Origin of the sequence: Streptomyces sp. UNOB3_S3, assembly GCF_020740895.1 — a bacterium.
Taxonomy (GTDB): domain Bacteria; phylum Actinomycetota; class Actinomycetes; order Streptomycetales; family Streptomycetaceae; genus Streptomyces.
The window spans coordinates 1-57,671 of sequence record NZ_JAILXP010000001.1; the positions used below are offsets into that span (position 1 = coordinate 1).

The 57,671-nt window shown below is 71.5% G+C and carries 37 protein-coding genes and 3 pseudogenes; 16 read left to right on the forward strand and 24 right to left on the reverse strand.

The window, feature by feature from the left end:
* Positions 1–154 precede the first annotated feature (154 nt).
* Entirely contained in the window at positions 155–556 is a 402-nt protein-coding gene (locus K6I33_RS00005) for a cyclic nucleotide-binding domain-containing protein (RefSeq protein WP_229346932.1), read from the forward strand.
* Positions 557–712: 156 nt separating this feature from the next.
* Here K6I33_RS00005 and K6I33_RS36495 read toward each other — a convergent pair.
* The 3 genes and pseudogenes from K6I33_RS36495 to ftsH all read right to left on the reverse strand — a co-directional run.
* Positions 713–778, reverse strand: a pseudogene (locus tag K6I33_RS36495) (hypothetical protein); the annotation flags it as partial.
* Positions 772–1,008: pseudogene (locus K6I33_RS00010) on the reverse strand (glycoside hydrolase family 65 protein); the annotation flags it as partial. The pseudogenes K6I33_RS36495 and K6I33_RS00010, both read right to left, overlap by 7 nt.
* Positions 1,009–1,247: 239 nt before the next feature.
* A complete protein-coding gene (gene ftsH / locus K6I33_RS00015) occupies positions 1,248–3,071 on the reverse strand; it encodes an ATP-dependent zinc metalloprotease FtsH (protein WP_229346851.1) in 1,824 nt (607 codons plus the stop codon).
* A gap of 284 nt (positions 3,072–3,355) precedes the next feature.
* On the opposite strand from ftsH, the gene K6I33_RS00020 reads away from it, so the two are divergent.
* Positions 3,356–4,243 (forward strand): universal stress protein, encoded by an 888-nt coding sequence (locus K6I33_RS00020; protein ID WP_229346933.1) that lies wholly within the window; start codon positions 3,356–3,358, stop codon positions 4,241–4,243.
* 22 nt (positions 4,244–4,265) lie between these two features.
* Here K6I33_RS00020 and K6I33_RS00025 read toward each other — a convergent pair whose 3' ends face one another.
* From K6I33_RS00025 to K6I33_RS00080, 12 genes are all read right to left on the reverse strand, one after another.
* Positions 4,266–5,402 (reverse strand): hypothetical protein, encoded by a 1,137-nt coding sequence (locus tag K6I33_RS00025; protein ID WP_229346853.1) that lies wholly within the window; start codon positions 5,400–5,402, stop codon positions 4,266–4,268.
* 8 nt (positions 5,403–5,410) lie between these two features.
* Positions 5,411–7,003 carry a cell surface protein gene (locus K6I33_RS00030; protein WP_229346855.1) on the reverse strand — a complete coding sequence of 531 codons (1,593 nt, stop codon included), beginning with the start codon at positions 7,001–7,003 and terminating at the stop codon, positions 5,411–5,413.
* A gap of 64 nt (positions 7,004–7,067) precedes the next feature.
* Positions 7,068–8,237: a hypothetical protein gene (locus K6I33_RS00035; RefSeq protein WP_229346862.1), complete on the reverse strand. Its 1,170-nt coding sequence runs from the start codon at positions 8,235–8,237 to the stop codon at positions 7,068–7,070.
* Complete coding sequence (locus tag K6I33_RS00040) at positions 8,234–11,881, reverse strand: hypothetical protein (protein ID WP_229346863.1); 3,648 nt, start codon at positions 11,879–11,881, stop codon at positions 8,234–8,236. Before K6I33_RS00040 ends, K6I33_RS00035 begins: the two co-directional genes overlap by 4 nt.
* 11 nt (positions 11,882–11,892) lie before the next feature.
* Complete coding sequence (locus K6I33_RS00045; protein ID WP_229346864.1) at positions 11,893–14,106, reverse strand: hypothetical protein; 2,214 nt, start codon at positions 14,104–14,106, stop codon at positions 11,893–11,895.
* Positions 14,107–14,126: 20 nt separating this feature from the next.
* On the reverse strand, positions 14,127–17,309 hold the full coding sequence (locus tag K6I33_RS00050; protein WP_229346866.1) for a DUF6603 domain-containing protein: 3,183 nt from the start codon (positions 17,307–17,309) through the stop codon (positions 14,127–14,129).
* A 307-nt stretch (positions 17,310–17,616) separates the two neighbouring features.
* Entirely contained in the window at positions 17,617–18,207 is a 591-nt protein-coding gene (locus tag K6I33_RS00055) for an ATP/GTP-binding protein (protein ID WP_229346869.1), read from the reverse strand.
* A complete protein-coding gene (locus K6I33_RS00060; protein WP_229346870.1) occupies positions 18,194–18,562 on the reverse strand; it encodes a DUF742 domain-containing protein in 369 nt (122 codons plus the stop codon). The genes K6I33_RS00055 and K6I33_RS00060 overlap by 14 nt, the downstream gene beginning before the upstream one ends.
* Complete coding sequence (locus K6I33_RS00065; RefSeq protein ID WP_229346871.1) at positions 18,562–18,966, reverse strand: roadblock/LC7 domain-containing protein; 405 nt, start codon at positions 18,964–18,966, stop codon at positions 18,562–18,564. The genes K6I33_RS00060 and K6I33_RS00065 overlap by 1 nt, the downstream gene beginning before the upstream one ends.
* On the reverse strand, positions 18,963–21,266 hold the full coding sequence (locus K6I33_RS00070; RefSeq protein WP_229346872.1) for a nitrate- and nitrite sensing domain-containing protein: 2,304 nt from the start codon (positions 21,264–21,266) through the stop codon (positions 18,963–18,965). Before K6I33_RS00070 ends, K6I33_RS00065 begins: the two co-directional genes overlap by 4 nt.
* Before the next feature lie 295 nt (positions 21,267–21,561).
* Positions 21,562–23,166, reverse strand: a complete 1,605-nt coding sequence (locus tag K6I33_RS00075) for an alpha/beta fold hydrolase (RefSeq protein WP_229346873.1) — start codon at positions 23,164–23,166, stop codon at positions 21,562–21,564.
* A gap of 12 nt (positions 23,167–23,178) precedes the next feature.
* Positions 23,179–24,726: an alpha/beta fold hydrolase gene (locus K6I33_RS00080; protein ID WP_229346874.1), complete on the reverse strand. Its 1,548-nt coding sequence runs from the start codon at positions 24,724–24,726 to the stop codon at positions 23,179–23,181.
* A 237-nt stretch (positions 24,727–24,963) separates the two neighbouring features.
* On the opposite strand from K6I33_RS00080, the gene K6I33_RS00085 reads away from it, so the two are divergent.
* Positions 24,964–25,623 carry a hypothetical protein gene (locus tag K6I33_RS00085; protein ID WP_229346875.1) on the forward strand — a complete coding sequence of 220 codons (660 nt, stop codon included), beginning with the start codon at positions 24,964–24,966 and terminating at the stop codon, positions 25,621–25,623.
* Positions 25,624–25,727: 104 nt separating this feature from the next.
* Here the strand turns inward: K6I33_RS00085 and K6I33_RS00090 are convergent, their stop codons facing one another.
* Complete coding sequence (locus tag K6I33_RS00090; protein WP_229346876.1) at positions 25,728–26,192, reverse strand: hypothetical protein; 465 nt, start codon at positions 26,190–26,192, stop codon at positions 25,728–25,730.
* 184 nt (positions 26,193–26,376) lie between these two features.
* Between K6I33_RS00090 and K6I33_RS00095 the strand changes: the two genes are divergently transcribed.
* Both K6I33_RS00095 and K6I33_RS00100 read left to right on the forward strand, forming a co-directional pair.
* Entirely contained in the window at positions 26,377–30,078 is a 3,702-nt protein-coding gene (locus K6I33_RS00095; RefSeq protein WP_229346877.1) for a hydantoinase B/oxoprolinase family protein, read from the forward strand.
* Entirely contained in the window at positions 29,996–30,622 is a 627-nt protein-coding gene (locus K6I33_RS00100) for a hypothetical protein (RefSeq protein ID WP_229346878.1), read from the forward strand. Before K6I33_RS00095 ends, K6I33_RS00100 begins: the two co-directional genes overlap by 83 nt.
* 22 nt (positions 30,623–30,644) lie before the next feature.
* On the opposite strand, the gene K6I33_RS00105 is transcribed toward K6I33_RS00100, so the two are convergent.
* From K6I33_RS00105 to K6I33_RS00115, 3 genes are all read right to left on the reverse strand, one after another.
* Positions 30,645–33,509, reverse strand: a complete 2,865-nt coding sequence (locus K6I33_RS00105; protein ID WP_229346879.1) for a M48 family metalloprotease — start codon at positions 33,507–33,509, stop codon at positions 30,645–30,647.
* Positions 33,510–33,515: 6 nt separating this feature from the next.
* Entirely contained in the window at positions 33,516–34,037 is a 522-nt protein-coding gene (locus tag K6I33_RS00110; protein WP_229346880.1) for a hypothetical protein, read from the reverse strand.
* Between the two features lie 89 nt (positions 34,038–34,126).
* Positions 34,127–35,233 (reverse strand): cytochrome P450, encoded by a 1,107-nt coding sequence (locus tag K6I33_RS00115; protein WP_229346947.1) that lies wholly within the window; start codon positions 35,231–35,233, stop codon positions 34,127–34,129.
* Between the two features lie 362 nt (positions 35,234–35,595).
* On the opposite strand from K6I33_RS00115, the gene K6I33_RS00120 reads away from it, so the two are divergent.
* The 5 genes from K6I33_RS00120 to K6I33_RS00140 all read left to right on the forward strand — a co-directional run bounded on the left by K6I33_RS00120 (position 35,596) and on the right by K6I33_RS00140 (position 41,068).
* Positions 35,596–36,369: a GNAT family N-acetyltransferase gene (locus K6I33_RS00120; RefSeq protein WP_229346881.1), complete on the forward strand. Its 774-nt coding sequence runs from the start codon at positions 35,596–35,598 to the stop codon at positions 36,367–36,369.
* Positions 36,366–37,286 carry a 1-acyl-sn-glycerol-3-phosphate acyltransferase gene (locus tag K6I33_RS00125; RefSeq protein WP_229346882.1) on the forward strand — a complete coding sequence of 307 codons (921 nt, stop codon included), beginning with the start codon at positions 36,366–36,368 and terminating at the stop codon, positions 37,284–37,286. Before K6I33_RS00120 ends, K6I33_RS00125 begins: the two co-directional genes overlap by 4 nt.
* A gap of 88 nt (positions 37,287–37,374) precedes the next feature.
* The gene (locus K6I33_RS00130; protein WP_229346883.1) at positions 37,375–37,698 is read left to right on the forward strand and encodes an acyl carrier protein; all 324 of its coding nucleotides are present in this window, start codon (positions 37,375–37,377) and stop codon (positions 37,696–37,698) included.
* Positions 37,695–38,930 carry a beta-ketoacyl synthase gene (locus tag K6I33_RS00135; RefSeq protein WP_229346884.1) on the forward strand — a complete coding sequence of 412 codons (1,236 nt, stop codon included), beginning with the start codon at positions 37,695–37,697 and terminating at the stop codon, positions 38,928–38,930. Before K6I33_RS00130 ends, K6I33_RS00135 begins: the two co-directional genes overlap by 4 nt.
* A gap of 65 nt (positions 38,931–38,995) precedes the next feature.
* Positions 38,996–41,068 carry an MMPL family transporter gene (locus tag K6I33_RS00140; protein ID WP_229346885.1) on the forward strand — a complete coding sequence of 691 codons (2,073 nt, stop codon included), beginning with the start codon at positions 38,996–38,998 and terminating at the stop codon, positions 41,066–41,068.
* A gap of 16 nt (positions 41,069–41,084) precedes the next feature.
* Here the strand turns inward: K6I33_RS00140 and K6I33_RS00145 are convergent, their stop codons facing one another.
* Complete coding sequence (locus tag K6I33_RS00145; RefSeq protein WP_229346886.1) at positions 41,085–42,461, reverse strand: galactosyltransferase-related protein; 1,377 nt, start codon at positions 42,459–42,461, stop codon at positions 41,085–41,087.
* 273 nt (positions 42,462–42,734) lie between these two features.
* On the opposite strand from K6I33_RS00145, the gene K6I33_RS00150 reads away from it, so the two are divergent.
* From K6I33_RS00150 to K6I33_RS00175, 6 genes are all read left to right on the forward strand, one after another.
* Positions 42,735–42,992, forward strand: coding sequence for a hypothetical protein (locus tag K6I33_RS00150; RefSeq protein ID WP_229346887.1), 258 nt, complete (start codon positions 42,735–42,737; stop codon positions 42,990–42,992).
* A gap of 6 nt (positions 42,993–42,998) precedes the next feature.
* Positions 42,999–43,685 carry a glycosyltransferase gene (locus K6I33_RS00155; protein ID WP_229346888.1) on the forward strand — a complete coding sequence of 229 codons (687 nt, stop codon included), beginning with the start codon at positions 42,999–43,001 and terminating at the stop codon, positions 43,683–43,685.
* 275 nt (positions 43,686–43,960) lie between these two features.
* On the forward strand, positions 43,961–44,599 hold the full coding sequence (locus K6I33_RS00160; protein ID WP_229346889.1) for a hypothetical protein: 639 nt from the start codon (positions 43,961–43,963) through the stop codon (positions 44,597–44,599).
* A 376-nt stretch (positions 44,600–44,975) separates the two neighbouring features.
* Positions 44,976–45,371, forward strand: coding sequence for a PPOX class F420-dependent oxidoreductase (locus K6I33_RS00165; RefSeq protein ID WP_229346891.1), 396 nt, complete (start codon positions 44,976–44,978; stop codon positions 45,369–45,371).
* 180 nt (positions 45,372–45,551) lie between these two features.
* Positions 45,552–46,154, forward strand: a complete 603-nt coding sequence (locus tag K6I33_RS00170) for a transposase family protein (RefSeq protein ID WP_229346892.1) — start codon at positions 45,552–45,554, stop codon at positions 46,152–46,154.
* A gap of 23 nt (positions 46,155–46,177) precedes the next feature.
* Positions 46,178–46,579 (forward strand): hypothetical protein, encoded by a 402-nt coding sequence (locus K6I33_RS00175; RefSeq protein ID WP_229346894.1) that lies wholly within the window; start codon positions 46,178–46,180, stop codon positions 46,577–46,579.
* Between the two features lie 117 nt (positions 46,580–46,696).
* Here the strand turns inward: K6I33_RS00175 and K6I33_RS00180 are convergent, their stop codons facing one another.
* The 4 genes and pseudogenes from K6I33_RS00180 to K6I33_RS36180 all read right to left on the reverse strand — a co-directional run.
* Positions 46,697–47,833 carry a hypothetical protein gene (locus K6I33_RS00180; RefSeq protein ID WP_229346896.1) on the reverse strand — a complete coding sequence of 379 codons (1,137 nt, stop codon included), beginning with the start codon at positions 47,831–47,833 and terminating at the stop codon, positions 46,697–46,699.
* Between the two features lie 123 nt (positions 47,834–47,956).
* A complete protein-coding gene (locus K6I33_RS00185; protein ID WP_229346897.1) occupies positions 47,957–49,102 on the reverse strand; it encodes a hypothetical protein in 1,146 nt (381 codons plus the stop codon).
* Positions 49,103–49,564: 462 nt separating this feature from the next.
* Positions 49,565–56,710, reverse strand: coding sequence for a LamG domain-containing protein (locus K6I33_RS00190; RefSeq protein ID WP_229346902.1), 7,146 nt, complete (start codon positions 56,708–56,710; stop codon positions 49,565–49,567).
* A 640-nt stretch (positions 56,711–57,350) separates the two neighbouring features.
* A pseudogene (locus K6I33_RS36180) lies at positions 57,351–57,419 on the reverse strand (NUDIX hydrolase); the annotation flags it as partial.
* Positions 57,420–57,671: the final 252 nt, after the last annotated feature.

Below are 57,671 nucleotides of genomic sequence, written 5' to 3' on the forward strand. Positions count from 1 at the left end.
CGCCCCCGCCGTCCCCCCTCCCGGCGCGCTCGGCGTGCGACTCGTCGGGGGTGTGGTCAGGCTGAAAGGGCCGGGAAGCCAGGAGAAGGGACGGAACGCCGTGAAGCCCACCGGCGTCCTCGACGCCATTCCCGAAAACCATCGCGAACGCCTGATGGAGCTGGGCCGCGAGGTGTCCTTCCCCGCGGGCACGAGGATCTTCGAGGAGGGCCAGCGGGCGGACCGGTTCTGGGTGATCCGCACCGGCACGGTCGACCTCGACATCCATGTGCCGGGGCGCCGGGCCGCGGTCGTCGAGACCCTGGGCGCGGGGCGCCTGCTCGGGTGGTCGTGGCTGTGCCCGCCGCACCAGTGGCACCTGGGCGCCGGGGCGACGAGCCCGGTGGAGGCCTGGGAGTTCGACGCGGCCGAGGTCGGCGTCCTGCGCGAACGCGACCCCGAGCTCGACCGCGCGCTGCTCACCTACGTCGTGGAGGTCATCGGCGGACGCCTGCGGGCCGCCCGCACCCGGCTGCTCGACCTGTACGGCCCGTACGGGAGCGGACCGGAGCGGTGACGGGACCAGCGGGCCGTCCGGCCCGACGACCCCGCGGACGCGGTACCGCCCGCTCGCCGGATCGTGCTCCGCGCCGCTCGCCCAGAAGCGGGCGATCTGCCACACGTTGTACGCGATCGCGGAACCGACGTGTCGCTGGAGCCGGGAGTGGTCGGGCAGCCAGCGGCCGGAGCGTGGGTTCAGGTGGAGCCGCCGGCTCTCCTCCCGGCCGTCGACAGCCAGTTCGGGAGGTTGACCAGGTCCTCGTTCTCGACCTGCCGGCCGGCCACCGACGAGACGAGGTGGTCGTAGCAGCCGGCCACGTAGGTGCCCGGGCAGTGGACGAGCCCTCCCCGGCATCCGGGCATCGATCCCCGGGTGGCGAAGTAGCCGTTTCCCAGGGTGTGGAGCGTCTCCCGCAAGCGCTCCGCGGCGGGGTCGTAGCCTTCGTACTCCCAGATCCACTCCCCCATGACCGGCCTCTCTCCACAGCCTGGCGTCTCTCTCCAGCCTGGCGCCGGCGGGGTGGAACGGCCACCTGGGGGGGACGACTGCCGGTGACGGGTCGCGCGGGGGCCGGCCTGCGCGGCATACCCGCCGCCGCGGCGTTGTTATGCGTAGTGAGGGAGAGGCCTCGGACGCGGGGAAGCGGCCGCGAGCCGCGCACCGCGCAATCAGGATCCGCGAGAAGTGGATGGCCCCTCCCTCGACGTCACCCGTCGCCCGGTGGCCCCGGCGGACCCGGCGGAGGGTTCTCCTCCCGGACCACGTCCAGCACCACGGTTCCGTCGACTGTCTCATGGGTGACGAGCAGCGAGGCCAGCCGGTCCAGGGCGGCCCGGTGGTCCCGCAGCAGGGACAGCGCCCGGTCCTCGGAACGCCGGACCAGCCGGGCCACCTCCTCGTCGACGATCCGCTGGGTCTGCTCGGAGTAGGGCCGGCGCAGCAGGTCCTCCGGCGGGGTCTCGCCGAGGAACTCCGGCGTCCCCGAGGCGTAGCCGACCGGGCCGAGGGCCGGGGAGAGGCCGAATTCCCTGACCATGCGGGTGGCGATCCGGGTGGCGCCCGCCAGGTCGTTCGCGGCGCCCGTCGAGCCCTCGCCGAAGACGACCAGTTCCGCGGCCCGGCCGCCGAGCCGGACGGCCAGGAGGTCGGTGAGGTAGCTCTCGCTGTAGAGGTGCCGTTCGGCCTCGGGGAGCTGCTCGGTGACGCCGAGGGTGACGCCGGCGGGCAGGATGGTCACCTTGGCGACCGGGTCGGCGTGTTCGCACAGGGCGGCGACGAGGGCGTGCCCGGACTCGTGCACCGCGACCGAGTGCCGTTCCTCGGGGAGCAGGGCGTTGGACGTCTCGCGGCGTCCCAGGAGCACCCGGTCCCGGGCGGTGTCGACGTCGTGGGCCGTGATGACGGCGCGGTCCGCGCGGACGGCGTTGATGGCGGCTTCGTTGACGAGGTTGGCAAGGTCCGCTCCGGAGAACCCCGGTGTGCCGCGGGCGACGGCGTCCAGATCGACGTCCTCGGCGAGCGTCTTGCCTCGTGCGTGCACCGTCAGGATCGCCGCCCGCTCGTTCTGGTTGGGCAGGGGGACGGTCACCTGCCGGTCGAAGCGGCCGGGGCGCAGCAGGGCGGGGTCGAGGGCGTCGGGGCGGTTGGTGGCGGCCAGGACGACGATGCCGCTGCTCTCGTCGAAGCCGTCCATCTCGGCGAGGAGCTGGTTGAGGGTCTGTTCCCTCTCGTCGTTGCCGCCGAGCCTGCTTCCCCCGCCGCGCCGCCCGCCCACGGCGTCGATCTCGTCGATGAAGATGATCGACGGCGCGCGTTTGCGGGCCTCGTCGAAGAGGTCGCGTACGCGGGAGGCGCCGACTCCCACGAACATCTCGACGAAGGCCGAGCCGGTCACCGACAGGAACGGTACGTCCGCCTCGCCCGCGACGGCGCGTGCGAACAGGGTCTTGCCGGTGCCCGGGGGCCCGACCATGATGACGCCGCGCGGCCCCTTGGCCCCGGCGGCGGCGTAGCGGCCGGGGTTGCGCAGGAAGTCCACGACCTCGCCGATCTCCTGTTTCACGCCGTCGTACCCGGCGACGTCGTCGAAGCGGGTGGTCGGCCGCTCGGCCTCGATGATCTTCGCCCGGGAGCGGCCGATGGCGCTGATGCCGCCGGTGAGGGAACCCGCCGTCCGGCGGATGCTCCACAGGAGGATGCCCATCAGGACGAGGAAGGGCAGCGCGCCCACCAGCACGGACGTCCAGACGCTGCCGCCGCTGCGCGTGGCCGTGATCGTCACGTGCTGGGCCTGGAGTCGCTGTTCGAGGCCGCCGGTGCCCAGGGCCGTGGGAAGTTGCGTGGTGAACTTCTTTCCGTTCTTGAGCGTGCCCTCGACGGTTCCCTTGTCCCCGACGTCCACCGTCTTCACCTGACCGGCGTCCACCTTGCCGACGAAGTCGCTGTACGAGAGCTGGGCGGCGGCCGGGCCGGAGAGCCCTCGGGCCAGCAGGATGAACAGGAGGAGGTTCAGCAGGACCAGGGGCACCATCCAGCGCCGCCTCGGGGACGCGGGAGGCTCCGGGGGCCGGGGTCGTGGCTTCGACGGCTCCCCCGGCGGCCGGGGCCGTGCCGGAGGCGCCCTGTGCCGGTGCCGGTGCGGCAGCCGTACTCGAGTGATCACCGCCTGCTCCTCCCCCGCGAGTCCCCCGCGAGAGGTTCACTTCCACGGTAGTCGGCCTCTGACCTGGCCTCTTCCACCCGGCATGCAGGGGCCACGCCGCTGCACCAGTATGGGTGATAGCCCCGGAAAGCACGATCGGCTGGGAGATGGCCATGGTCTCGTCCGCGGACCGCCGACCGGTCGTCGTCGGCGTCGACCCCGACCCCGCCAGGCGGACGGCACTCGCCTGGGCGGCCGACGAGGCGGCCCGGCGCCGGGTACCGCTGCGCGTCGTCCACGCCGAGGGAACGCCTACGCGCGGTTACCGCAAACGCGAGGTCCGGCCGTCCTGGGAGGAGTGGAACGAGGCACTCCATGCGGCCGGGGAGCATGTGCTCCAGGAGGCGGTGGCGTTCGGCGAGACCCGGCAGCCGCAGGTGGAGGTGTCGGGGGTACTGGCCGAGGGGGATCCGGTATGGGTGCTGCGGGAGCAGGCGCGGGACGCCACCGTCGTGGTGGTGGGATCGCAGCACCTGAGCCGGGTGCGGGAGGTCTTCGGCTCCGCTTCGGTCGCCCTGCCCCTGATGGCTCACACGTCCCGCCCGGTGGTCGTCGTGCCCGAACCCGCGCACAGCGCGGAGCGGCCGCCGTACTTCGTCGTCGGAGTGGACGGCAGTGCCCACTCCGCCGCGGCGGTCGACTTCGCCTTCGAGGAGGCCGCCCTGCACGGCGCCGCGCTGCGGGCGGTGTACGCGTGGTGGCCGGGGCACTTCGACGTACGGGACGAAGAGGCCGCGCGGGAGGAGTGCCGGCGGCTCCTCTCCGAGACGGTGGCCGGCCGTACCGCCGCGCACCCCGGAGTGGAGCTCCACCACGAGCTCCTGACCGGGCACCCCGTCGAGGTGCTGACCGAGGCGTCCGCCCGGGCCCTGGGGGTGGTGGTGGGCACCCGGGGCCACGGCGGCTTCACCGGGATGGTCCTCGGCTCCGTCAGCCAGGGCGTGCTGCACCACGCGCGATGCCCCGTCATCGCCGTCCCGCACCCGCCCGCCCCGGAATGAGGGGGAACCCGGCTTCACCGACTCAGGCCGGCGGCGCGTCGCCGGTGGCCTCCTTGAGTTCGCCGGTACCGAAGGGGAGCCAGGTCAGGCCGTGGGTGCTCGGCGTCGTGCCCGTGCGGGCGACGGTGACCGTGGAGCCCCGGGGGACGACGGCGGTCAGCCGGCTCCCGGGGTCGCCGGGGGCCCGTTCCGCCAGGCGGGACTGGACGCTCGTGAGGCGGCCGGGGCGGCCGGCCGGGGTGACCGTGACCGTCAGGGTGGGCGGCGGGTCCTCGGTGTCGGGCACGTCCTGGTCGGCGCGTACGTGGCCGACGAGGAACCCGTCGGTCTCGGCGGTGTACGTGAGCGAGGGCGCGTCGCCGAGGTCGAAGGCGGCGGAGAGGTACGTGAGCGTGGTGTTCCCGTTGACGGTGAGGTCGTTCACGACCAGGTCCGGCCGGGCGACGGTGACCATGGTGTTCATCGCGTACTCCGCGGTGTTCCCGCCCTCGGTCACCGCCACCACGAGCGTGAACGCGGTGTCGCGGTGCAGGGGCGGGGACGGCCAGTAGCGGACGCCGGTGACGTCGCACGGTTCGCCGTCGTGCAGCATCGTGTACGTCGCCCCGGGCCGGGAGTCGCCCCGCCAGGTGAGCTCCGCCGGGGTGCCGCTGGCGACGAGGAGCGTCTCGGGCCGGAAGTCGCCGGTGGTGAAGCCGGCGGGGACCTTGGCCAGGGGCCACTCCTCGGTTTCGCTGTCGGGGACGTCCTTGATGCGCTCCTCGATCGTCAGCTTGCTCGTGCCGACCTCCGCGTTGATCTCGATGTGGGCCAGGGCCAGTTCCAGCTCACCGCCGGGCGGGACGGTCGCGGAGCGCTTGGGGGTGAGCAGGGCCGACCCCGGGGTGTCCCCGTCCAGTTCGAACCGCCATTTCGCGGTGTCGTTCGCCTGGGGCTCGGCGCTGCCGGGGTTGTTGCTGAGGTCGCATGATCCGATGCCCACGGGGAAGGTGAAGCGGACCGATGCGATGTGGACGGCGCGCTGCTGGTGGTTGGTGACGGTGATCCGCAGGGTCGCCGTCTTCGGCGTGGACCCCTGCGAGACCTGGATGGGTGTCGGCTCGCTCACCACGTCGTAGGTGAGCACGCAGGTGCTGTCGCCGGGGCGTCCGGTCGGCATCGGGATACTCACCCCCACGCCGGGCCGATGGCGAGGTACGCATTGTTGCCCAGCGCCGCGCCGAGGGGGAACTCCGCCACCGGGTCGCCGCCGTTCACCGGGAGCTTCTGCACCGAGTCGGCCCGTTCGGAGGTGACGAAGAGGAATCCGCCGTCCGGCGACACGGCGACGGCGTTCGTCCGGTCGCGCGGCGTCCGTACGGGCGTGACCTCGCGAACGGCCTGAACGTCGATCACCTTGATCTCGTGGCCGCGGTTGGCGACGTAGACGAACGCGGCGTCCGGCGACGGGGCGAGCTGTTCCGGCGACTGCCCGACCGGGACCAGGGGAGGGTCGCCGGCTCCGGCGGTCATCGCGACGGCGACGGCGTTGACGCCGCTGTGGATGCCGAAGCACAGGGTGTTGCCGTCGGGGGTGAGGGCCGTGCACATGGCGGTGATCGGGCCGCCGAAGCGCCGGCCGACCGTGTTCGTCGTGGGGTCCACCACCGCCACCACGGGATCGCCGTCGGTGGCGACGTAGACGCGGTCGCCTTCGGGTGAGGCCACGATGCCGTCCGGGGACGGGCCGACGTCGATGGACCGTGCGGCCCCGGTGGTGAGGTCGATCGCGTGCGCGGTCCCCGCGAGGGGGTTGGTGACATAGGCGGCGGACCCGTCGGGCAGGACCGTCACCCGGTAGGGCCAGACGCCCGCCCCCACCGTGCGGAGCGTGCCGGCCGTGATGTCGAGGAGCGCGAGGTTTCCCTCGCCCCCGCCGTCGCCCTTCGCGGTCGACAGGGTGCGGAACCCGTCCGGAGAGATCACGACGCCGCCGGGTTCCACACCCACCTGGCTCTGGCGGATCCGCTGGCCGCTGTCGGCGTCGAAGACCCACAGCCGGCCGTCGGACCCGTCGAGCACGCTCAGGAACGTGCGGTGGAGCCAGCGGTCGCGCAGCGCCTTCGCACCGGAGGTGACCCGGTGGGCATCGGGGTCCGTGTCGCACTCCACGGAGCGCGTCCCGCCCGGGGCGACCAGGTAGCCGTTGCGGGTGGCGGGGTGGTTGAACGCCGCCACGACACCGCCGTAGACCTCGGAGTCGGGATACGAGGCATTCGCCCAGTCCTTCTCCAGCGTGCCCTGTTCCAGGACCTCGTCACCGTCCAGGTCGTAGTTGACGAACTGGCCGCCGCGGAACAGGTACACCGTGCCGTCGGACGCCGCCATGCCCGCGTCCACGCCCTGGGTGAAGTCGGGTGCGCCGTTGCGCAGGCCGGGGAACTTGTCACCGATCTGGACCGGCGCCGCGCCGCCCACCGGTTCGTTCTTGGCGATGTCGTAGAGGACGCACGTCGAGCCCTTGAAGAAGTAGACGCGCTGGGTGTCGGTGGAGCAGGTGGCGTCGACTCCGCCGAGGTAGGTGGCGGGGAGCTGGGGCCAGAGCTCGCGGAGCGTGGTCCCGCGCCGGGGCGGTGCGGTCGACGCCGCGTCGTACTGGACGGCCCAGCCGCCCCGGATCATGTAGACGGCGGCCGGGGCGTCGCCCGAGTCGGGAACGCTGAAGGCGGCGTTGATGCCTGCGGGGGTGAGATCGGTCGAAGCGGTGGTGGTCTCGGTCATCGCTGGGGCCTTCCCGGGTGCTGGGCGGGTGACGGTCGGCGTTCGGCTTCCGGTCGGTGCGGGCTCACTCCTCGATCACCCGCAGTGGTCCCGTGCCGAACGGGAACCACGTCAGGGCGGCGGTGAACGCCCCGCCGTCGGCCTTCTGCACGACGCTCACCGTCGAGCCCTGCGGCACCGGGACCAGCAGGCTGGCCTCCTGGTTGTCGGTGCCGCCGCGGGCTTCCCAGGACTGGGCGGCGAACTTCTGCTGCCTGAGGCCCGGTGGGGTGACGAAGACGTTGAGGGTGGCGGGTGCCCCGCTCTGGTTGGTCTTGATGTAGCCGGTGATCACACCGTCGGTGTCGGCCGCATACCGCCATGTGCCGCTGCCGGTGCCGCCGGCGACCTCCTGGGCCTGGCCGAACAGCCGGACGACGCCGTTGGCGTCGAGGCTGCCGACCTCCAGGTCGGGCACGTCGACGGTCACGGCGGTGGTCAGGCCGTAGGTGACCGGGGCGCCGTCCTTCTCCGTGGTGGCGAGGATCATGAACGCGGTGGCCGTGCGGAGGGGCGGCGACGTCCACTCACCGTTGCCGTCGACGATCTTGTCGTTGACGGTCTCGCGCTGGTCGCCGTAGAAGAGCTCGTAGTCCGGGCCGTCCACGCACTTCCACGTCAGGGTGACGGTCTCGCCGTTGGGGACGATGGTCCGGTCGGGCCGGAAGTCCTCCAGCATGGCCTCGGCGGGTGCCTTGGCCAGCTTCCTGTCGCCGGCCGCGCGCTCGCGCAGCACCCCGGCGGCGTCGCCGGCGGTCTCGCTGATGCCGAGGGCGGCCGTGCCGACCGCCGCGTTGACCACGACGTCCGTGAGGGTGATGACGATCCGTTCGCCGGGCTTGAGTTCGGTACCGGGCTCGGTGGGCCGTACGCGGAACACGCCGTCGCCGTGGTGTTCGGCGTGCCAGCCGGTGGTGTCCGACACGCCCGCCGTGATCGTCTCGGGGGTGGCCGTCAGGGCGTGGGGCTCTTCCCCCACCGGCAGCGTGATGGTGATCGTGTCGCAGAGGACAGTGCCGGGGCCGGGGTTGGTCGCGGCGATCCGCACGGTGGCACGGCCGTCGTGGGAAAGGGCGTCGGGGGAAGGGCCCTCGTCCGGACGGCTCCCGTGCGGACGGCCGTCGGGCCGGTCGTCCGTGCGGACGTGGAGCAGCGCGGGGCTGGTGTGGACGGTGTAGGAGAGCGCGGTGGTCATGACGTGCTCCGGGGGGACTGAGGGGCTGCCGGGTCCTGGAGGGGCGCCCGTCGGGCGGCGTCGTTGGAGTTGCCGGCGTCGCCGAGCGCGCCGGACAGCTGGAGGAAGCCGTGCCGGGCCGCCGCGGTGGTGTCCGTGAGGGCCAGCGTGCCGTCGGGCGTGGCGAGGGGGTAGGAGGTCCAGCCCGCGGGGGCGGCCGCGGCCGGCTGGGCCCACTGCCAGGTGCCGCGCCGGCCGGACGGGCCGGGCATGACCAGGTGTTCGGTGGACGTGCCGCCCTGTTCCTCGGCCGCCATGCGGCTGCCGGCGAGGAGCGGGCCCATCCGGAACGCCAGCTTCATACGGCCGAGGGGTCCGCGCACCCAGGTCGGCGGCAGCAGGAGCCGTCCCACGGGCAGGATGTCGGTGACGGCGTGGACGGCGGCCCAGGGGTCGGCGAGGAGCGTGACCCAGGCGGCGGTCTCGTCCGTGACCTGGCCGGGCGGGACGACGGGCCGGGCGGGGACGGCGATCTCCTGGCCGTCGATGGGGACGACGTACCCCGACCCCTGGGTTTCGGCGGGCGGTTCGGCGACCGTGTGGAGGCGGGTGTAGTCGGTGCCGAGGAAGAAGCCGGCGAGCCCGTCGCTCAGCAGGTCCGCCGCGCCCAGGCGGACGTTCCACGGATAGTCGGTGAACTCCGGGTCCGGCGGGGTGACGACGTCGCCCCACGACGAGGCGGTCATCGGCGGTCCGTCGAGCTCGAACTTGAGGCGGGTGCGCAGCAGGGCCATGGGCCGGCCCACCAGGGCCGCCAGGCTGTCGTCCTCCTCGCCGCTCGCGGTGGCGGACATGCTGTGGTCGACGGCGGTCAGCAGCTCGGCGAAGGCGTCGGCGCCGGCGGCCAGGAGCTCGGTGACGAAGCCGTGCAGGTGGGGCAGGTCGGCGGCGAAGTCCCGTCCGGACGGGGTGTCCGGGGCGGGGTCGGGGTAGGGCGAGCCGGGCAGCGGGTCCCAGACGGCGACCTGCTGGTGGGTGGTGTTCAGCACGGTGCGGATCTCGCCGAGGGCGGTGCCGTCCGGGGCGTGCACGAGCAGCGACCGGGAGAGGTGGTTGGCCACGAGCCAGCCGCAGACGGGCGTCTCGCCCCGGGCCTCGCCGGGACCCGCGTCGACGTCGACGCGGGCGTGGTCGTCCCGGGTGGAGACGAAGTCGAAGCGCAGCCGGGTGGGCTGGAGCAGGCGCGGGGGCAGCTCGGCGAAGCGGTACGGGTTCTCGGGGATCACCGTGATGTCGGGGGTGACGCTGTCGGCCCGCTGGAGGGGGAACTGGAGCACGTTGTCGGGGCTGATGACGGCCAGGGAGCGGCCGAAGCGGTCGACGACGTGCAACTGCTCGAAGGCGAGCTGGGCCGCCCGGACGGGCCGGAACTCCCGGCCGGGCCCGGAGGCCGGTCCGGGGTCGGGGATCTCGCTGAGCGAGACGCGGGAGGTGCTGTTGTCGACGAGGGCCGCGAGGTGGTCGGTGGGGACGATGTTCGTGGAGACGGTGTGCTGGGCGAGCCAGTCGTTGACGCCGTCGATGCGCTGGGAGAGCTGGTCCCAGTCCTTGGCTTTGGCGCGCAGTTCGTGCAGCTTCTCCACGGGGCCCCGGGGGTGGCCGGCGGCGTGCTGGGCGAGGCGGGCGCGGGTGGCGAAGCCGGGGAGGGGGTTGAGCAGGGCCCGTCCGGTGAGGGTGCCCGGGTCCTGGGCGTTGTCGCCCTGCCAGCGGTAACGGGTGCCGTCGAACCGCCAGTTGTCCTGGTCGCCGGTGCGGTAGGGCGTCGGGTAGCAGTTGAGCTTCCAGATGAGGTGCAGCGGGGACCAGGGCTGGCGCCACTGCCGCGTGAAGCGGGCGAGGCTGCCGGTGACGTAGTCGTCGGAGTCGTGGTGTGCCAGTGCCTCTTGAAGTGCCGTCGTGCCCGGATCGTCGCCCGGGGAGAGGGACGCGAGGTCGAGGAGGAAGAACTCGCCGAGGAGGGCGCCCATGGCGGCCGGCTCGGGCATGCCGGTCAGATCGGGGGCGGGCGGGTCCGCGGGCGGCCGCGTCATCTCGCCGCCGACGCGGACGGCCGTCACCGTCTCGGTGCCGGTGCGGCAGGCCAGGTCCGCCTCGTCGGTCAGGGGCCGGTCGAGCTTGGCGCCGCGGACGATGACGGAGGGGTCGGGGGTGCTGTGGAAGGCGGGTTCGGCGACGCGCTGGAGCTCGCGCCCCGGCGCGAGGCCCTTGTCGGCTGCGTAGGCGGCGACGTCTTCGGCGAGTTTTTCGGCGGTGTCGCCCCACGGGATGAGCGAGCGCAGGCCACCGTCGCCGTCCTCGCCGAAGAGCGCGTCGAGTCCGGCCCGGACCTTCCCGGCGGCCGAGGCCGGGTCGTCGGTCATGAACTGGGCGTCGCACGCCGTGTCCCAGCCGTCCGGCCGGGTCGGCCTGCCGCGCAGCCACCACAGCCCGTACAGGCGGCGCTGGTGGTGGGCGAGGTCGCGGGAGACGGCGTCGTGCTCGGCCTGCGTGGCGTTGAGCTCGTCCAGCCACACCTGCTCGTCGGCCGTCTGCTGGGGGGTGCGTGCCGGTGCCCGGCTGCCGTCGGGCTGCGGGCGGTCGACGATGCGCCAGGTGTAGCCGCCCTGGTCCGCGCCGAACCAGGTGCGGCGCAGGGCCTGGTCGAGGGCGGTGTCCCCGTCCTCGTCGAGGACGTCGAGGAGGTCGTACGAGAACGCCTCCCACAGCCGTGCCGCCTCGGGGTCGTCCAGGGCCGCCGGGTGGAGGGCGGTCTCGGCGTCGGTGACGATGTGCCCGACGGCGACGTCGATGCCGGCGACGCCCTCGGGCTTGTCGGAGATGGGGCGGTCGCCGTCGGCGTCCCAGGACAGACCGAGGGCCGAGCCCGCGTACAACGACCGCGCCGGGCGGAAGGTGCCGTCGGTGGTGGCCCAGCGCAGGGAGTCGAGCAGGGCCCGGACGTCGCCGCCGGGCGGCGCGGCGAGGATGTCCCAGCCCTGGTCGGAGTACCAGCCGATGACGAGGTAGCTGAGCAGGGAGGGGCCGTCGAGGTCGGTGAGCGGGTCGTGGAGGGAGAAGACGTCCTCGTGGTACGGCTGGTACGTCGCGAAGGTCGGCAGTCCCGGGCCCGCCGCGGTGAGGAAGGGGATACGGCCGGACCGTTGTTCGGGCAAGGGGCCGTCGGCAAGGTTGTGGGAGCGGCCGATCCAGGCGGGCGTCAGCTTCGTGGCCCAGGGGTCGAGGAACGGGGTCGTGGCGTCGTCGTCGTTGAGGTAGTCGCTCTCGACGATCCAGCCGGCGGCGGTGGGAGCCGCCTCGGGCTGTCCGGCGGGGCGGCTGTAGCGGACGACGAGCCAGCGGTTGGGGACGTAGGGGAACTCCACTCGCCCGGCCGGGCCGTCCTGGCGGCCTCGGCGCAGTGCGTCGGGCAGCAGCCACTGCAGGTGGATGCCCTGGTCGGGCTTGGCGGACGCGCTCTGGAAGGGGTCGGGCTCCGGTGGCTGCCGCTCGTCCAGCCGCTCGAAGTCGGGGTACCAGCGGCGCCAGGTCTCGTTGTCGCGCACGCGCCTGTTGACCAGGAGCGCGTCCACCTGGACGGGAACGATCAGGGGTGACGGGGAGCTCATGCTGCTGGTCCTTAACTCTGGCCGGCGGGGTCAGGGGTGAAGACGATGCGTTGCGGTGCGTTGACGAGCTCGACGGCGAGCGCGCCGGGGCCGAGCGGGGCGTCCGGGTCGAGCCGTCCGGCGGCGCGGAGCGCGGCGGCCATGGCGGGGACCAGCGCGTCGGTGCCGGTGGCGACGTCGAGGACTTCGGGTGTCCCGCCGCCGGTGGCCGGGCGCAGGAACCGGCTCATGCCGGGCTCGCCCGCAGGCGGGAACGCCTGGCCCAGCGAGTCCCCGATGGGGTCGGTCAGGCGGCGCAGTCCGATGCGGTCGCCCTCGTCGATACCGAAGTGGATGCCTTCGTGCGGCTCGCGGAACACGACCTGGTCGGGCACTCCGTCGACGAGGCAGAGGAGGAGGTCGGGGCCGATGGCGGCGCGGTGGACGATGTCGAGAAGCTGCGGGTCGGTGCCCGCCGCGCCCGTGCGCTGTGGCTCGACGACGACGTCGGGCCAGCCCTTCACCAGCGCGGAGCGCATCAGGAGGCCCGACAGCGGGCGCGGCGGGTCCAGTGTCTCGCGTGCGAGGTCGTTGACGGCCGCGTCGAGGGAGGTGCCGATGCCGGTGCTGAGCACGCCGTCGCGCAGGGCGGCGCACCACTGGGCGTCGACGTGGAAGAACCGCAGGCTCTCGGGCGGCAGCATGCGGGCGTCGGGCACCAGGTGGCCGAGTGGTGTCGCGGCCAGCAGCGCCACCTGGTCGAGCGCGTCCGCGAGCGGGGCGAGGGGCGTGGCGAGGGCGGTGCGCAGCAGGTCGCGGGTCGTGGCGGCGCGCAGCCGTTCGTGCAGGGTCGCGGCGACGGTGGGCCGGGGCACCCCGGCGGCGGCCCGCCGTGGTGCGGGGGCGGCGGTCGTGTCGGCGGCGGCCGGGGTGGTGGCGGCCGTGTGGAGGCGGGCGCCGAGGCCGTCCTCGATGAGCTCGTGGAAGCGGTCGCGGGCCGGGTGCGGGCTCGTACGGCCCCTGGTCAGGGCCCGGTGGGCGAGGCGCCGCGACCGGGTGCGGAAGGCGGACACGGCCGCGGCCAGGGTGGCGTCGGACAGGGCGAGGGCCCGGCCGAGGGTGAAGGCGGCCGCGTAGCTGACGTCGAAGACGCCGGTGTCGGTGAGGTAGATCAGCGCCTCGTCGGCGTGGCGGTGGTGGCCGCCGTCGGGGACGGGCACGCTCTGGGCGACCCCGGGCGTGAGGGGTCCCCGGTACCAGGCGAAGGAGTGCTCTCCGGAGGGCAGGGCGTGGTCGACCGGGACGTATCCGAGGTCCAGGCGCTCGGTGGCGGCGCTCGCGGCGGCGGTTCCCGGTGCCCGGGGGCGCAGGCGCAGCCCGAGGCCGGCCGGGTCGTCGGCCATGTGCCGGATCAGCGTGGCGAAGTGGGCGTTGGCGTCGGGCGCGGCCTCGAAGGACCAGGCGCGCAGGGACACCATGCGCACGACGGACGGGCCGGGCGGGGTGCCGTCGAGGTGGCCGGCGAAGCCCTCCAGGGAGACCAGGTGGGCGGCGTAGCGTCCGGCGGTGCGGGGGAAGCGGTTGGCGACGACGACGGCGTAGTCGCCGACCTCCAGTTCCTCTCCGGCGCGGCGGACGCGCGGTGACTGCCGGTCGGTGACCTTGCGGACGTGGCAGAGGTGGGTGAGGTCGTCGCGGCGGGGTACGGCGGCGGCGAAGACGTCGGCGGGTACGTCGATGGTCGAGCAGGAGCTGTCGTGCAGTTCGGGCGGGACCTCGGCGTCGAGGGTGATGTCGGGGACGAGGACGTCGCCGGTGGTGGTGAGGAGTTCGCGGACGGTGCGTGTGCTGACGTGCCCCTGGGCCTTGGGGTCGTCGGGGAGCTCGCCTTCGGCGAAGAGGAGCAGGGCCAGCCAGGGCAGGTCGGGTGCCGCCGGGTCCAGGGCGCGTTCCCAGGGGAGGATGAGCCGGTTGAGGGTGATGTGCGGCAGGACGTACTCGAAGGCGCCGCTCGCGGCGGGCGCGGGGTGGAGGGCGTGGACGAAGGAGTCGTCGAGGGTGAACTGCGGCGAGCGGATCTCGAAGTTCTGCCGGGCGGTGGGCAGGGAGTCCGTGCCCACCTTCTCGCCGGAGACCGTGTGGTCGAGCGTGATCGTGTAGAGGCCGCCGGGTGCGGCCGGGACGTGGTTGTCGTGGAAGTGGACGCTGAACCGGGGGGTGTCCCCGGCAGCGGCGGGCTGCGTCATGGTGGATTCCCTCGCGCGGTTCAGATCGTCAGGGGTTCGGCGGTGAGGGCGCCGGTGGTGGCGAGTGCGGCGAAGCCGTCCAGGCGGTCGTGCGAGGGCGGTGCGACGCCGAGTCCGGCGAGCTCGGCGTACAGGGCGTCCCGGGCGGGCACGGTGGAGCCGGCGATGCCGGTGGCGATGGCGCCGATGCTGGTGGGTTCCTGGCCCTCCTGCCAGGCCCGGGCCCGCGGGCCCGTGGGCGGGTCGGCCGGGGTGATGGGCAGGGCGTGGCTGGGGTCGAGGTCCTCGAAGCCGAGCGAGACGTCGGTCATCTCGCCGGGTGTCGGCCCGTCCTGGGGTGCGGGCACGGTGACGGTGAGGCCGATGATCCGATCCGGCAGGAGCGCGGACGACCCGGTGTCCGCGACGGTGGGTTCGCCCGTGCCCCACAGGGCCTGCGGCACGTTGGTGGTGACCGACTCGATCGCCCAGCGGCGCTGGACGGGGTCGAAGCCCGGGTCGTCCCCCAGCTGTACGGTCAGCTTGTGCTCGGACGCCAGGCCGGTGGCGTCCATGGGCCGGATGTCGAGGGCCGGGCCGGTGAACTCCTTCGTCGTGACGGTGGCCTTGGAGGCGGGCACCGGTGTGGCGGTGGAGAAGGAGAAGCCGTCGGCGGAGACGACCCAGCGGTCGTCGCCGTCGGCGCGGCGGCGGGCGCGGACGGACTCGTTCTCGGGCAGGATGCCGGTGAGCGGGGTGATGCGCAGCATCTCGTCGCGGGCGGGGAGCTGTTCCTGGAACTCGCTCCAGCTCACTTCCTTGACGCGGGTGCCCGGGCCGGCCCCGAAGGACACGTCGAAGCTGATGCACCACAGGTGGACGGTGGCGATCCCGCCGACGGGCGGGCCCCACAGGTCGAGGTCGACGCCGACCTCGCCGCGGACGGTGAACAGCCACAGGTCGACGGCGAAGCCGATGCGGACGCCGACGCCGAGCCGGAACCAGAAGGGCTTCCACTGGATGAGGGCGTCGAGCCGGGCGGTCAGCCAGGCCTCGACGATGCCGGCGTGGAAGGACACCTCCAGCCTGCCGCCGACCATGAACGCCGAGGGGGTGAGCGCGGTGTACGCCTCACCGCGCACGGTGACGCAGCTGGAGATGCCCCAGGTGTAGCCGAGCCGAGGCACGTCCGGGTAGTGGTCGGGCCGGTCGTACCCGGGCGCGTAGCCGCCGAGGCAGAAGACGAAGTCGCCCTCGTGGGAGCCGCCGAACCAGGTCCGGTAGGCGAGGCCGCCCGTCAGCCGGCACTCGGGGTCCAGGACGTAGGACTCGGGGGTGAGTTCCGCGGCGAGGGCGAGCATGTGGTCGCGGGAGGTGTACAGCGCCTGCATGGCGAGCTGGACGCGGGCGATGGCGGGGCCGGAGTCGCGGCGCACGGGGAAGGAGGCGGTGGCCAGGCCGAGGACGGCGATGGTGAAGTCGTCACCGAACTCGACCAGGGCGAGGACCTTGCCGTCGACGAGCCGGAAGACGGTGAAGTCGATGCCGAGCGCGAACCAGATCTGCCCCTGCGCGGGACTCAGCCACGGCGGCCGGCCGGCCGATCCGTCGAGGAGGTCGTCCAGGACCTCCAGCGGGGGCCGTTCCGTGCCGGCGCCCAGCTCGGCGACGAAGGGGAAGGACGGCGTCTCGGCCGGGGACGGCAACCGGACCGAGCTGTTGTAGCCGAAGCCGGCGGCGATGCCGCGCACCTGGAACGGGGGCGGGCCCAGGCCGTTGCGGCCCGCCAGGACCCCGTAGAGGAACAGCGACGGGTAGCCGCCCTCGGCGCGGGCGTAGGCGCCGAGCACCTTGACGCTCACCACCTTGGCCTCGATGACGGCCATGCCGGCGAACAGCATGTCGTAGGGCGACTGGGCTTCCTTGACGAGGAACGCGCCGCCGATCCGGACGGGGGGCCGGTCGTAGGAGAGGCCGAGCCCTTCGAGGGTGGGCCGGAAGTCCCAGTCGCCGTCCGCCAGCCGGATCGCGAACCCCAGCTTGGACGCGCTGAGTTCGATGCCGCCCGCGTCGACGGTGGTGTCGATGGTGACCCGGGCCGTGCCGTCGCTGTAGGACAGCCCTATCTCGGAGAGCCGCAGGGGCCCGAACGTGGCGTCCAAGGGGATGGACGCCTGTGCGGGGACGTCGTCCTCGTCCGCCCCGGCGATGAGCTCCGCGCGCGGGGGCGGGGTGGGGCCCGGCTGGGGCTTGCGCCGCAGCGGGTACACCAGGCCGTAGTTCTTCTCCGAGAGGGCGGTGGCCGCGGTGACCGCCAGCGACGCCCCGGCGGTCAGGCTGCGGGTGGGCAGGCCGAGTTGGACGCCGGCGTTGCCCATCAGGTCGTTGAGGGCCTTGACCTTGCGGACCTTCATCGCCGCGGAGAGGTGGAAGGCCTGGAGTCCGGCGAAGACGAGGTCGTCGTCGATCGGGGCGTACTCACCGACCGACGGGAGGTCGGCCAGGCCCGCCTCGTACTTGCCCTGCAGCAGGACCATCCGCAGCCGGGGGCCGGCCGAGCCCGTGCCCGCCTTCTGCGGGAGGGAGGCGAAGGCGAGCTGGACGTACTCGGTGGCGGCCGAGAGGACGAACGCCCGCTTCTTCTTCTCGTAGGCGAACGCGACCTGTTTGAGCACCGGAACGAGGGCGGGCGGCAGGTCGGCGGGGGCGGTACCGAGGGCGTGGGCGACGTCGTCCCAGGACAGGCCGTCGTCGGACGACCAGTCGCCGATGAGGGCACCGTCCTGGTAGGAGGCGGTGAACGTCATCGTCTTCGCCTCGCCCCCGGCGTCGGCGAAGGCGATCACGAGTGCGGCGGAGAACCCCTGTGCCCCGGCGGACAGTTGGAGGTGAGGGGCGAACGGGTCCTCCTCGCCGGAGTCCTCCTCGGTCGCCGGCAGCGTGAAGTCGAGCATCACCCCCGTGACCGACTGGGTCGGCCCGTCGACGGTGAACGAGACGACCACGGGACACGGGCCGTCGACCACGGTGAAGGAGAGCGTGCCCGCCACGGTCACCTCGCCGCGGTTGGGCACCGACCCGTTCACGGTGAGGTCCGCCGACGTCAGCCACGTCTCGAACAGCGGGCCGACGCCGGGGATGTCCCCGATGAGGTCCCGCGCCAGGACGAAGTCCCCGCCTTCGTCGGGGAAGAGATCGAGCAGGTCTTTGAGCGAGAGCGCCATGGGTTCTCCCCGGCCTTGGTGGAACGACTTCGACACCGGGCGGAATCATGGCATGCACACAACGCCACTTCAGCGGGTATGGGTAATGATTCCCTGCGGTAGCAGGCATTTCCGGCCATGGGAGATTCTGGACGTTTTCGCGCCACGCGCTCCGCGCGGGCATATGACGCCCAAGGGTGACCGTAGCGGTGACCGTAGCGGTGGGCGGCCCGGGGACGCCGACGGGCCCCGGCGGACGGCGCGATACCGCCGGGCGGGTACGCGCCATGGCCGACATCGAACGATGCCGGCCCGTGCCACGCCGTGGTCAGACGGGCGTGGTGACGCGCGCCTGGGTGATGAGCCGGTCGAGCAGCGTGAGCAGGCAGCCGCGGGCGTCCTCGCGGGAGCGGGCGTCGAGCAGGAGGACGGGGGTGTCCGGGTCCCTCAGGTGGAGGGCCGACTTGATCTCCTCGGCGGTGTACGGCTGCTCGCCGTCGAAGCAGTTCGCGCCGACGATGAACGGCAGTCCGCGGTTCTCGAAGAAGTCGATGGCGGGGAAGCCGCGGTCCAGCCTCCGGGTGTCGACCAGGACGATCGCCCCGAGCGCCCCGTTCAGCAGGTCGTCCCACATGAACCAGAAGCGTTCCTGGCCCGGTGTGCCGAAGAGGTACAGGGCCACTCCGGCGTCGGTGAGGGTGATGCGGCCGAAGTCCATCGCGACCGTGGTCGCCGTCTTGCCCTCGATGCCGTCGAGGTCGTCGACCCCGACGCCCGCGGACGTCAGCCGCTCCTCGGTGCGCAGCGGTTCGATCTCGGAGACCGCCTCGACCAGAGTCGTCTTGCCGACTCCGAAGCCCCCGGCGACCAGGATCTTGACGGGGGACGCTTCGGGTGCGGCGGTGTCATAGCCGGGCAAGGTTGTCCCTGATTTTCATGAGCAGGTGGACATTGGAGGTCTCGGAGGCGTCCAGCGGCGGCCGGTGGCGGATCAGACCGCGCTCCAGCAACTCGCCGAGGAGGACCACCATGGGAGTCAGCCGCATCCGCATCCGGGCGGCGATCTCGGCGACCGCCCGTCCGCCCGTCGACGGGCACATGGTGAGGATCTCCTGCCACTCCGTGGGCAGGCCGCCGTGACCGTGGCCGGCGTCGGCGGCCGCCGTGATCACGGTGTCCATCGTCAGGCCGTGCCGGGACGCGGCGGTACGCCCGTCGGTGAGGGCGTACAGCCGCGTCCGGCGGCGCCGTCCGGGCTGGGGGTCGGCCGCCATTACGACGTGGGCGTCTGTGAGCGTTCGGGGGTGTCCAGCCATTCGCCGAGCGCCTGCGCGGCGCGGACCGTCTCGCCGCCCAGCTCCCCGAGCCGTGCCTTGCGGGAGGCCACCACGATCAGCGTGCTGCCCGATCCGCACCCGACGATGCAGAGGTACCGGTCGTCCATCTCGACGAGTTGGCGGATCACTCCGCCGCCGTCGATCTCCCGCGAGATGGCCTTCATGGTGGACGCGATACCGGAGGCCGCAGCGGCGACCCGTTCGGCCTGGTCCCGCTCCAGCATGTAGGCGCTGAGCTTGATCCCGTCGTTGGAGAGGAGCACGGCTCCCTGGATCCCCGCGATCCTGCTCAGGTTGTTGTCCAGGATGCTGTAGATCGCATCGTTCTGTGTCGTCGTCATGGCTGGTCCTGTCGGAGCTCGAGTTCCACTTGCCTGGTGCCGTCTTCGTAGTCCGCCCAGGCGTCGGCCACCTCTTCGGGCGTGGCGGCGTCCCGGCCCACCGGTTCGGCCGCGCGCGGCTCGCGGAGCCGCTGGGTCATATGGGTCTGCGGGACGCGTTCGGGGAGAGCCGGCCGGGCGGGGGCGTCCCCGGGGCCGGACCGGGGCGGTGCTTCCGGCGTTGTGTTCCCGGCCTGCCGCGGCTGCTCCTTCCGCGGGCGGCGCGGCAGTCCGGGCGCGCCGGGGGCGGGATCGTCCGGAGCGCGGTCGTCCGCCGGATCGCCGGTCCGCTGCTCCAGGACGAGCTTCGGCCGTCGCTCCTCGGCGGGCCGCGGTGCGGGCGCGGGCTCCTTCGCCGGCCCGGGCACCGGGGTGGCGTTCCGGGTCGGCACGAGGTGCTCACCCGGGACGATCACCACGGCGGACGTTCCGCCGAACGCCGACCGGCGCAGCGTGACCGTCGCCCCGAGCTGGTCGGCGAGGTGGCCGACCACGAAGAGGCCGAGCCGGTGCGCGTTGCTGGCCAGCACGGAGTACGGCGGGGCCGTGTGCAGCCGGCCGTTCATCTCCTCGTACCTCTCGGCGGTCACCCGCGGGCCGCGGTCCTCGATCTCGACGCAGAGGCCGTCACCGACCAGTTCGGACCGGATGGCGACCCTCGCCGTCGGCGGGGAGAAGCACGTGGCGTTGTCCAGCAGCTCCGCCAGGAGGTGGCTGAGCTGGCTGATCACGCCGGCCTCCACACTGATCTCGTCCATGGCGTGCCGGTCGATCCGCCGGAAGTCCTCGACCTCGGCGGCCGCCTCCCGCAGCAGGTCGGCGATGCGCATGGGTTCCATGTGCGGGTCGGGGATCTCGCCGTCCGCCAGGATGAGCAGGTTCTCGATCTGCCGCCGCATGCCCACCGTGAGCTGATCGGACCTCATGAGCTCGGCGAGGAGTGCCTCGTCCTGGCCGAAGGTGTCCTGGATGTGCTCGGTGAGGGCGAGCTGCCGGCTGACCAGGTTCCCGGTCCGTGCGGCGATGCCGGAGGCGAACACGCTGAAGCCGTGTCGTTCGTCGGCGAGTTTGCGGTGTCCCTCGACGGACACGGCGACGGCGTGGGCGAAGGCGTCGCTGATCCGTCCGACCTCGTCCTGTTGGCCCCTGGGCCGCGGCAGTGCGTCGGCGCCGACGGTCTCTCCGCGCTGGAGTCGGTCGACGACGTCCGGCAGGGTCTTCTCGGCGACCGCGACCGTGCGGTCGTGGAGAGAGCGCAGGCGGCGCAGGACCGAACGCGTGGTGAAGACCACGACGGCGACGACCAGCAGGAGGGCGGCACCGCTCGCCGCCACCAGCAGGACGACCTGATCGTCCAGCTGCGCCGCCCGCTCGTCGGCGTGGGTGAGCAGTTCCTGCAGCTCGCTCTCGTCGAGGGTGTTCAACTGGGCGGAGAAGGTGCCGTAGGCCGCCCGCCAGTCGCCGACGTCCGGCGGCAGCGCGACGCCGGAGGCGACGTCCTTGTGCTCGGAGACGACCGCCTTCTCTATGCGGGCCTTGGTCTGCCAGGCGTTCGAGGTGAGGATCCGCTGGAGGGCGTCCTGGTCGTCGAGCGGCAGATCGAGGGCGACCGTGTCGTACAGGTAGTCGCTCGCGCCGACGGCCTCGACGAATTCACCGAACCTGGCGGACGTCAGCTTTCCGGAGGGGCCCGCCAGCGCGAGGATGGAGTCCTCGCGGGCCACCACCTCCGCCGCCGAGAACAGGGCCACGAGCGATGACGTCTCCTGCGTGAGCCCGCCGTCGTCGACGTGGCTGAAGTCTCCGTAGCAACGGATCGTTCCGCTGATCACGTCGGTGTAGTAGTCGACGGCGTCGTCCGGGCTGCCGTGGCGCGCGTCGGCGCGTTCGCGCTGGGCGCCCAGGTCGGCCAGTCGCCGGGTGACATCGCGGAGGCGGTCCTTCGCCCGGTCGGAGTGGAGCTGGTCGGGGTCCGACGACTTCAGGAACACGGCAACGGCCCGGTCGGTGTCGGCCCGGCGACCGCGCAGCTCGGCCCCGGACACGGGCATGCCCGACCACCACGCGGCGGTGCTCGCGCGCTCGGCCTGCAGCGTGGTCATGAGCCGGTACAGGGGAACGCCGGTCTGCCGGCCGGCCACCACGTCCTTGCGCAGATGCCGGGACTCCTGCACCGACCGGTCGGAACTGATGACAACCTGGACGCCCATCGCCACGGTGGGCACCACCGCGAGCCAGACGAGCAGGGTGCGCAGACGCACGGGCCGTCGTCGGCTTCTTCGCGGCGGCTCGCCCGCCGACTCACCGGCCGGCTCGCCCGCCGGTTCGCCCGGGTCTTCGGATCCTGTGGGAGTCATCAGTCCTCGTCAAACACAGCCGACCGTTTCGAAGTGAGTGCCGATCATAACCAGCCAAGTTTCAGTCAGGTCGGTGGAGGTTGCGCACAGGATTGAGCAGGAGTCACTCACGAGAATTTCATTGCCGTTTACGGTGATTGCCGGGTGTGCCCGAAAGCGGGCGCGAACGCCATCGCACCGACCGCAAAGAGTCGCGCCTTCACGGGCCGATCTCGAACCGGGGCGGCTTCAGGCCGGTGAGGCATCCGGTTTCCGGGGCGGTCGGATCGTCGAAGAAGGAAACGGCGATCTCCTGGGCGCACCGTGAGGTGGCGAACACCACATGGGGCTCGTAGGGGACCGTGACGACGGTGGCGCGGCTCAGCGTACGGGCGACGTACGGCCCTTCGGCCGCCCCGGTCTGGGAGTCGAAGCCGCCCGACAGGGCGAGGGTGGGGATGTCGCTCCGCGTGACGTCCCGGATCGAGCGCGGCGCCGCCGGGACGTTCCAGACGTCGCAGTCCGGCCGGAGGAAGGTGAGCTGCGGAGCCTGGGCCAGTACCGAGCGGGGGAACGACGGGAACGCGTCCCGGCCGCCCCGGACCGCCTCGGCCCGGCTCTCGTACGGCACCCACTCACTGCAGAAGACGCCGTAGGCGAGCCCGTGGGCGACCCTGCCGAAGGCCTGGGGGCTGAGCTTGCCGCCCGCCCACTGCTCGGCGATCCGCCGCGGGTTGCCGTGGGCCAGCTCGTCGAGGGAGCGGGGTACGCCCGGTGCCACGTGGGTGGCGGAGGTCATCCAGTTCACCAGGGCTCCACCGTCCAGGACGACCTCCACCGGCGTCGGACGGCCGGGAACCGTGACGGTGGTGGTGACCGGATGGGCTTCGAGGTCACGGACGAGACGGTCGAAGGTGGCGGACAGGTCCGGATAGCGGCGGTCGCACGCGGGCTGCTCCGCGCAGGCCTTGAACAGCCCGTCGAAGCCTTGCCGGGCGCTGCTCCAGGTCTGTGCCGACCCCGCCCTGGACGGCGGCAGGATGCCGTCGATGCCGACCGACCGGATCCCCCGGGGGTGTTGGCGCATATAGATGAGCGCCAGATGGGTGCCGTAGGAGATGCCGAACACGTTCCACTGGTCGATGCCCAGTGCTCCGCGCAGGTCCGCGTAGTCGGCGGCGCTCTCGGTGTCGTTGTAGGCGCTGAGGTCGGCGCCGCGGTCCGTCAACCGGTCGCGACAGGCGCGTGTCGCCTCGACGTGCAGGCGCTCGGTCGACGGCGCGTCGTAAACGAGGCCGACAGCGGCGGCGTTGAACTCGTCGATGTTCGGGCAGGTGAGCGCCGGGTCGGCGGAGTAGGTGCCCCGCTGGGACATGAGGATCACGTCCCGGTCGCGGTTCAGGCCGCCGTCGATCGCCATCTTGGCCTCCCCGACGGCGTCGTCGCCGGGTCCGCCGGCGAGCCATACGACCGGGTCGGGTTTCGGTTCACCGGCCGCCGCCGGCACGATCGCCACTCCGAGGGAGATCCGCCGGCCATCGGGCTCGGCACGGTTCTCGGGCACGGTGAGAGTTCCGCAGCGGGCCCTTTCGAGCTCGGCGATCGGCTCCGGTGTCCTCGGGCAGGGGCCCGGCTCGAAGCGGGCGTCACCCACCGTCCGGGCGACCGTGCCGATCGGCGCTCCCGTGAAGGCGCCGGTGCCGTGTTCCGCGCGCGCCGGTGTCGCGAGCAGGCCGGTGACGAGGATCGCGGCCGCCACCGCGGCCGGCGTCGCGTGGAGCCGGCGCGCGGTACGGCGACGGCGGGGTGCGTGCTCGAGTGCCATCGGCCCTCCCGGTCACTTCGGGGTGATCGTGAACGGTTTCGGCGTGAGACCGGCCACGCAATCGGTGTCGGGCATGGCCGGACGGGCGAGGAACGAGGCCAGCACCCGTTGCGCGCAGGGCGATTGCGGGACCACCCAGTGCCCGATTCCAGGGATCCGTACGGACGTCGAGCGGGACAGCGTACGGGCTGCGGACCGCGCCCAGCTCGCTCCGGTCTTCGTGTCGAACGTCCCGGAGACGATGAGTGCCGGCACCGTGCTGACGGTGGCCACCCGCTGGGCGGAGGTGCGGTCCGGTACGTCCCAGACACGGCACACCCGATGCTGGAACGGAAGCTGCGGTGCCTGGGCCAGGACCGTGCCGGGCCACCCGGGGAAGGCCCGGCGCCCCGCGTTCAGCAGGTCGGACGGCGTGGAGCCCGGCACCCACTCGCCGCACGCCACCGACTCCGTCAGGCCGTGGGCGGTCTTGCCGACGACCTGAACCGAGTCGGCCGCGCGGGCCCGCGCGAAGCGCTCCGGACGCCCCCGGGCGAGCTCCTCGAGCGCCGCGGGGACGTCGGGGGCCGGGACGGCGTTGGCGACCAGCAGGTTCAGCAGCGCGCCCCCGTCGAGGACGACCTTCACCGGGTCCCCTCCGCGTGGTGGCCGGGCGTTCAGCGTCAGGGGCTGTGCTTCCAGCCTGCGCACCTGCTCGGCGAGGGTGTGGCGGAGGTCCGGGTAGCGGCTCCCGCAGCGGGGCTCGGCCGCGCATGCCTTGAGGAGGTTCTCGATGCCCTCCCGGGCGCTGCTCCAGGTCCACGGCAGAGTCGCGATCTGCGGAGGTGTGACCGAGTCGATCGCCACCGCGCGAATCCCCTGGGGATGCCTGCGCAGATAGGTGAGGGCCAGGTCGCTGCCGTAGGAGTAGCCGTAGACGTTCCACTGGGGGATGCCCAGTGCCGTGCGGAGGCCGGCGAAGTCGGCGGCGTTCTCGGTGGTGTTGTAGGCGCTCAGGTCGATTCCGTCGGCTGCCAGGCGCTTTCGGCACTTCTTCACCGAGTCCAGCATGAGCCGTTCCGCCCGCGGCGCGTCGTGGCCGAGCCCCACGTACTCCGCGTAGAAGCGGTCCAGCTCCGGGCAGGCGAGGTTCGGCCGCGAGTAGAGGTTGCCGCGCTGGGCCATGATGATCAGCGCGCGATCCCGGTTCAGGCCGGAGTCGACCAGGAAGGGAATGTCGTCGAACGTCTCGCCGCCAGGGCCGCCGGCCATGAACACCACCGGGTCCGCGGCGGGCTTCGCCGATGCGGCGGGAACGACCGCCACGGCCAGCCGGATCGTCCGGCCGCCGGCGCGGGCGCGGTTCTCGGGGACTTCCAGGAATCCACACCGCGCGGTGCTCAGCGCGGCGATCGGCTCGGGCGTCTTCGGACAGCGACCGGACACGAACCGCGCCGGGGCTGCCGGGCCGGGCCCGGCGGTACGGCCGTGCGGCGACGCGGCACCGCTCGGTATCGGGCCGAACGCCGCCAGGACCAGGGCGGCCGTGGCGGCCACCGCGTTGATGCCGCGCGTGGTCATGTGGTCCCGTTCCCCTGCCGACATCCACGGCTGCCCGGCCGGACAACACCGCGGCGGTTTGAGCGGATCATGACTTTATGGACGATACCGGGCGAGCCGGACGGGCGCACACGGGCAGCCGCGGTCCCGGGCGCGCATCCGGGCCCACCGGGCTCGGCGGGCCATAATCGAGGCGGGGGATCACCGCACACGGCCGGCCGGGGGAAACACCCGTCCCGGCATGAGGAGGAGTCCGACGTGCGTGAGGCAGACCCGGACCGAACGAGTGAGCTCTTCGAGCGGGTGGCCGCATTGCTCCAGCTGGCCCACACCGCGCTGAGCCAGGCCACAGCCGTGCTGTCCCGGCCCGCCGTCAAGGGCGGGAAGAGGATGGCCGCGGTGAACAGGACCCTCGGGGACCTGTGGGACGAGGCGGAGGACCTCGCCTCGAACGGCCTGACCACGGGCGCCGACCGGGAAGCCGACATCCGTACGGTCATCACCGACATGTACGTCGGGGAAGACGTGGGACGCATGGGCGTACTGGCGCGCCAAGTGGGTGACATCGCGTGGGCACGCCAGACGAAGCCACCGCTTCCCGCCCCCGTGCGGGACGCCGTCCAGAGGATCGCGGACGACTGTCTCGCCCTGATCGGCAGAGCACACGACGCCGTCGTCTCCCCGGCCGCCGAGCCGGTCACGGAGGCTCATCTGGCGGACATCGCCGACCAGCAGCTTCGGCTGTGCCGCATGGTGCTCTCCGACAGCGGTTCCCTCGACGTCGTCAACGCCGTGGACACCTCGGTGCTGAGCCGGTGCTACGTCGAGTGCGCACAGCGGGCCGCCGCCGTTTCCCTGCACATGGCTCTGCTCCGGGAGACGGCCCCACCGCCTGAGCCCCGCCACCGGGAAGGGTGAGGGCCGGGTCGAAGGCCGGATTCAGGGCAACCCCGCCGCGGCGGTCTGCTCGAGGATCAGCCGCCACACGTCCTGGGCGTGCACGAGCGTGTCATGAGTGACCGTCATGGCGTCCTGGAGGGGATCGTCCAGGTCGAGCCACAGTTCACCGTCGCGCAGCGCGCGGGCCCCGGCGCGCCGACGGCCGTACCGGCCAGGGGGCGGTCCAGGCGGTCGGCCGCCAGGAGTGCCGCCTTGTAGCCCGCGAGCCGGCCCTGCGACGCGACGGCGTCCATCGGTCGTGCCAGGACCGAGGTCTCCGGTGCCAGGTCCAGCCCGATCGAGGTGACGCCCGCGTCCGCCCAGTCCCGGACCAGGAAGGGGATGCGCAGGGGTGCCAGGAGCGCTATCAGCACCTGCCCGCGCCGGAACCGGCGGTCGTCGGACCGCCGGATCGCCGCCCCGGCCCCTGACTCCACCACCACGGCGAGGCCCAGCGCTTCCGCGGACGGGACGGACTCCGGTACGAGAGCCACCCGTCGCTCGCCCGGGACGGTCTCCTTGCGGACTCCCAGCGTCAGGCCCGTCATGACCGGTCCACCTCCGTCCGAGGGTGTCCCACCCTTCGGTATCGGGCCTCCCCCGAGTGCGTCGCCTCTGAGTGCGTCGCACCGCGGAACGGGCACCGGCGGGCCATGCTGATGGCGGGCCTTGACCGGCGACGGCGGTGAAGGCGGACGGAGCGCGAAGAAGGGGCGGGGAGAAAGGGGCGGCATGTCCTCCGGCGTCGGCCGTGGCTGGCAGTTCTGGGTCGATCGTGGCGGGACCTTCACGGACGTCGTCGCCCGCTGCCCGGACGGGCGCCTGCTGACCCGCAAACTCCTCTCGGAGGATCCGGCGCGCTACGACGACGCGGCCATCGCCGGAATCCGCCGGCTGCTCGGTCTGCGGGACGGCCAGGAGATTCCGGTGGACACCGTCGAAGCCGTGCGCATGGGCACGACGGTGGCGACCAACGCCCTCCTGGAGCGCGCGGGCGAGCGCACGGCGCTCGTGATCACCCGGGGGTTCCGGGACGCGCTGCGCATCGGCTACCAGAACCGTCCCCGGCTCTTCGACCGGGAGATCGTCCTTCCGGAGGTTCTGTACGAGCGCGTCATCGAGGTGTCCGAGCGGGTCACGGCCGAAGGGGAGGTCCTGTGCCCGCCCGATCTGCGCGGTCTCGCCGCCGGCCTGCGACGCGCCTACGACGACGGCATCCGCGCCGTCGCCGTCGTGTGTGTGCACAGCCATCTGTACCCGGGGCACGAGGAGGCGATCGGGGAACTGGCCGAGTCGATCGGCTTTCCGCAGGTCTCCCTGTCCAGCGAGGTCAGCCGCCTGATGAGACTGGTGCCGCGCGGCGACACAGCTGTCGTCGACGCCTACCTGTCCCCCGTCCTGCGCCGCTACGTGGAGCAGGTGGCGGACCGGCTGCCCGGAGTACGGCTGATGTTCATGCAGTCCAACGGGGGCCTGGCCGAAGCGGGTCACTTCCGGGGCAAGGACGCCATCCTGTCCGGCCCGGCGGGCGGCATCGTCGGCATGGCCCGCATGTCGCGGCTGGCCGGTTTCGAGAAGGTCATCGGCTTCGACATGGGCGGCACCTCCACCGACGTGTCGCACTTCGCCGGCGCCCACGAGCGAGTGGTCACCTCCCAGGTCGCGGGAGTCCGGCTGCAGGCGCCGATGCTCGACATCCACACCGTCGCGGCCGGAGGTGGCTCCGTGCTGCGCTTCGACGGCGGCCGCTACCGGGTCGGCCCCGGCTCGGCCGGGGCGAACCCCGGCCCCGCCTGTTACCGCGCCGGCGGCCCCCTGACCGTCACCGACGCCAACGTGATGCTCGGCCGCGTCCAGCCCGCCCACTTCCCCCACGTCTTCGGGCCCGACGGCGACCAGCCCCTGGATACCGACGTCGTACGCCGCCGCTTCACCGAGCTCGCCGAGGAGATCCACGCCGCCACCGGTGACAGGCGCTCCCCGGAGCAGGTCGCCGAGGGCTTCCTCCAGGTGGCGGTGGCCAATATGGCGGCCGCCGTCAAACGCATCTCCGTCCAGAAGGGCCGCGATGTCACCGAGTACGCGCTGACCACCTTCGGCGGTGCCGGTGGCCAGCACGCCTGCGCCGTCGCCGACTCACTCGGCATCCGCACGGTCCTCGTACCGCCCATGGCCGGGGTGCTCTCCGCGCTGGGGATCGGTCTGGCCGACACCACCACCATGCGGGAGCGGTCGGTGGAACTTCCCCTCGCGGAAGCGAGCATGGACCGGATCCGTACCGTGGCCGACGAGCTGGAGAGCGCCGCCCGCGCCGTCCTTCATGACGAGGACATCCCCGACGGACGCGTCCGGGTGACCCGGCGCGCGCGGCTGCGCTACGACGGCACGGACACCGCCGTGACCGTGGGCATGGACGGACTCCGGGCCATGCGGGAGGAGTTCGAAGCGAGCCACCGGTCGCTGTACTCGTTCCTCCTGGACCGGCCCGTCGTCATCGAAGCGCTCTCGGTCGAGGCCACCGGGCTCACCGAGCAGCCCGATCCCACCACCCTCGCCGCGGCCACCCCGCAGGACGGCGACGCCGGCGGCCCCGGCACCGTCCGGTTCTACGCGGACGGCGCGTGGACCGACGTACCCCTCCGGGAGCGCGAGCGTCTGACTCCGGGCAGCACGGTGACCGGCCCCGCGGTCATCACCGAGGCCAACGCGACCACGGTCGTGGAACCCGGCTGGCAAGCCGGCGTGACGGACACCGGGCACCTGCTCGTCCAACGGGTCGCCCCGCCCCCGGAGGCCGACGTGGCGACCAGGGCGGACCCGGTCATGCTCGAGATCTTCAACAACCTCTTCGTCTCCATCGCCGAGCAGATGGGCGCGCGCCTGGCGTCGACCGCGCAATCCGTCAACATCAAGGAACGGCTCGACTTCTCCTGCGCGTTGTTCGACCCCCAGGGCGATCTCGTCGCCAACGCCCCGCACATCCCCGTGCACCTCGGTTCCATGGGCACCGCCGTGAGGGAGGTGATCCACCGCAGGTCCGGAACCATGCGGCCCGGCGAGTCCTACGCCGTCAACGACCCCTACCACGGCGGCACCCACCTTCCCGACGTCACCGTGGTGACCCCGGTCTTCGACGAACGACCCGGCGCGCCCGGCGCGACGATCCTCTTCTTCGTCGCCTCCCGAGGCCATCACGCGGAGATCGGCGGGCTCACCCCGGGGTCCATGCCCGCGAACAGCCACGAGATCCAGGAGGAAGGCGTCCTCTTCGACAACTGGCTGCTCGTCGAGAACGGACGGCTCCGGGAGGCCGAGACCCTGGAACTCCTCACGTCGGCCCCCTTCCCCTCCCGTGACCCGGCGACCAACCTGGCCGACCTGCGCGCCCAGATCGCCGCCAACCGCAAGGGCGTCGAGGAGGTCGGCAAAATGATCGACCACTTCGGGCTGGAGGTGGTGCAGGCGTATATGCGGCACGTCCAGGACAACGCCGAGGAGGCCGTCCGGCAGGCGATCACCGGCCTCTCCGACGGCCACTACCGCTACGAGACGGACTCCGGGGCGGTCATCGCCGTACGCGTCACGGTCGATCGCCGGCAACGGTCGGCCACGATCGACTTCACGGGCACCTCCCCACAGCTGGACACCAACTTCAACGCGCCCACCGCCGTGGTGAACGCGGCGGTGCTGTACGTCTTCCGGACGCTCATCGCCCAGGACATCCCCCTCAACGACGGCTGCCTGCGCCCCTTGCGCATCATCGTCCCGCCCGGCTCGATGCTCGCCCCCGCGCACCCTGCCGCCATCGTCGCCGGGAACGTCGAGACCTCCCAGGCCATCGTCGGCGCCCTCTACGCCGCCCTGGAGTCACAGGCCGAGGGAAGCGGCACCATGAACAACATCACCTTCGGCAACGACCGGTACCAGTACTACGAGACCGTCGCGTCCGGATCGGGAGCCGGCCCGGACTTCGACGGCGCGTCGGCGGTGCAGACCCATATGACGAACTCGCGCCTGACCGACCCGGAAGTACTCGAGTGGCGCCTCCCCGTTCTCCTCCAGGAGTTCGCCGTCCGCACCGGCAGCGGCGGCGAGGGCCGCCGGCGCGGAGGCGACGGGGTCGTACGCCGGCTCCGCTTCCGTGAGCCGATGACGGTGAGCACCCTGTCCGGTCACCGGCGGATCCCGCCCTACGGCATGGCGGGCGGCGCTCCGGGGGCCCTCGGCTCGAACCGCGTGGAGCGGGCGGACGGCGGCACCACACACCTGGCCGGCCGTGACTCGGCCGACGTCGGGCCCGGCGACGTGCTCGTGGTGGAAACACCGGGCGGCGGCGGGTACGGACCACCCGATGCGCACCTCGAGCCTCCTGCACATCCTGGACCACCCCGACCAGGCCGACGCGCTCGGCTGGCACACCGAGTCGGAGGGTGACGTGATCTTCGGCCGGGTGTTCGCCGCACCCGTGCTCGACAACGGCGGCCAGGTGCTCAACGGACCGCTCACCGTCTCCAGCGTGCTCAGCCACGAGGTGCTCGAGACGCTGTGCGACTCGCACGTGAACCTGTGGGCCTCCAACGGCAACGGCGAGTCCGTCGCCCTGGAGGTCGCCGACCCGGTCGAGTCCGACTCGTACGAGGTGAACGTGAGCGGCACCGGCCCGGTGACCGTGTCCAACTTCGTCACCCCCACTGGTTCGACCCCCAGGCCGGCCCGGACGAGAAGCTCGACTGGCTCGGCAACGTCAAGAAGCCTTCCAGGTGAGCAAGGGCGGTTACGTCGTCGTCATGCGCGAGGGGAAGACGCAGCAGTTCTTCGGCGATGCCTGTCCCGAGTGGCGCAAGCAGGCCAAGCTCGCCGACACCTCCCGGTCCGCCCGGCGCACGGCCGCCTGACGCGGGCCCGGTCGTACCGGATCCTGGACGCCCTGCCCCACTGGGCAGGCTGCGTCTTCTGCACCGGGGGCACGATGCGGTAGCGGACGGCGGCGGCACGCGCGCCTACCGGATGTCGCCCTCCTCCGCCGTCGCCTTCACCCGGGCGGTCACCGCCTGGGCCAGGCGGGCCGCCCCGACGAGTTCGTCCATCGTCTGCTCCAGGAGCCGGCCGTTCGACCGCTCCACGGCCTGGCCGCACGTCCGGCCCGATTTCCCCACCTCCGCCGTGAACTCCTTCCAGAGCCCCGCGGCCCGCGCGTCCGGCACCCGGAAGAACGCGTCGGCATCTCGCGCGATCCGCGCGAAGTCCTCGCAGAAGGGGCGGACAAGGGACCCGGACACCTCGCCCCGCCCCTTGGTGAGAAGGTCGAAGAAGCCGGTCACGCGGGGCATGAAGCGCTTCCTCAGCAGCTCCGCCCCACCGTAGGTGTACCAGGAGAGCACCTGGATCTCCCGGGTGCGAGCGGATACGGGCCTCCCCGCCGCTGAGCCCCCCGCCGCCTCCCCGCGGCCGGGGGAGACCGCCGGTGGGAGCCCGCCTGCCCTGTCATCGCGGTCGTGGCCCTCCCCCGCCCTGAAGACCCCCGCCGCCACGGTGGATCCCACCGCCACAGCGCACAGCAGGCCAACCGCGACGGCGCGGCGGACGGGTGGCGTGGCCCGTCGTACGGCGGCGTCGGGTGAGGCGGGCCGGCGCCGCACGGCCCTGGCCGCCACCGATACGGCCGCGGCCACGACGGCGGCGAGGGCCGCGCCCAGCAGCAGCGCGGGGGCCAGCAGGAGCCGGAAGAGCGGCCAGGGCACGTCAGGGTGCCAGCCACAGGTGTGGACGAGCGTGTTCAGCGGCTGGACGCACCCGTCGAACGACGCGAGGGTGAACGTCCCCGCGCAACCCGCCAGAACCGCGGCCTCGGCCGCGACGAGAGCGACGAGCAGCCGGTAGCGACCCGCCGGCGCGCTCGCGACGGCGGCGGCCACCGCCGCCGCCGTGCCGAGGGCCACCAGCAGCCATCCGCAGTAGGTCACGACGAACGCCGGGAGGTCCGCGCCGGACCGCGGGGTGGACAGGAAGGCCATCGCCCCCACGAGGGCGGCACAGGCCGACGCGCCGCCGAGCAGCACGGCCAGGAGCACACGCCGCGGCGGCGGCACACCCTCCCCGCGCGCCGCCACGGCACCGCCGCCGATGGCGTCCCGCATCCAGCCGGGCACCGTGCGGGACGGGCCGACCGCCCAGGCGAGCAACGGTACGATCCACAGCGCCGCGACCGCGGGGAGGGCGAGGGGCCGGCCGGCCACCGCCGACAGCTCCGCCAGGACCTTGGCGGGCAGGGAGCGGTAGGCGTCCGCGATGGACGCCAGCCCCGACGTCTGCAGGAAGCCTCCCGTGTCGAAGGGCGCTCCGCCGGCGTACAACGTGCCGCTCGCCTGCCACCACTCGAACCACGCCGACAGCACCAGGCACATGGCCGCCAGCCCCAGCAGCATCGCCGGACGGATCGTCCGGCCGGGCCAGAGGCGGATCCACAAGTGCGCGCACTGGGTGGCCCACCATGCGAACGCCCCTCCCGCGAGCACCGCCAAGAGGAGGACCCAAGGGCGGGCGGGGAGCCAGGTGAAGGACGTCACGTCGCCCACGACCAGCTCGCCCACGGCCATCCCCACCCCGAGCCACAGCCCGGCGCGCACACCCGACGGAACACGGCGCGAGGTGAGCACGGCGTGGGCCACCCCACGCCACAGGGCGACGCCGAGCACTCCGACGACCAGGGCGGCCGAGACCAGTACCCGCGCGTGGTTCGCCCACTGGGCGTTCGCCGCGAACGCCGCCTCACCCGCCTGGGAGTTGATCAGGGTGGCGGCGGTTCCGGTCAGGAAGAGCGGCAGCGCCTGGACGCCGAACAGCACGACCGGATCGTCGAGGGACTTCCGGCGCAGATCCCACCGCGGGTGGGTGCGCCACAGCTCGGCGAGACTCGCGACAGCCCGCCGCCACACGCCCGGCGGTGGTCCCGGGGTCGCGACCGCCCAGCCACGGGGATCCGCGCCCCAGCGCACCGCCGCGCGGTCGGCGTAGATCTCCCGGCTGCGCAGCACGTCCGCGCGGGCGAGGTGGACCAGCACGACCAGGAGTCCCAGCAGCCCGAAGCCCCGTACCGCGGACGGCACCTGGACGGCCCGGAACTGCGGCGCGATGCCGAGGGTGCTTTTGATGTGGACCACCAGGGCGGGCAGGAGCACCACGGCGACGAACGCCCACCACACGGCGAGGGTGACGTAGGTGAGCGTCACGTCCCGGTTGCGGATGTGGGCGAGTTCGTGGAGGAGTACCGCGCGGAAGCCCTCCGGGTCGGTGTGCCTGCGGGCGAGCAGGCCTCCGTGCAGGCACACCGTGGGGCGGCGGTCGCTGCCCAGCACCACCGCGCCGGTCGAGGCCGCCGCCGGATCGACGACGACGCGCGGTACCCGGGTCAGCCCGGCCACCGTCGCGAGTTCCTCCACCAGTCGCAGGATCCCGCCGTCGGAGTCGACGGCCGCCAGCGGGACGACTCTGCCGCGCCGTGTCCTCCAGGCGGGGACGCCCCGGAACAGCGCCCAGGCCACGGCCACGAGCAGGACCGGCCAGGAGAGGGTCACCCACCAGGCCAGCGGCGGTTCGTAGCGGTCCAGGCAGGCCTGATAGGCCGGGCCCTGGAGGTCCATGGCGACCACGTCGCGCGCGACGTCGCCGTCGAACGGATCGCCCCCGGCGGCGAACAGGCAGCCGTAGTGATCGAACCCGGTCCGCAGTGCGGCTCGGCGGGTGATGCCGCCCATCACGTTCCAGCAGCTCACCACGAGCAGGACCATCAGCAGTACGAAGCGCACCGTCGTGCCCGCGCCCATCACCCGCTCGTCGACCCGGATCCGGGAAGGCGTCGTGGTCATCCCGCCCTAGCCCCGCTCCGGCGTACGGGGGTCCGGCGCCCCGCCCTCCGTGTCCGGCAGCACCAGCCTGGCCACCACCGCGTCGGCGATCGCCTGCGCCCGGCGTTCCCCCAGGCCCCGCGTCAGGGCCGTCTCCACCACACGCCGGCGGATCTGCGCGAGTTGCTCCGGGGTGAGGGCGGCGGGGAGGGAGACCGGAGCGGACGGCCGGCGCAGGACCCTGCGCAGCACGGCCCTGGACCTGGTGGCCACGGCGTCCACGACGGCGTCCGCCATCCGGCGCCCCGCTTCGTCCAGCACCAGCCACACCACGGGCGCGGCCATCGCCACGACCTCGCCCAGCCCGAATCCCAGGGGCTCGCGCCGCCCGCCCGTGCGGCCCAGCCGGCGGACGACCGTGGCGTCGTCGAACCGGACCAGCGCCGCCACCAGGGGCAGTTCCTCGGGCGCGACCTCGGCCACGACGTCATGGACCACATCGCGCACGCGCACCGTCACCCCGTCGTACGGAGTCGCTCCAGAGCCCATCACGCCCTCCCGTGACATGAGTCCCGTAAGGGCACGGTACTGCGGAGTTTTTCCTTCCACTCCGGATTGCGAGAGTTCGTTCGACTGTGTCAGGAGTCGCGCAGGCCCAGGTCCACCGGCAGTCGTTGGAGTCCGTAGACCATCGCCAGGCCGTGAAAGGGAATCTCGTGCTCGTCGATGGCGAGCCGCATCCGGGGGTAGCGCTCGAACAAGGCCTGGTAGGCGATCCGCAGCTCCATGCGCGCCAGTTCCGCGCCGAGACAGCGGTGGGCTCCGTGGCCGAAGGCCACATGACGCCGATCGCCGCGAGCGCCGCCGGTGCCGGTCATGGTCGCCGCGGCCTCGGCACCCGTGTGACGATTGGCGCGCAGCAGGGAGCACAGCACCACATCGCCCTTGGACACCCGGTGGCCACCGATCTCCACGTCTGTGAGGGCGTAGCGGGGGAAGGCCACCTGCACGACGGACAGGTGTCGCAGGAGTTCCTCTGTCAGAGCGCCGACCGTGCGGCCGTCGGTGGCGCGTTCGCGGGCCACGGGGTCGCGGAGCAGGAGGAGCGTGCCGAGTGTGATCATGCCGGCGCTGGTTTCCAGGCCCCCGGTGAGCACGCCGTCCGCCAGGCCCGCCAGTGTCCGGTCGTCGAGGTCGGCTCCCCGGGTCACCAGGGTGCCCAGCAGGCCGCTTCCGGGGTTCCGGCGTTCGTCGGCGATCAGGCGTTCCAGGCGGAGCTGCGCGGACGAGACGGCGCCGAGCTGCGCGTCCAGCCCCGCGACGATGTCGAAGCGCCGGGTGCTGAGCTGCCGGAACGCGTCGAGGTCCGCGGCGGGAACTCCGAGCAGTTCGCAGATGGTCCGTGCCGGGACGGGCCACGCGAAGGTCCGCACGAGGTCCACGGGCTGCGGTGCGGCGGACATGATGTCGAGCTGTTCGGCGACGACGTTCCGGATCACGGGTTCGAGGCGTCGCAGGCCCCGTGCGGTGAACTCGGGAGCGAGCATCTGCCGCACCCTGGTGTGCAGGGGCGGATCGCACATCCCCAGTCCGCCCAGTGCTTGATCGGGCAGAGCGGGCGATATGTGCTGGAGTCTGGTCAGCTCGTTGCTGAACGCCTCTTTGGCCGAGAGGACTTGCCGCACTTCCGCATGACCGCTCACCAGCCAGACACTCGTCCCGAAGAGCAGGGACACCCGGGTCATCCTTTGGGCGGGGCGCCCCGGGGGACGCGCGAGAGGCTCCAGGCCGTCGCGCCGGAACAGATCCAGGATCGGTTCGGGCAGCAGGTGCGGGGCGAGGACGTCGTACCCGCTCCGGCTCCCGCGGCGGAGCCGACGGCGCAGGAGGCGCGTCGACAGTCTGCTCGCGAACCCCATAGACGTGTCCCCCGTCGACCCATGGCGGTGCGGAAATATCGCACCATGCGCCTTCCGGTAACTGTCCTTGAGCACGGGGAAGTTCAGCCTTTGGTGTGGAGATCGCCTCTCTCCGCATGATGTGCGTGGTGTTGGGCAGAAAGGCGAGGGTCGGTCTGTCATGCGCGTCGCGTTGGGGGTGGGTCGCCATGGCGGTATCCCGTGTTCTGGCCCGTGTCGCCCGCCCGCCGGGCGGTCCCGCGACTTGCGGCGGCGTCTACCAGGCCTTCCTGGCCCGGGACGAGGACGAGGTGCGCGGTGCCCAGCGACTGCGGTACCAGGTGTTCGCGGAGGAGCAAGGAGCCCGGCTGCCCTCCGCCGTCGACGGGCTGGACGCGGACGGGTTCGACCGGGTCTGCGATCACCTTCTGGTCCGGGACGAGGCGACCGCGAAAGTAGTGGGGGCATACCGTCTGCTGCCCCCGGGAAGATCAAAACAGCTGCTTTCCGAGGAGGAGTTCGAGCTCGACGCCGTCATCTCCCTCCCCGGCGGGCTGGTCGAGATCGGGCGGGCGTGCGTGCATCAGGGGCATCGCAACGGCCTGGTGGTGCTGTGCCTGTGGGCGGGCGTCCTGCGCTACATGACGGACCGCCGGTTCCGGTGGCTCGGCGGGTGCGCCTCGGTGTCCCTGGCCGACGGCGGGGCCCAGGCCTCCGCCGCCTGGCAGACCGTCCGCGACCGGCACTACGCGCCGGCCGCGTACCGGGTGCGCCCCCGGACCCCCTGGATTCCGCGGGATTCCGGCCCGTGCCCGCCCGCCGCGATGCCGTCGCTGCTGCGCGGCTACCTCATGCTGGGTGCCTGGGTCTGCGGGCCGCCGGCACTGGACAGCGACTTCCGTACCGCGGATCTGTTCACGCTGTTGGCAGTGGACCGGGTGCCGGCCAGCCGCCTGAACCCGCTACGGGCAGTGGCATCATGACCGATTCGACTGATGCGGCCGATGCCACCGATGTGCAGGTGCCCGCCGATCCATGGCAGCCCACGTCGCCGTGCGGCCGCTCATGCCTGCCCGGCCCGGCGCGGCAGGACCGGGTGGGGCCTCTGCGGCGACTCCTGCGGTCGACGGCGGTGCTGCTGGCCTGCTCGCTGATCGTCGTTCCCGCGCTGTCCTCCGTGGCGGGCCGCCGACCGCGGCTGCGGGTCTACCGCTGGTGGATCCGGCTGGTCGTCCGGGCCATGGGCGTGCGGGTGCGCTTCACGCCGTCCCCGGCCGGGTCGCGGGACACCGCGCCCGGCCTGTTGGTGATCAACCACACCTCACTGCTCGACGACCTCGTTCTCGTCGGCCACGACCCCGCCCGGCCGCTGAGCAAGGCGGACGTACGGCGATGGCCGGTCATCGGATGGGCCGCCGCGCTCGGCCGCACTCTGTACATCGACCGTGAACGGCTGTCGGCGCTGCCCGGCGCCGTGGCCGGGGTCACCCGGGCGCTGCGCGCCGGTGACCGGGTGTTCGTCTGTCCCGAGGCGACGACGTGGTGCGGCGTGGCCGGCGGCCCGTACCGGCCGGCGTTCTTCCAGGCCGCCTTGGACGCGGGTGTGCCCGTTCTGCCGGTGGTGCTGCGGTACCGGTCGGCCGGCCGCGCCACGACGGCAGCCGCCCTGGTCGGTCCCATGTCCGTGGTGGAATCGGTGATCCTGATCGTCGCCCAGCGTGGCCTGGTCGTCGAGGTCGAGCGGCTCGCGCCCCTGCCGGTCCGTGCCGGATCCGACCGGCGGTCCCTGGCACGGGCCGCCGAGCGGGCGGTGGACCGTGCCATACCGGAGGTGCCCCGGCTCCGGAAGCCCGGAGTCCCGTGCCGGTCGGCCGCTCTCGTGGCCACCGGCGACAGGTGAGGCCCATCACCTGTGGACCTGTTCACCCGTGGCCCTGTTCAGTCTCCCCCGGTCCTCCCGGACCTCGACCGCCCGAGGAATCCCGTCCATGCCCCACAGCCAAGACGGCCACGACCGCGTCTACGCCCTTCTCGTCCAGGCTCTCGTGGAGAGGATCGGCTGCGTCCCCCAGGAGCTCGGGCCGGGCCGTACCTTCGCCGAGCTCGGGCTCGACTCCGTCTCCATGCTGGAGGTCTCGCTGGTCCTCGCCGAACACGTGCCCGACACCGTCACGTTGGAGGACTTCGCCATGAGCACCTCGCTCGGCGAGGCGGCCCGGATCATCGGCGCCGCGTCGCACACCGGTACCGCCCCGTCCGCTCCGTCCGCCCCGTCCGCCCCCGTGCCGGAGGAGGCCGGAGACAGCCGGTGAGGCGGACCGCGGACAGCACGGACGTGGCCGTCACCGGGCTCGGAGCGGTGACTCCGGCCGGTCCGACGGCGCCGGAAACATGGGCCGGTCTCCTCTCGGGAATACCGCGCGCGGTGCCCGATCCGCTGCTCGCCGGACTGGCCGTCGACTTCTCCTGCCCGGCTCCCTTCGATGTCTCCGCACGTCTGGGACCGCGCCTCGCCGCCCGGCTCGACCGCTATACGGGCATGGCGGTGAGCGCGGCCCGCGAGGCCGTCGCCGACGCGCTGCTGGACACCTCCCGATGGGACTCCTCCCGCGTCGCCGTCGTCATGGGCACGGCCAGCGCGAGCACCGAACACCACGAGCGGGTCTACGCACTGATGGCCGCCGGCACGCCGGAGAAGGTGTCTCCGATGGCATTGATGCGCAGCATGCCCAATATGTCCGCCGGGGAGATCGGCATCGACCTCGGTGCCCGCGGGCCGAACCTGTCCGTCTCGACCGCCTGTGCCTCCGGCGCCACGGCGGTCGGCCTGGGCTACGGCCTCGTGCGGTCCGGTGTCTGCGACATCGCGATCGTCGGTGGCAGCGAGTCGATGCGCACGCGCAGCGCTGCCGTGTGCTTCCACCAGATGAGGGCGCTGTCCACCCGCCGGTCCGATCCGGGCGCCGCGTCACGGCCCTTCGACGCCGGGCGCGACGGTTTCGTCCTCGGAGAGGGCGCCGGGGTGCTCGTGCTCGAACGGGCGGCACACGCCCGCGCCCGGGGCGTCTCCCCGTACGCGTACCTCGCCGGGTACGGCGCCTCGTGCGATGCCCACCACATGACGGCACCCCACCCCGGCGGTCGCGGCGCGGCCGAGGCGCTGCGCGGCGCCCTGGCCGACGCCGGTCTCGCCCCGTCCGACATCGGCCATGTGAACGCTCACGGCACCTCGACCACGGCCAACGACCTCGCCGAATACCGTGCGTTGAGAGCGGTCTTCGGTAAGAAGGCCCCTCCGGTCACCGCGTTGAAGGCAGTCCTGGGGCACGCGGCCGGCGGCTCGGGCGGCATTCAGGCGGTGTGCGCGGCGTTGGTCCTGCGGTACCAGATCATCCCGCCCACCCCCAATCTCGTCGCCCTGGACCCGGCCATCGACCTCGACGTGGTCACCGCGGCGCCCCGGCGCACAGCGGTGGGTGCCGTGGTCAGCAACTCCTTCGGCTTCGGAGGCCAGAACGCGGTACTGGCCTTCCGCGCGGCATGACGACCGCGCCGCCGGGTCGACGGCTCGGCCACGGGGGCCGCTGGTGTGCCCGGCACCCCTGGCGCGTGATCGCCTCTTGGCTGCTGGTGCTCGGCACACTGGTCACGTTCGACGCCGTCCGGGGCGGAACGTACCGGGACGACTACTCCTTGCCCGGGACGTCCGTTCAACGCGGGGCCGACCTGATCACGGCCACCGCGGACGGCGACCTGCGCGGTGTCGCCTCGCAGCTCGTCGTCCAGGCCCGGACGGGGAAGCTGACGGCGCATCGACAGGCTCTCGACGCCGCGGGAGCCGCCCTGTCGCGTCTCCCCCACGTGCTGTCCGTAGCGGCTCCGCTCACCACCCCGGGAGGGCTCTCGCAGGACGGGAGGACCGGGTGTTTCACGGTCCGGCTCGCGGACTTCCCGAGCGCGTACGGCGCGTCCTACCTCACGCGCGTCGACGAGGCGGTGGAGCCACTGCGCGCCGACGGCATCACCGTCGAGTACGGAAGTCCGCTCGGAGAGCTGGCGCGTCCTCCGGGGGACGACCGGCTGTCGGAGCTGATCGGTCTCGTGACCGCGGTGGCCGTGCTGATCCTGGGCTTCGGCAGTGTCGCGGCGGCCGCGATTCCTCTCGTCACCTCGATGGTGGCACTGCTCGTCGGGCTCAGCCTGCTCGGCCTGCTGGCCAACGCGTTCACCTTCGCCACACCGTCCCCGACGGTGGCCACCATGATGGGCCTCGGTGCCGGGCTGGACTACACGCTCTTCCTGACCACGCGCCATCGCTGCGTGCTGCGTGAGACCGGTGATCCGGTCGAAGCCGCCGGGGCCGCGATGGCCACCGGCGGCCATGCCGTACTGATCGCCGTCGCGGCCGTGATCCTGGCGCTGACCGGCCTCTGCCTCTCCGGCACCGGCTTCATCGCCACGCTCGCGGCCGCCGCCGGAGTCACCGTACTGGTGGCCGCCGCTGCCTCGCTCACTCTCGCCCCGGCCCTCTTCGGGCTGCTCGGCCGGAACATCGACCGCTTCCGCCTCGGCCGTCCCGTCGACGAGGCCACCGGCACCGCGGACCTCTGGTATCGGTGGTCCCGCACCCTCGGCCGGCGCCCGTGCCGTTTCCTCGCCATCGGTGTTCTCACGGTGGGAACGCTGAGCATCCCGCTCGCGTCCGTGCGCCTGGGTCACATCGACGCCGGTTCCACGCCCGGCCGTTACACCGACAGGCGCGCCTACGAGCTCATCGCGAAGAACTTCGGCCCGGGCGCCAACGGCCCGTTCACCGTCGTCGTCGAACTCCGCCCCGCCCGGACCGGCGCGGAACCGGGCCCGTCGGCCGGCTCCCTCTCCACAGCCCTGACGCGGACCCCGGGTGTCGCGGCGGTCGGCACGCCGACGCCCACCGCCGACCGCGCCCTCCTCATCACGACCGTCATTCCGGAGCACGGCCCCCAGGACCGCAGAACCGCCGACCTGCTCCACCGCCTCGACCGCACCGTCCTGCCCAAAGCCCTCGCGGGCACCGGAGCGCGCGGCTACGCCACCGGTCTCACCGCCGCCCGGCTCACCTTCGCCGACGTGCTGCTCGGGAACCTGCCCACGATCACCGCCTTCGTGACCGGCACAGCCTTCCTCCTGCTTCTCGTCACCTTCCGCGGTCTGCTCGTCGCGGCGAAGGCCGCCTTCCTCAACCTGTTCTCCATCGGCGCGGCGCTCGGAGTGGTCGTCGCCGTCTTCCAGAAAGGCTGGGGCGGCTCCCTCGTCGGCGTCACCGAGCCCGTCCCCATCGAGCCCTACGTACCGGTCCTGGTACTCGCCATCGTCTTCGGACTGTCCATGGACTACGAGATCTTCCTGATCGTCCGCATCCGTGAGACCTGGCTCCGCACGGGGGACAACCACGAGAGCGTCGCCACCGGCCTCGCGGCCACCGCTCGCGTCATCACGAGCGCCGCAGCCATCATGACCAGCGTCTTCCTCGCCTTTCTGCTCAGCACCGACGTCGTCATCAAAATGATCGCTCTGGGCCTGGGCGCCAGCGTGATCATCGACGCCACACTCATGCGCCTGCTCCTCGTGCCGGCCGCCATGCACCTGCTGGGGAACGCCAACTGGTGGCTCCCGGACCTCCTACGGAGGACAAAGAACTAAGGTCCTCGCCTGTGGGTCAGAGTTCTATCGGCTGGGTGAAATTGAGCAGGACCTTGACCGGTGCGCGGTCGTTGTTCACCGTGAGCCGCCCGAGACGCAGGTTGTCCTCCGCGTGGCGGAGGTTCCGCTGCCACATGTCATACCAGCTCAAGGCGGTGCCGGTGTACTTCACCTTCTCGGCCTGGACGTTGCGGATGGCGAACGGCACCTGCTGGGGAACACGGACGACGCGCATGCCGTGGGCACGCGCCCGATCCACCAGATCGCTGTCCTGGCAGCCCATCGGAAGCAACTCCTCGTCGTATCCGCCGAGCTTGTCGAAGGCGGCGCGGGAGAGTCCGATACGCCCGTACGAACCGTTGCCGGGGTCCAGGCGGCCGTCCGCGTTGGGACTGAAACCCCGGATCACCAGATCCGGATCCCCTTCCCAGAGGGCGCGCCAGGTGGGGATGGTGTCACCGATGTAGTTGTCGGCATCGAGGTTGACGAGATAGCGGCCGGTCGCGGCGAAGTTGCCAGAGGCGGTTCTTGCACGTCGTGCAGTAGGAGATCTTCTCCGCGGCCACCCGCATCCCGCCTTCCACTGAATCGCCCTGCCGCTCAGCGGTACGTGAACTGCTCCGCAAGGCCCCGGGCGACATCCCCGTCCTCGCGCGACAGCCGCACCAGCCGCTCCCCCACCTGGTCGAGCGACTCCCGCCACGGCGGCCAGGGTGCGGCAGAAGTGCTCGCGCGCTTCGTCCCCGTTGCCGCGTCCGCCGCCGGACATCACCACCACCAGCCGTTCCGCGGCGGTGACGCCCAGCTTTTCGCGCGTGCGCGCCGCGTCGTGCACGGCGGTCCGGAAGACCGGCCCGGTCCAGACGGCCCGGATCCCGGCGGCTTCGAGTTGTCGCTCGAAGCGCGGGTGCCCGGCCGGGTCGTCGGGAACGAAGACGAAGTCCATCCGCCGCAGCGGGCAGTCCGGCCGCGCCAGGTACTCGTCGAGGTCCCGGCGCGGCCGCAGGCAGATCGCCTGTCGCGCGCCGGCCACCGCCGCCGCCCGCTCGACCGTCGGCCATACCAGGGTGTCGTGGACGACCACTCGCGGGCGCAGTCCCGCCAGCGCCGCGTGCACCATCGCCGTGATGGTGGCCAGCATGTCGGGATGGGCCGGCTCGTCGCGGTACCGCCTCATGCGTCCCATCGAAGGCAGCTCGACCACCGGCACCTCGCCGCAGATTTCGTACACGGCGGCACCGGAACCGAGAATGACCGGATCCAGCCCGGGGTGCCGCGACCGCAGATGCCGCGCCAGCGCTGTTTGACGGGCCAGGTGTCCGGCCCCGACGCCGTTGATGGCGTTGCAGCACGATACGGGCTGGCGCCGGTGATTCCCGTGGTCCGGAAACACTCTCCCGGCCCGGCGAGGAAGGTGTGCCGACCATAGTCGGCAGCATGGCAGATCGCCCGGCGGGTTGCACCGGGCCCCGGGGACGCCCTCGCGCCCGCCGGCTGACCGACCGGCAAGAACCCGACATGAGGGCAGCGGCGCGTTCCAATTCCCGTGTGTCCGGGAACCGTTGACTGCGGAGAACGCCCACTGATCACGCCTTGCCGCCTCATCCGCCACCTCTCCGCCGTCCCGTCCGCCACCTCGTCTGCCGGAGCGCCGGAGGACCACACCGTGCCCGAATTCGCACCGTACTTCCTGGCCGGCGCTCCGCCCGCCGCCCTCGCCGCCCTGGGGTGGGCCGTGAACGCGGCCCATCGACGGGTGGGACTGCGCTACCGGCCCGTGACGGCCGCGTACGACCGGCCGCTCGCCGTGGTCTCGCCCGTCTACCGTGAGGACCCGTCGCTCTTCCGGCGTGCCCTGGAATCGTGGCTGGCCGACGGGGTGTCCGAAGTCGTCTGCGTGATCCACGAGGACGACCATTCCTGACTCGACGTGGCGCGCCGCCTTCCCGTGCGCGTCCTCAGCACCGACAAGGCGGACAAGCGCGAGGCATTGCGGCGGGGATGGCAGGCCGTCTCCGCCGAACTGGTGGCACTCGTCGATTCCGACGTCGTCTGGGCACCCGGTGCGGCGGACGCGGTCCGTGCCCCGTTCGCCGACCCCCGGGTGGGCGGCGTCGCGACCGCCCAGTACGCGCTCGACCCGGACAGCGTCTGGGAGTTCGCGGGAGAACGCTTCAAGGGACAGGGCAGGCTGCCCGCGTTCACTGTGGCGGGGCAGGCCATGATGTGCCTCATCGGACGCACCGCGATCTACCGGCGTACGGTGCTCACGGACGTCGCGGACGCCTTTGTGAACGAATCCTTCCTCGGGCGCCGGTGCGCCGTCGGGGACGACACCCGGCTCACCGAACTGACCCTGCGGGCCGGCTACCGCACCGTCTTCCAGCGCACTGCCAAGGTGTGGTCACGCTACCCGGGCACCGGCCGGGAATTCCTCGGCCAGCGGCTGAGAAACGCCCGTAACTTCTGGCGCGTGCGACTCACCGCGCTCGTCACGGGCTGGGGCTGGCGGTATCCCTACCCCTGCGCCAGGCGGCCACGGCACGGAAGTTCGCGCGCCGGCACGCCCTCCCCCGGTGGCACATCGCCGCCCAGGTCACCATCGATCTCGTACTGAGGAACCTTGACCTCGTCGGCCTGCTCACCATGCGCCGCCAGACGTGGCTGACGCGCCGGCGCCCCACGGGACTGTAGGGGCTCGGGCCGGGCAGACACTCTCGGGGGAAGAGGCGGGTCAGTCACCCACCTGCGCGACGAATACCTCATACGACCGAGCCGGAGCAGATGATCCTCGGCCAGGCTGTACGGACGCTGTCCATGCGATCTATGCGGTCCGTGCGGCAGACCTCGCGGATCATGTCATGTCATGGCCATGGGGTTAGGGTGGCGGCCGTGAGATCGAAGATCGTGTCAGTGCTCATGGCCGGTTCGGTGTGCCTGCTCGCCACCGCGTGCGGGAGCGAGGAGCCCAGCGGCAAGGACCGTGGCAGCGCCAAAGCCATGCCGTCGGCCACCGTGCTGCCGCAGAGGCTGGAGAAGCCACCGACCCTGCCCGACGAACAACTGCAGCCGTCCCCCGCCGCCGACGCTCCCTTCAGCGAGAACCTCGCCTACGAGCTGCGCCGCAAGACCCGGGACATGGCCCGCGCAGTGGGCAGCATCACCGCCGAGTGCCCCAAGGACCTGGAGTCGAAGAGCGGGGCGCGGGTGACCTGCAAGACCGCTTTCGAGGGCCTGGAGGTGGAGTGGGACGTGAGCATCGGCGAGAAGTCCGCCTTCTCGCGGAACTATGTGACTTTCACGGCGACCCCGCGCCAGGGCATCCTCACTCGCGACGGCGTCGCCCGGTTGCTCTACGGCAACTACCGCGACAGCATCGACTACGCCTTGTGCAACGACATCCCCAAGGCCGTACTGGTGCCGCTCGACACGCAGTCCAAGTACGCCTGTGAGGTGGTCAGCAAGGGGAAGAAGCCTGTGGGCTACCCCCAGCCCGTGCGGGCCACCGACTCCGGCCCGCGGTACTACTGACGGTCCCCGGGGCCCAGGCCGCCACACGCGACCGGCCCCGGCCCGCGGCGGCGGCCGATCCTGGGCCGGCCGCCCCGGCGTCGCACCTCACGCTTACGGGCTGACCTGCGATACGCCCCGTCAGAGCGTCAAACATCTCCTACCGACGGGCAGGATCTCTGCTGGGCCCGCCGTCACTGTCTCTTCACCGGTCCGCACAATGCGTGATCATCAGCGGCGGCCGCACTCGTCTCGGCGCCGTCTGCGGTACCAGCGAGGTCCGGTGCCGTGGCTGAGGTCAGCAGTCCTCGGCCCTGTGGTGGGAAGAATTCGATCTTCATGCCTGTTCTGCATCAGCAGTGAACAACTCGGAGTGTTGAACAGAAGGGTGGGACCTGTGTCGGCAACGTTTAACGAGGGGACGCGCAAACTGCTGGACGGGAGGAACTTCGCCACTGTCGCGACGCTGAACCGGGACGGTGGGCCGCAGACCTCGGTGGTATGGATCGCGAGGGACGGAGACACGGTGCTCTTCTCCACTACGGCGGGGCGCCAGAAGGCCAGGAATCTCGCCCGGGACCCGCGGGTCAGCCTTACCGTCTTCGATACCGAGAACCCGTACCAGTCTGTAGACATCCGGGGCACCGCCGAGCTGATCGAGGACCGGGAGAAGGCGCTGCCTCGCACGCTCTCGCAGAAGTACCTCGGTGAGAACCCGCCGGCCGAGCCGGAGGAAGTACTCCGGCTTATCGTGCGGGTGACGCCGAACAAGGTCACTGGTTTCTCCGCCTAACGGACTGCCCCCGCGATTGATCCTGGTCACAGGTGGGCACATGGCGAAGGCCACGCGAGTCGAGTCGGGTGTGATGACGAGTCAGGCACGCACGGCCATGTCCCATTCTGCCTTCTGTGGGAGCTCGCCGCGCGCTGGGAGGCGCGATGCGAGTCCGGGCGCCGGGACCGGCGCGGGGGTGTGCGGCAACGGAACGCCGGAGCCGGGCCGAAGTACGAACTGGTCTTCGTCGACCGGCTGCCGGCCACGCTGGTGCATCTACGGACCGGGCTCACCCATGCCGCACTCGGCGTGATCTACGAGGTGGGTTCGTCCACCATCGGCCGGGCGATCGCCGAGATCCGACCCCTGCTCGCCGAGCGTGGCTTCGCCGTCCCCAACCAACCCGGGCTGCGACTGCGCACCTTGGAGGACGTGTTCGCCTACGCCGAGGCCGAGAACGTCACTTTGCGAATCGATGGGATGGAGACCCAGGTCCGCCGCCCGAGAGCAGGCAGACCCGGGCGGCGGGCGTTCATCTCCGGCAAGCGCAGGCAGGACACCATCAAGACGACGACCATCAGCGACGGTCAGGGCCGCACCCTGTGGTCCGGGGCCACCCGGCCCGGCAGGATGCATGACCAGACCGCGATGCGCACCGAGGACATCGCCGAGCAGTTCCGCCAACGCCCCGGCGTCAAGCCAAGGTCGACGACGGCTACCGGGGCCTGGCGAACGAGTTTCCCGAACAGGTCTCGGCCCCGCCGAGGAAGACGAAAGGCCACGATGATGACGCACCGCTGACCGAGCAGCACGGCTGGCGCGAGATGAAGCGCCGCCAGTCCTCCCGTCGGATCTGCGTCGAGCACGCGAATGCCGAGCACCGCCGGTGGCGTCCGCTCCAGCGATACACCGGACGGCGCGAAACCTATGCCGCGACCCACCGCGCCATCGCCGGACTCGTCTCCGGCCGCGCCGCCCGCAGACCCACGCGCCGCAAGGCGAGCACCGAACTCCGCCGGGGTCTCAACAGGCTTGCCCAGGTCGGTGAAGTCGGTCGTCATCTTGATTTCGATTCGTCCCATGCCGCTGCTGAGCAGGGTACGAGTGATGCGTCCATCGTGATGGATCCATACATCCGCGAGGGCGGTAATCTCGCTACCCAGCTGCTTCAGCCCCGAGTCGAGCTTGGCCTGTCGCCGCTCTTCTCCTCGGGCATCCGGAAGTAGACGGTGTCGCGGGTGAAGATCTCGTCCAAGTTTTCCTTTCCTGTGCCCAGTACGCGCAGCCGAACGTGCTGCCGGCCCGTGGTGGGCGCGGGTGGTGGTGGAGTCCACGCCGGTACTTCAGCAGAGGTCGCGTTCCCCGGGGATGGCGCTCGAACCGCCGAGATACCTGGCGGTGGGGAGAACATGGGCGCCGATGACCAGTGGTTTGCCCGCCGGGGCGGTGGTCGTGAGTCTCAGCTTCCCGCCGTCGAAGTCGGCCTTGTTGGTGACGCCGTCGCCGGTCGGAACGAAGAACGGCCACAGGCCGGCAGCCGCTTTGGCCTTGATGACCTGCTGGTCCTCGGGAGGGAACGCGGCGTCCGAGGTGACCACGCTCGTGAGTCTCTCCACGACCAGCAGCGAGGCGATCGCCCGCTGGAGCCTCCCGGACTTCTCACCGAACGCCATGTCCCAGTGCGTCTGAGGATTGGCGGCCCATGGTGGACTCGAGTGCTTCGTGTACGCCTCGTGAAGCTGGCTCGAGTCGTACCAGCGGGGGTCTGGATTGACCGGCCAGACGACATACCCACCCAGTTCGGCTTCGACGGTCACCACGCTTCGGGCGAATCTGGTGGTGGTCGCGTCAAGCCGATCGGCACCGGCCCACAGTCCCGAGAAGTCCTTGTTCACCCCTCTGGTCCAAGTGCCGGAAACATCCCCGCTCGTTGTCGCACTGTCGAAGGAAATCGTCGCGGATCGCGAGTTGCTGAGCATGCTCAGCAACTCCCTGCTGCCGCCCAGGTACTCGGCGGGTCTCGGGGGCGGCCCCTGATAGGAGCGGAGAAGCCTCTGCAGGACTCTCAGGCGCACGATGTCCCGCAGTGCGGACACGCCTTCGTTCGCGACTTCCGGGTGGTAGGTCATCGCCCAGGCGTAGAAGACATCGGGCAGCCTGTCCTCGTCCGGCTGGGGCGTCAGTCCCTTGAGATACTTGAGCCAGTCCTGATGGACTCCCGAGCCGATCACCGTCACGAGAGTGCTCTCCGGGACGGACAGCGCCTGAATCACGGTGGCGTACTCGTCGAAGAAGAACGCGCTCTCGACCATCTGCCGGTTGAAGGTCAGGGATGCGGGCGGGACGGTGTTCTCACGGGCCCACAGAGCGGTATCGGAGGGTTCCAGTGGGGGCGCGGGCTGGATGAGTTGGGTGAGCGACGGAGAAGTCGTCAAGTTCTTCAACACGACGTTGTACCAGCGGTTCTGGAGCTCGCTCATCGGGTCGGGCGGTGGCGGCGGCACGGTTGGCATGGCGCTGACCTTTCGCTGGGCATTCCTGACCGGCCGGGGGCCGCCGGCCCCTGGCCGGTCAGGTCATCGGCGTCGCCTCCGAACCAGGCGCTACCGCTCACGCGCTGCCGACGTATAGCCGAGGAAGCGGCCGATCGGCAGGACGTTGACCCCGATCAGCACCGGAACGCCGGGAGAGGACTTGGTGGTGAGCGTGGTCTCACCCCCACCGCTGAATTGCGTATTCGTCGTCATTCCGTACTCTCCGCTGCCGTTGTAGAACGGCCAGAGCCCGAAGCGCGAGTTGCCCCGGATTATTTGCTGGTCCTGCTGGCTGAACGAAGTCCTGGCGGTCACGCTGATTTCCATGGCGTCGGCCACCAGGAGATTGACCGTGACCCGTTGGATATTTCCCGAGGCCCCGAATGTGTTGTCCCAGGTGATCGCACTGCCGCTGCGCCACGGAGGGTCGCCCTTCTTGGTGTAGGCAGTGCCGAGGGCGGACGAGGAGTACCAGGCTCCGGCGTTCGTCTGGAAGCTCATCACGTGCCCGAAGGAGGCCTTGACGCTGATCTCGCTCTGCGCGAAGAATTCACTCAGCCGCTCGGTGCTCTCACTGCCTCTCCACAGGCCGAACAGCACGGAGCGCCGCCCGGCGGACCACGATCTGCTCACGTCCGAGCTCGTGGTCGAGCTGCGCATCTCGAAAGCCCGCTGGGGCGCCTGCGAGAGATCCTGCACCAGGGCGTCGTAGCCCCGGGCCCAGTCCGGGGGCGCGGGCGGTCTCTGCATGTAGGGCATCAGGGACTGCTGCGCGGAGCCGATCGGGTCGAGGATGATCGCCGCGTACGCCGACGCCCCCTGCTGCGCGACGTCGGGCGCGTTCACCATCGCCCAGTTGAAGAAGATGTCGGGGAACTGGTTCGCCGGAGGTATCGGCTTCAGCGACTGCAGATACTTCACGAAATTCTGGAAGTTCTCCTCGCCGATCTCCTGCTTGACATCGATCTTCGTCGCCGGCCGCAGCGCGGACATGACCCCCTTGTAGTCGGTGAAGAGCTGGTTCCCGCCGCTCTGGGTGTAGTTCTGGTCCAGCGAGAGCGGCGGTATGTTGTTGAGGAAGGACCAGAGGAATTTGTCCCCGCCCTCCGCAGGGAGAGGAGCCGCCGGCTGGAGGAGCTGGAAGGTCTGATCCGACTGGCCCAGTCCTTGGGCCAGTGCGTTGTAGAGCTGGTTCTGTACCGTGATGAACGACATGGGACGTCTTCCCTTCGTGGCGTTCTGGACGGGAGGAAAGTCCGGACAGCTTCCTTTTGCGGGCCATGGTCCGTTCTTTGCCACTGGGAGAACCAGTTCCGACATGATGCTCGCGCGGGTTACGGATAACAACCGCCGGTTTTCGGGATCAGCATGAATTCGCCACGTCCACCAGTTCTCTCCGCGCACCGTACTCACCGGGCCGCGGTGCACGTGGGCCGCATTGATCGGGCCGGACGGCCGTCGACAAGGTGGTGTGGCCGGGGCTCAGGCCGTATCAGGTGAGTGCTTGAGCGAACAGTGTGCCGTGAGAGATGGCTGGTTGCTCCCTGGCGGAGGTTAACGTCAGCAGCTCCAGGAGCAAACGGACGCGGGCAGTCGGCCCGCCGTCATCAGGATCAGCGAAGAGGCATACGCCTGACCTCGCCTCGTGATGACGGCCGGGCCGCGAGCGGGGGTGGATCAGGGCTGGATGTCGTAGTAGCGGGCGAAGAAGTCGATCACGTCGTTCTCGTGCGGGGTCAGTTCGGGGAGCTGGTCCTTGATCGCGTCCCGTACGGCCTGGGCCATCGACCGGTGGTCGTGCAGATGGGGTTTGACGAAGGGGTCCAGCCGGCGGATCAGTTCGTAGCTGCTGGAGACCTTCTCGACGACCATGGCCTTGTCCAGCGCCGGGGCGTCGTCCGGGAGGACGCCGGGGAGCTGACGGCTGACGAAGGTCACCCGGTGGAGGACGCGCCAGCACGGCGGCTTGGTCTCCGACTGCCGAGCCTGTCGCAGGGCCGCGGCGTTGGGGTCGGAGCCCTTGAGCCAGGTCGGGTCGATGACCTTCCCGTAGAGGTCCTCGAAGTTCTCCTTGTCGGAGTCCAGGTAGAAGGTCATGAACCGGTAGGCGTTGACGCGGCCCTTGACCTCGACCGGTTTGCCGTTCTCGTACACCGGGTCGGGGTCCTTCCCCGGGCCCTTGCTCCCCTCGGCCACGACGTACTTCTGCATGTCGCCGGGGGGATCGCACTTGACCGTGAGGGCGAAGGAGCGCGTGGACTCCTTGCTCCGGGAACGGGTCCGGTTGAGGCTGCCGCCCAGTGAGGCGTCCAGATGGAGGTCCGCGCCGATACCGAAGATCTTCACGCCGGTTCCGAAGGACACCCCGGCATTGCCGGCGAAGTGGTACGAGCCCGTGGTGGTCTCGGTGACCGCGTCCGCGGCCTGGGTGCTCTCGGCGAAGAATCCGCCGTCCGCCGTCCATACATAGGTGTTGACGATGTTGCGACGGGCGACGGACCGCGCCGCACCGGCAGTGTCCCGTCGTGCGGGGGCGGGCTTGCGAGCCGGTCCGGTGAAGTCCTCGAGCAGCTTGCGCGCCTGGGCGGCGGTGGGGTCCTCGGCGGCCGTCTCGGTGGAGACGGACTCGTAGTACGCCTGGTGACGCTGCTCCTCCTCGATCAGCCGCCGCTTGAGGGAGTAGGCCTCACGGGGCTTGAAGTAGCTGAACTCACCACGCCCGGTGGCGTCCGCGTAGTCCGGGTCGAGGATCTTGCCCGCCTTGAGGTTCCGCTCGGGGTCCGGCTTCTCCCGTACGCCCACGGTGCCGTCGAGGGTGCCCTGCTTGACATAGCGGGGGTTGATCGCGAAGGGCAGCAGGTTCCAGTCCCGTGGGATGTCCGGGTTGGGTTGCATGCGGTACGACACCAGCGCGCCGTTGTGGACCAGGCGCAGCGCGTAGACGTCGGCGGTCTCGGACTGTACGAGCGCGTAGCCGGTGTTGGAGGGCTGGAACCGGCGGCCGCCCTCGGGGTCGATCTGGGCGCCGGGGTCGTCGCTCTCCCACCCGCCCGACAGCCCCACCGTGGTGGCGCGCGCGGTCTCGGTCTCCCGGGAGACGTCGGTCTGCCCGGCCCAGGCGTTGGAGAACTCCAGGTTGCCGGAGACGCCGAGGGAGGCGCCACCCTCGGCGACCGGTTTGGCGATGCCGAAGCCGAGCGGTGCGGTGATCATCAGAGTGTTGACGTCGACTTCATGGGCCAGTCGCATCGCGTACGTCATGTCGACGCTGCTCTGCCGCGAGGACGACAGGGCGTGCACGGTCTTGTCCGCCTGGGTGAACTCCACCGACGAGGTGTTGATGTAGCTGAGGTTGCGGGGGTTCTTGGTGGCCACCAGGTTCTCGGACGGCACCGGGGGCGCCCCCTCGATGTAGCCGATGACCTGCGGGTCGAACTGGACCTGGCCGACCCATTCGGTGGCCAGGTCGCCGATCTTGAATCCGGTGACCAGGTGCCAGTGGCCGTCCTGGAGGTAGCCGTAGCAGCGCTTGAGCACTCCCCGGGTGTCGCCGCCGGGCAATTTCTGCAGGTCGGAGTACTCGGTGACCGCGGGCACCCCGTCGATCCGCTGTACGTGGGCGGACCGGCCGGTGGCGAAGACGGTGCGGACCTCCGGTGTGTCCGCGGAGACCGGGGCGGACGAGATCGTGGGCTCCGGCCGCCCGGTGGCGGGCAGGAGCAGGTCGCAGCCGCGCGGGCCGTTGTCGATCAGGGCCGTGGCGTCGGGTTCGGTGGAGGCGTCGTCGAAGGAGTAGTGGGCCAGCAGTTCCTCCCGCTCACCCTTCAGCCGGGTGAAGAGGTTGTCGAGGATCTGCTCCTCGGTCCGTGCGGTGCGCCAGACGCGGACCTCGTCCATGGTGCCGACGAAACGGCCCCAGGTTTCGTCTTTCTCGGTGCCCCGGGAACCCAGCGTGAACTGCCGCGAGCCATAGCCCCGGTCGCCGAGCGCCTCGTCCTTGATGAGCGGCTCGCAGGACACGGGGCGGCCGTCGACGTACAGGCGGAAGGTACTACCCCGGGGGTCCGGGTTCTTCGTCCACTTCGCGTGCCGCAGCTTCGCGGGGTGGGCGTCGCGCTCGTCCCGGGCGGTGGCGCCGCCGTTCTCCTCGAAGCGCCAGTGGGCGACCAGTCCGCTCTCCTTCCGTCCCAGTGCCTTGCCGTGGCAGTTGGCGGGACGGCCGGTGTTCCAGATCCGCACCTCGCTGATCTCGCCGGTGAAGTGGCCGGGGTCCTGCCGGTCCCAGCCGCAGCCGATCTCCAGCGCGGCTTCCTTGCCCAGCGGTGCTTCCATGGCGATGCGGGTACTGCCCGCGGGCTTCCCGTCCAGGGTGAAGGACACATCGACGTACTGGCGCGTGAACACGGACTTGATGGCCTGGACGGTGAGCTTGGTGGGCTTGCCGTCGGGGCCGGTCGCCTCGACGGTCGTCTCGCCCTTCTCCTCCACCACCTCCCGGCCGGATGTGCGGACCACCGCGATCCGGTGGAAGCGGCCCGCGGTCACCTTGGCGTTCGCATAGGCCCGTACGACGGTCCCGTCGGCGAGTTCCACGGCCAGGACCGGCCGGCCGTCCTTGGCGATCGCCAGCTGGTAAGGGACGCTTCCCTCGCCGCCCGAGGCCAGCCGCCCCTTGGACACCAGCCCCTGGCGCCGGCCCAGCTCGTCCGCGCGGAAGAAGACCTCCAGCGTGAGGTCGCCCTTGAGGTCGAGGTCGTCCGCGTGCTCGACCTCCAGTGAGGCCTGGTCCTCCAGCCGCACCGCCCAGGACTGGCCGAACACGGCGGCGATGTGCGTCCACCAGGCGTCCGGTACGGGCTCGACGCCCCGCACGAAGCGGTCGCCGACGCCGATCACAGGACGCCGGCCCGTGTGGATGCCGCGTTGTGCCGGCGCTCCCTTGTCACGGGAGGCGCCCATGGCCTGTTTCCCGAGTTGCTTGACGGCACTGACCGCGGTGCCGAGCGTCTCGCTGCCCAGCACCTCGCTCCCGCCCTGTTTCACGGTGGGCTTGCTGAGCGCCAGGACGTACTGGGACTGGGGGACGTTGGCGAGGACGATGGGGGCCCTCGCGTCGCCGCCTTCGGGACGGATCCACGCCTCCAGCGTCAGATCGCCGGGCGCGCGGACGGCGTCCAGCCGTGTGTCGGGCAGTCTCACAGGATTCGTCCCGGGCCCGAAGCGCAGTGCCCGGCCCGGGACTTCGCCCCACCACGAGGCGGGGCTGCCCTGGGCGGTGCTGGTGGCGTCGCCGTCCGGGACCTCGGCGGAGGGGCCGATCACGGCGGCCGTCACCCAGTGCGATCCGTGGGCGGCGGTAGCGCCGGGGCGGCCGATCCGTACGAGGGAGGGGTCGTACGCGACGAGCTCCACCTCCATGCCCTGCGCGACCGTGGCATCGGGGCTGCCGTGGGACAGGGCGAGCTGTGCGGTGCCCTCCTCGGCCTCCTGCGGAACCACGTACACCTGGTCGCCGACCTTCAGCAGGCTGCCGGCCGTCAGGGGCTGGTTCGTACCGCCGTCGGCGAGCGCCAGCTTGCCACCGGAGAGGGAGGCGGCCTTGCCGATCACGATCGGGTTGCCGCGGACGCCGGTGAGGATGTCCGCGAAGTGGTCGGCCCGGCGCGGCATCAACGTCCACACCTCCTCCTCGGTCCCGGTGCCGTCGGTTCCGTCGGTGCCGGTCCGGCGCAGGGTCACCGTGCACCGGTCCTCGAACGGTCCAACCGTGTCCGGGCCGACCTCCACGGTGACCCGCGCCAGGTCGAGCCCCGCGTCACGGGCGGTCAGCAGCACCTTGGAACCGGCAGTGACGGGCAGTTCCTTGGCCGAGCGGGCGACGTCGGTGCCGTAGGAGACGGAGCTGAAGCGGCCGTCGGCATCGCGGAAGTACAGGCCCAGATGTCCGGCGCCGCTCTCGGTCAGGAACGGCGCCCTGGCCCCGCGCGCGAAGGTGAGCAGGGCACCGGAGTAGCCGAGGCCACGGTGGTCCTGACCCAGGAAGGGCATCGGCAGGGAGGGGGTGCTGTGGCCGCTGAGCCGGTTGGTGAGCCTGCCGAGCTCCTCCCGCCGGGCGGCCAGGGCCCCTTCGTACTCCTTGATGGGTTGCTGGAAGGGGTCGTTGCCATCCTTCAGCTTCTGCGCCGCGGTCAGCCTGCCGCTGATGGTACGGATTCGCTGCTCGATACCGGCCCGCTCGAAGCCGACGAACGTCACCTTCGATTCCTGCCCCTCGCCCGTCTTCGGCACAGGGCGGAGAATCGGGACACCTTTCTCGGCAGCCACTTCCAGCAGGGAATCGTGCCCCCTGACCTGGAGGGTACGGAGCATACCGTCAGGGTGTTCGAATAAATCCCCGGAAGCGTTCCGCAGGTAAAACGCCTCGGCGAAGACAAGATTCTCCGGTACCCCCTCCCTCTGTTCCCTCAGTACGAGCTTTTCCTGCACGACGGCCAGGTACCTGCCGGTCGGGCCATGGGCCAGAACCCACTCCCCCATCCTCTCCAGCAAAGTCCACCCGGCCTTTTCCGCATCGGACTGCAGGACGAGCACGTCCTCGCCCTGTTTGTCCTTCACAGCGGTCAAGTACTGGTGCCCACCGAAGTCGATGACGTAGTCGGACCCGTCGGACAGCCGCTCCTCCTCCGAGTACCGATTATCGAGTATCCGCTTGAGGTACTCCTGGTCCCCCACGAGTTCTGGGGAGTTCTCACCGTCCCTCTCCACCCGCTCACGCGCCTCGCGGGTCTGCCGCAGCTCTCCCTCCAGTCTCCTGATCTCTTCCCGCAGCTTGTCGGGCTCTTCCCGATCGGCAGGCGTCATCGCCTTGCCGACGGCCGGCAGCTCCACCACGTCCGGCACCTGCGCCAGCCGGCCCTCGCGCGAAAGGGCGAAGTCAAGCGCCGCCAGACAGCTGTCGCCGCCCTCCGCCGAATCCTCTGAATCCGCCGCTTCCGTGGCGAAGGACAGCAGGACCCGGGCATGCCGCTTCACCGGCTTCGCGTCGCTCCCGTGCCCGGTGACGGCCTGTTCCTGCTGGTGGTAGAGAGCCGCCGTCAGCCCTTCGCCGACGGTCCGGCCCGGGACCCGGAAGCTGTCCTTGCGGATGCCGGGGTGGTCGGCGACCGGAGCGTGGGAGGTGACCCAGCCGACCGGGCCCGTCAGAGTGCCGTCGAGCCCGTGTGTCGTCTGGTCGTACACGGTCGTGCCCGAGCCGTCGTCGCAGCGGTAGTACGCCGCCAGCCCGGGTTCGTCGCCCACCAGGCGGAACATCCGGTCCTGCGCCAGTTCCTCGGCTCCGCGGGCCCGGGTCCACAGCCGTATCTCGTCGAGCTCACCCGAGTAGAAGCCTGTGGGGGTGCCGTCGTCGCCGGGCTTCGCGCCGATGAGCAGCCGGTTGGCGTCCTCCGACGCGGGAGACAGCTTGCGCGGCTCGCCGCTCCGCGCACCGTCGACGAAGAAGGTGGCCCGCGCGCCGTCGTACACCACCGCGACATGGGTGTGGGTGTCCGACGCGAAGATGCGGGCGGCGGAGACCGCCTCGTCAGAGGTCCCGGCGTGGCGCAGCCGCAACTCGCCGGACGCCGTGAACGACAGCTCGACCAGGGCCTTCCGTCCTCCCGCCGACAGCAGGGTGGCGGCGCCATCGCCCGTCCTGCGCACCCATGCCTCGATCGTGTAAGGGCCGCTGCCGAGCGGAATCCCGGCCGGTGCCGGGATTTCCACCCGGGCCTCGCTCCCGGCGTCGAAGCGCAGCGCGGTCGCGGCGAAGCCGGTGTCCGGCACGACCGGTATCAGGGGTTTTTGCGTAATCGGGCACGAGCCCGGGCCGCGCTCCAGGACCGCGTCCCGGTACTTCGGGTCCGGGCTGGTGTAGAGACGGGAGCCCTGGGTGTTGAACAGGCCCTCCTCGGACTGCTCGACGTTGATCGACTCGATCCGCCGGGCCACGGGGTTATGGACGAAGAACTGCCAGCGCCGCAACTCGCTCACGGACGTGGGCAGCAGCAGGGCCGTGAACCGGCCGTCGCGGACCTCACCTGCGAACGCCAGGTGCAGGGTGGGCTCATGGAAGTCGTTGCCGTCCATGTCCTTGGCGCCCAGGGTGTCCTTGGCGGAGTCGGGACGGGAGCGGTGTCTGCTGCGCCGGTAGCGGACCTCGGCGACCGGATGCAGCCGGTCGCCGCCGAGGGTGAACCGGTCGCACAGCAACCCGTTGGCCACCAGCGGGACGCGGTGCGCCGCTTCGCCCTTCCCCGTGGTCAGGTAGTCGTCCCGCCCCGCTTTGTGGGAGACCCCGCCGTCCTTGAGCGCGAAGAGCGCGTCCGTGTGCGAGGCGTCGACTGACTGCCGGAAGACGTAGACGTATGTGCCGTCCGAGAGGGCCTGGAAGGGGGCGGCAGCGGTGAGCCGGGCGGTGGACGAACGGAAGGCGTCCACCTCGTCGTCGGCGAGCACCTCGTTGTCGCCGGCCTCGACCAGCGATCCGGGTTTGACCCGGGGGATCCGGGTGACGCCGGAGACCGCGTAGCCGGTCCGGGCCAGCTCGCGGGGGAAGCGCAGCTCGCGCGGCTCCTCCGACCAGTGGTGGACGTCCAGGTCGCTCCCGTCCGCGGACCCCTGGACGTTCGGACCGTCGGCGCTGTTCAGATCCAGCACGCTGTAGTGGATGCGCCGGTCCTCGTCCATGGCGAGCGCGACGGTCGTGCCCTGATGACGGACGAGAGCGGTGTGCAGGTAGCGCCTGCCCCCGTAGACCCTGGTGCGAGAGCTTTCCGGACCCATGTACGCCCCTTCGCGTGGCGATTCTCGGTGACTGACTGGCTAACGAAGCGAAACCTTCTCTCACGGCACGCGGACGCTGTGAGACGCACCAGGGAAATGGCCAGAAGATGATCAGGAGCTGGTCCGGCCTGACAGAAAAACGGAGCTTGACAAGTCTCCCCACAAGCGCGTTCCACCGCGCTTGAGTTGCGAGCGCGGCGCCGCCGACGCCGAGCTGCCCCAAGCGCATCACCGGACCCGAGCTCGGCTCCACCCACACCCTCATGCGCGAGGCGTGCGAGCAGATCGACCACACCCTGGCCTTCAGCCGCGTCCAGCACCTGATGTCAGGCGCCCGCCCCACCCCGCTGGACTGCTTCCCCTTCCTGGGCGCCTGCTCCCTGTCCGGTCTCGTCTTCGCCACCGGCACCTATCACGACGGCTTCCACGTACTCACCCGTCGTCGCCCGCTACCTGGCCGCGACACTGCTCGGATCCTCCGAAGCCGGGCAGGACACCGGCCTCGGCGCCGTCCTGGCACCGGAACTCATTTACCCCCCAGTTCCTCGCATCCAAGCCCACCGACGACACCCACGCCCTCAACCGTCACACGTCCGCCGGCGTCAGCGATGTCCGTTCTCTTCACGTCTCTTCACGGCCGATCCACTAGGCACAGGTTCACCCAGGGATTTGTGTATATCTGCCGTTCGCCGTGGGTCTTCCACTGCATGTGTGTTACCGCTCTCGCCGTCGCCCACCAGCATCCCAGAGGGCAGGGCAGCGCGGGGGGCACGAGCTCTGCATGGCCCGCCCTCGTGCGTCAGCCGACTGTCTGTTCTTCAACGATCAACGGAGGCGTGCTGCTGATCCGCCTCTCGTGCAAGCCCAAGTGAGACGTCCCCGCCGCACAGACCACCCCGAGCAACGCGGGGTGCGTGATGCACGACGACGGGTTCGAGGCGGCTTCGCAGGCTCGGCCAGG

Excerpts from the sequence above, each read along its gene's own strand:
- K6I33_RS00180 (WP_229346896.1), bottom strand. The coding sequence starts at position 47,833 with ATGAGCGAGCTCCAGAACCGCTGGTACAACGTCGTGTTGAAGAACTTG.
- K6I33_RS00125 (WP_229346882.1), top strand. The coding sequence starts at position 36,366 with ATGACCGATTCGACTGATGCGGCCGATGCCACCGATGTGCAGGTGCCC.
- K6I33_RS00030 (WP_229346855.1), bottom strand. The coding sequence starts at position 7,003 with ATGACCGAGACCACCACCGCTTCGACCGATCTCACCCCCGCAGGCATC.
- K6I33_RS00050 (WP_229346866.1), bottom strand. The coding sequence starts at position 17,309 with ATGGCGCTCTCGCTCAAAGACCTGCTCGATCTCTTCCCCGACGAAGGC.
- K6I33_RS00080 (WP_229346874.1), bottom strand. The coding sequence starts at position 24,726 with ATGACCACGCGCGGCATCAACGCGGTGGCCGCCACGGCCGCCCTGGTC.
- K6I33_RS00120 (WP_229346881.1), top strand. The coding sequence starts at position 35,596 with ATGGCGGTATCCCGTGTTCTGGCCCGTGTCGCCCGCCCGCCGGGCGGT.
- K6I33_RS00175 (WP_229346894.1), top strand. The coding sequence starts at position 46,178 with ATGAAGCGCCGCCAGTCCTCCCGTCGGATCTGCGTCGAGCACGCGAAT.
- K6I33_RS00130 (WP_229346883.1), top strand. The coding sequence starts at position 37,375 with ATGCCCCACAGCCAAGACGGCCACGACCGCGTCTACGCCCTTCTCGTC.
- K6I33_RS00185 (WP_229346897.1), bottom strand. The coding sequence starts at position 49,102 with ATGTCGTTCATCACGGTACAGAACCAGCTCTACAACGCACTGGCCCAA.
- K6I33_RS00110 (WP_229346880.1), bottom strand. The coding sequence starts at position 34,037 with ATGGGCTCTGGAGCGACTCCGTACGACGGGGTGACGGTGCGCGTGCGC.
- K6I33_RS00065 (WP_229346871.1), bottom strand. The coding sequence starts at position 18,966 with ATGACGACGACACAGAACGATGCGATCTACAGCATCCTGGACAACAAC.
- K6I33_RS00040 (WP_229346863.1), bottom strand. The coding sequence starts at position 11,881 with ATGAGCTCCCCGTCACCCCTGATCGTTCCCGTCCAGGTGGACGCGCTC.
- K6I33_RS00115 (WP_229346947.1), bottom strand. The coding sequence starts at position 35,233 with ATGACCCGGGTGTCCCTGCTCTTCGGGACGAGTGTCTGGCTGGTGAGC.
- K6I33_RS00025 (WP_229346853.1), bottom strand. The coding sequence starts at position 5,402 with ATGCCGACCGGACGCCCCGGCGACAGCACCTGCGTGCTCACCTACGAC.
- K6I33_RS00035 (WP_229346862.1), bottom strand. The coding sequence starts at position 8,237 with ATGACCACCGCGCTCTCCTACACCGTCCACACCAGCCCCGCGCTGCTC.
- K6I33_RS00060 (WP_229346870.1), bottom strand. The coding sequence starts at position 18,562 with ATGGCGGCCGACCCCCAGCCCGGACGGCGCCGCCGGACGCGGCTGTAC.
- K6I33_RS00005 (WP_229346932.1), top strand. The coding sequence starts at position 155 with ATGGAGCTGGGCCGCGAGGTGTCCTTCCCCGCGGGCACGAGGATCTTC.
- K6I33_RS00190 (WP_229346902.1), bottom strand. The coding sequence starts at position 56,710 with ATGGGTCCGGAAAGCTCTCGCACCAGGGTCTACGGGGGCAGGCGCTAC.
- ftsH (WP_229346851.1), bottom strand. The coding sequence starts at position 3,071 with ATGGTGCCCCTGGTCCTGCTGAACCTCCTCCTGTTCATCCTGCTGGCC.
- K6I33_RS00045 (WP_229346864.1), bottom strand. The coding sequence starts at position 14,106 with ATGACGCAGCCCGCCGCTGCCGGGGACACCCCCCGGTTCAGCGTCCAC.
- K6I33_RS00105 (WP_229346879.1), bottom strand. The coding sequence starts at position 33,509 with ATGACCACGACGCCTTCCCGGATCCGGGTCGACGAGCGGGTGATGGGC.
- K6I33_RS00090 (WP_229346876.1), bottom strand. The coding sequence starts at position 26,192 with ATGACGGGCCTGACGCTGGGAGTCCGCAAGGAGACCGTCCCGGGCGAG.
- K6I33_RS00020 (WP_229346933.1), top strand. The coding sequence starts at position 3,356 with ATGGTCTCGTCCGCGGACCGCCGACCGGTCGTCGTCGGCGTCGACCCC.
- K6I33_RS00095 (WP_229346877.1), top strand. The coding sequence starts at position 26,377 with ATGTCCTCCGGCGTCGGCCGTGGCTGGCAGTTCTGGGTCGATCGTGGC.
- K6I33_RS00100 (WP_229346878.1), top strand. The coding sequence starts at position 29,996 with ATGCGCACCTCGAGCCTCCTGCACATCCTGGACCACCCCGACCAGGCC.
- K6I33_RS00075 (WP_229346873.1), bottom strand. The coding sequence starts at position 23,166 with ATGGCACTCGAGCACGCACCCCGCCGTCGCCGTACCGCGCGCCGGCTC.